Below are 57671 nucleotides of genomic sequence, written 5' to 3'. Positions count from 1 at the left end.
GTGGTCGCGCTTCCGCCAGCAAACGGAAGTGATATCGGCGCCAAACATTTTAAGCTTTAAACAACTGGACTCCTGTGCCACCGTCGGCTGGTCGTTTCCATTGCACATTTCACGACGGGTGGAGGTTTGCGAATGCTTGGCCGGTCTGCACATGTCGATACGTTCGCGCGTGACAATCTTCCGCCCGTCGATCAATGGCCGGACCTTCCGCTCGATGGGTTCGACTATCCGGAGCATCTCAATGCCGCGGTAGAGCTGACCGATCGGCAGGTCGAGCGCGGCTTCGGTGATCATGTAGCGCTGATCGGCAACGGTCGCCGCAGGACCTACAAGGAACTGTCCGACTGGACCAACCGCCTGGCGCACGCGCTCGTCGAGAACTACGGCCTGCGGCCGGGCAACCGCGTGCTGATCCGTTCAGCCAACAACCCGGCAATGGTGGCGTGCTGGCTGGCCGCTACCAAGGCAGGCGCGGTCGTGGTCAACACCATGCCGATGCTGCGATCAGGCGAACTGTCACAGATCGTAGACAAGGCCAAGATCACGCTTGCGCTATGCGACACGCGGCTGATGGACGAGATGGTGGCTTGCGCCAAGGACAGCCGCTTCCTCAAGCAGGTCGTCGGCTTCGATGGCACGGCCAATCACGACGCAGAGCTCGACCGCGCGGCCCTCGACAAGCCGGTCGTATTCGATGCCGTGGAGACCGGTCGCGACGACGTGGCCCTGCTTGGGTTCACGTCGGGCACCACCGGCTCGCCAAAGGCGACGATGCATTTTCATCGGGACCTGCTGATCATCGCCGACGGTTATGCGCGCGACGTCCTGCAGGTCACGCCCGAGGACATTTTCGTCGGCTCGCCGCCGATCGCCTTCACCTTCGGCCTCGGCGGACTTGCCATCTTCCCGCTCCGCTTCGGCGCCACGGCGACGCTGCTGGAGCACGCCTCTCCGGCCAACATGATCGAGATCATCGAGAGATATGGCGCGACCATCGTGTTCACGGCTCCGACGGCCTACCGGGCGATGATCGCCGCGCTCGACGAAGGGGCCAATCTTACGTCGCTTCGGATCGCGGTTTCTGCCGGTGAAACCCTTCCCGCGCCGGTGTTCGAGGCCTGGGTGCAGCGGACTGGCAAGCCGATTGTGGACGGCATCGGCGCAACCGAGATGCTGCACATCTTCATATCCAACCGGCTGGACGATCTCGCGCCGGGCAGGACCGGGCGTCCGGTTGCCGGCTACGAGGCCCGGATCGTGGATGCCGATATGAACGAGTTACCGCGTGGCGAGGTCGGCCGGCTAGCCGTCCGTGGCCCGACGGGCTGCCGCTACCTGAATGATCCCCGGCAGAAGGACTATGTGCGCGACGGTTGGAACCTGACAGGGGACTCGTTCTTCCGGGATGAGGAGGGTTATTTCCATTTCGCCGCCCGCTCGGACGACATGATAATTTCCTCAGGCTACAACATCGCTGGTCCCGAAGTTGAGGCGGCCTTGCTTTCCCACCCCCATGTCAAGGAATGCGCTGTCGTCGGCGTCCCGGACATCGGTCGTGGGCAGATCGTGGAGGCGCATGTCGTCCTGATCGACGGGATCGACCCGGGTGAGTTGGAGCAACGCCTCTTGCAGGATCATGTCAAAGCCACCATCGCGCCCTACAAATATCCGCGTTCGATCAAGTTCACCGATGCGCTTCCAAAGACGCAGACTGGCAAGATCCAGCGGTTCAAGCTGAAAGTGCATACTTGCACCTGAGCGCAGCATGCTCAGGTGCCAGCCTAGGCTGAAGGAAGTCGCTCGGTGTTTTTCTGGTGGCGGCCGAGGCCTCGACCAGTCGACGAAAACAACGAACTACCCGAGGGTTTGGCTCGCCAGGGCATAGGTCTTCGGCATAGCCGGGTCACCGGCAGCATAATCGGCGAGGCGCTTGCCCAGCGACATGGTCAGCACCGTGTCGAAGACCGGCATTCCGCTGTGCGACAGGAGGGCAGCGAAGTCGCCATTGTCCACATGCGTGTCGATCCTGAGGAAAGACCCCGAATGGTCGGCCACGTGCGGCCGGACGACCGCCACGGCGTCGGCGTCGCTTTCCGCCACGACCGGCCCCACGACATGGCCCCGCCCGAACGGGCGGCAGAGCGCGAAGGCTTTCAGCCTGTCGCCTTTGAAAAGGCCATAGCCGGCCGAGTGCGCGAAGAGCTTTTCGATGAGCGCCGCCCGCCTGACGCCAAATCCCGCCCCATCGAGCATGATCGCCGCGGGAATGTCGCCTTCACCCAAAGTCCGGACATCGCCCCTGGCTGCCAGCCTACCCGTCCCCTCCGCACGAACGACACCCTGGCATTGGTAGACTGTCTTCTCCGGCTGGAAGTCGAGCGAAAGATAGAGCCGTCTTGCCGCTCGGGTTGCATTGAGGCGTAGGTCGCGCCCGGCGACCTTCTCGAAGACCCGCTTCATCAGCCATTGCCCGGCTCCGAGCGTCTGCAGTCGCGGCGAGGTGATGACCATTCCCACGGTCGCGAAGTCGGCGCCATGCTCGAACCACATGGCCGAACCGAGAACGCGGCCAATCTCATCGAGCGCCACGAAGCCGCGTCCCGATTCGCGCAGGAACTGCCAGTCTTCGGCCCGGTGCGGCCATCCCACGGACAGGGAGTGCGCGTGCAACCGGTCGAGTTCGATGCCCTCGATGTCGCCGATGCGCATCGAGAAGGTATCGATTTTCAAGCTTCCGGACGGCTTCAAGTCCATGCCCCTGAAAGATTGCCGCACTAGAGGGTGACGCCCTCTCCCCGCCAACGCTAAACAAGCAGACCGGTAGGATTTGCTCGAAAGCCGGGCGCCAACGCTAGATTCAACTGAAACACTTCCGCTTTCGGCACGCAATCGCGAAAGAACGCGCACATCCTCTCCCGAAATCTAGCAGCATACGGTCGTCGGCACCGATCCCGGCGACCCGAAGTGTCTTAAGGGTTGGAATGGACGTCTTCGACATCCTCGACCGTCTCGTCGCCTTTCCATCGGTCGCCGGCAAACCGAACGGCGACATCGCCAGCTGGATCGCGGCCCATCTTGCGCAACACGGGGCGCAGGTCACCCTGCTTCCGGGGCCGGAAGGCGACCGTTCCAACCTGTTCGCGACGATCGGCCCCACCGATGTCCCGGGCTACATCCTGTCCGGCCACATGGACGTCGTCCCGGCCGGCGAGCCGCAATGGTGCTCGGCCCCTTTCGCGCTGCGCCGGGAGGGCGAGCATCTCTACGGGCGTGGCACCACGGACATGAAGGGGTTCCTTGCCGCCGCGCTGGCGGCTGTGCCTCACCTGACAGAACTGCGCCTGGCCAGACCGATCCACCTCGCCTTCTCCTACGACGAGGAGGTCGGATGCCGCGGCGTGCCGCATTTGATCGCCCGCCTTCCCGAACTTTGCGCGAAACCGCTCGGCGTCATCGTCGGCGAGCCGAGCGGCATGCGCGCCGTGCGCGGCCACAAGGGCAAGGCGGCGGCTCGGGTGACGGTCAACGGGCGGTCCGGCCATTCGTCGCGGCCCGATCTCGGGCTCAACGCCATCCATGCCATGGCCGCTGCGCTGGGCGCGGCCGTCAGCGAAGCCGAGCGGCTGACGTGCGGTCCGTTCGACCCCGCCTTCGAGCCGCCCTATTCCTCGCTGCAGGCGGGCGTGGTGACGGGTGGGCAGTCGGTCAACATCATTCCAGACACCTGCACGCTGGACCTGGAGGCCCGCGCCATACCCGGCGTCGACCCGGCCAGCCTGCTCGCGCCGGTCAGGGCGCGAGCCGAAGCCCTTGCGGTCGACGGCTTTCGGATCGAGTGGACGCCGATGAGCGCCTATCCGGCGCTGTCGCTGCCGCAGGACTCGAGCCTGGCGGCACTGTTGGCCGAGCTGACCGGCGAAGCGCCGCTTGCCGCCGTCAGCTACGGCACGGAGGCCGGTCTCTACCAGGCCGCCGGCTTCGATGCGATCATCTGCGGCCCGGGCGACATAGGTCGCGCCCACAAGCCCGACGAATACATCCTCGCCAGCGAGCTCGCCGCCTGCCAGCGATTGATCGAGGCGCTGGGCGCCCGCTGCGCGGCTTGAAGGGGACCCGGGATGACCTTCCTGTTCAATTCCGATGCGCGCCGCGGCGCGGTCTTCGCAGAGGCCTTCGCCGAGGAACTGCCGGACATCCCCTTCACGACGAATGCAGCAACAGTCGATCCCGACGCCGTACGCTATCTCATCACCTGGACTGCGCCGGAAGACCTCGCGCGCTACAGGAACCTGGAGATCCTGTTTTCCATCGGCGCCGGCGTAGACCAGTTCCGCCTCGATAGAGTGCCGGAACAGGTGAAGATTGTGCGTACGATCGAGGAAGGCATCGTGCGCATGATGCAGGAATATGCGACGCTTGCCGTGCTTGCGCTCCACCGCAACCTCCCTGGATATCTGGCACAGCAACGCGCCGGCGAATGGCGCGACATACCGCAGCTTCAGGCCGCCTCGCGCCGGATCGGCGTGCTCGGCCTCGGGCAGCTCGGCCAGGCCGTCCTCGACCGGTTGAAGCCGTTCGGCTTTCCGCTTGCCGGTTGGAGCCGCTCGCCGCGGCGGATCGAGGGCGTGACCTGTCACGATGGACGGCACGGGCTGCAGGAGATGCTTGCGGCCAGCGACATTCTGGTCTGCCTGCTGCCGCTGACCGAGGAGACGCGCGGTTTCCTCGATGCCGAGCTGTTCGCGAAGCTGCCCAAGGGCGCGGCGCTCGTCCACGCCGGTCGGGGGCCGCAACTCGACCACGAAGCGCTTGTCGCCGCGCTCGACAGCGGCCGCCTCTCGGCAGCGATGATCGATGTCACCGATCCCGAGCCTCTGCCCTCGGGCCATCCATTCTGGTCGCATCCGAAGATCATCCTGACACCGCATGTCGCCAGCGTCACCCAGCCGGCGACCGCTGCGCGCGCCGTCATCGACAACATCAAGCGCCACCGCGCCGGGCTCGATCCGATCGGGCTCGTCGACCGGTCGCGCGGCTATTGAAGCTCCAACCTGAAAGGTCATTCCTTGTCCCTGCTGAAGACCCTCGATACCGACCCGTCCTCCCCGCCACGCCAGTCCAAGGCGTCGCCCGAGCGGCTGATTGCCGGCGACCCCGCCTTCAAGACCTGGGCGCAGGACGCGGCCAAGGACGACCTCGTCCATACTGGCGTCTGGGAGGCGACGCCGGGGGAGACGCGCTCGATCAAGGGAGAGACTTTCGAGTTCTGCCACATCCTGTCTGGCGTGATCGAGATCACGCCGGACGGCGGCGAGCCGGTGACCTACGGCGCCGGCGACAGCTTCGTCATGAAGCCGGGCTTCACCGGCGTCTGGAAGACGATCGAAACGGTGCGCAAGATCTACGTGACGGTCGGGTGAACGATCGGCGCGGTTGCAAGCGGCAGCGACAGATTTTGCCGTCCCGCGCGACACGCACGCAACAATCATCCGCCGCGGTTCGTCGAACGACGCATGCTGCTTGCCCGCGCGCGCTAGGCTGCTTCCAACGCTGCTAAGTGGTTGCCCATGAGCCTGAGCTTCGATCCGAACACAATTCCCCTTCCCGTCGGCCATTTTGTCGGCGGGGAAATGATCGCGGCCGAGGGCGCGATCGAGATGCGCCGCCCGTCCGACGGCAAGGAATATGCCGCCTGCCCGGTGGCCGGCGCCGACATGATCGACCGTGCGGTGGAGAGCGCCAAGACGGCGCTCAAGGCCAGCAACTGGGGCGGCGTCCGGCCGCGCGAGCGCACCAGGGCGCTGCAGGCCTGGGCCGACCTGATCGAGGCCGAAGCCGCAACGCTGGCCAGGATCGAGGCGCTGTGCTCCACCCGCCCGGTCGGCCAGCTCGTTGCCGGCGACATCGCGGTGACCGCCGAGCAGATCCGCTTCTTTGCCGAATTCGCCGACAAGGAAGGCAGCGAGCTCGTGCCGACCGACGACGCCAGTCTCGGCATGATCATGAGCGAGCCCTATGGCGTGGTCGGCGCGATCACGCCCTGGAATTTTCCCATCTCGATGGCCGGATGGAAGCTTGGCCCGGCGCTGGCCGCGGGCAATGCGGTGGTGCTGAAGCCGTCGGAAATGACACCCTTTTCGGCTGTCTGCATGGCGCAACTCGCCGTCAGGGCGGGTCTGCCGGCAGGGCTCATAAACGTGGTGCTGGGAGACGGTCCGACGACCGGAACGGCGCTGACCGGCCATCCCGAGATCGCCAAGGTCAGCTTCACCGGCTCGACTCGCGCCGGCTCGGCGATCATGGAGAACGTCGCTCGCACCGGCGTCAAGCCGATGACGCTGGAGCTTGGCGGCAAGAGCCCGCAGCTCGTCTTTGCCGATGCCGATCTGGACAAGGCGGCGACGGCGATCGCCGGCAGCGTCACCTTCAACGCCGGCCAGGCCTGCGTCGCCGGCACCCGGCTGATCGTCGAGAAGAGCGTCGCCGACAGGCTGACGACCGCGATCCTGGAGAAGATGAAGGCCGTGCGGCCTGGCCCGACCTGGGACGAGGCGACGCATTATTCGCCGATCATCTCGGAACGGCAGCGGGCGCGTGTCGACAGCATTGTGCGGGCTGCGGTGGCGGCAGGCGGCGAATGCCTGACCGGCGGCGCCGCCATGGATAGCCGCGGCTATTTCTACGCGCCGACACTGATCGCCAATGTAGATCAGTCCAATCCCGCGATCGTCGAGGAGATCTTCGGCCCGGTGCTCACCGTCCAGACCTTCGAGACCGAGGACGAGGCGCTGGCGCTGTCCAGCCATCCTACCTACGGGCTGGCTTCCGGCCTGTTCACTTCCGATCTATCGCGTACGATCCGTTTGGCGCGCAAGCTCGAAGCGGGCACGGTCTGGGTCAACCGCTACAGCCGCTCGCGCGACCACATCCTGCCGACCGGCGGCTACAAGCGCTCCGGCATCGGCAAGGACCTTGGCCGCGACGCCTATCTGGCCAACCGCAGGACCAAGAGCGTCCTGGTCAGCGTATGAAGGGATGCCGATGAAATCCTACTCGATCGCCCTGATCCCCGGTGACGGCATCGGCCGCGATGTCACCGCCGCCGCCTGGACGGTGCTGGAAACCGTCGCCAAGCAGGACGGCTTTGCCCTGACGGGCACCGAGTTCCCCTGGTCCTGCCGCTTCTACAAGGAGACCGGCCGCATGATGCCCGAGGATGGCATCGAGACCTTGCGCGGCTTCGACGCCATCCTTCTCGGCGCGGTCGGCTGGCCGGCGGAGGTGCCGGATTCGGTCTCGCTGCACGGCCTGCTGCTGCCGATCCGCAAGGCATTCGTGCAATATGCCAACATCCGGCCACACCGCCTGCTGCCTGGGGTCACGGGACCGCTGCGAGCGGAAGGTTTCGACATCCTGTGCATCCGTGAGAACACCGAGGGCGAATATTCCGGCGCCGGCGGGCGTGTGCACCAGGGCACTTTGGACGAGGTCGCGGTGGAGACATCGATCTTCACCCGCGCCGGCGTCGAGCGCATCCTGCGCTTCGGCTTCGAGCAGGCGCGATCACGGCGGGGCAAACTTGCTTCCGTCACCAAGTCCAACGCCCAGAAATACTCGATGGTGTTCTGGGACGAGGTCACCCGCAAGCTTGCGGGGGATTATCCGGACGTCGAGGTGACCAGCTATCATGTCGATGCGCTCGCGGCGCGCATGATCATGGCGCCGGAGAGCCTCGACGTGCTCGTCGCTTCCAACCTGTTCGGCGACATCCTGACCGACATCGGCGCGGCGATCCAGGGCGGGCTCGGCTATGCCGCCTCCGCCAACATCAATCCCGACCGTTCGGCGCCGTCCATGTTCGAGCCGGTGCACGGCTCGGCGCCCGACATCGCCCATCTCGGCATCGCCAACCCGATCGCCACCATCTGGTCCGGCGCCATGATGCTCGATCATCTCGGCGAAAAGGCTGCCGCCGGCCGCGTCATGAAGGCGCTCGAGGCGACAACCGCGCGAGGCATTGGAACCACCCCCGGCAAGGATCGCACACAAGCCATCACCGCTGCCGTCGTCGCGGCGCTCACCTGATTGCAAGGTCGTTTTCGATGAGAAACCTGAAAGACAAAAGCCTCTTCCGCGAAGCCGGTTTTATCGGCGGCGAATGGGTCATCGCCGACTCCGGCAAGACGGTCGATGTCATCGATCCGGCGACCCAGGCCGCGATCGGCACCGTGCCCGACATGGCCGCTCCGCAGACCCGCGCGGCCATAGACGCCGCGGCTGCTGCCTATGGGGATTGGAGGAAGAAAACCAACGCCGAGCGCGCTGCCCTCCTGGAGGCCTGGCATGGGCTGATGCTGGCGCATCTGGACGATCTTGCGCTGATCCTGACGACGGAACAGGGCAAGCCGCTGGACGAGGCCAAAGGCGAGATCCGCTACGGCGCGTCCTTCGTCAAATGGTTCGCCGAGGAGGCACGCCGCATCAACGGCCACACCATCCCCTCGCCGACGCAAGACCGGCGCATCATCGTGCTGAAGGAGCCGGTCGGCGTGTGCGGCATCATCACGCCGTGGAATTTTCCCAATGCGATGATCACCCGCAAGGTCGCGCCGGCGCTGGCCGCCGGCTGCACGGTGGTCATCAAGCCATCGGAGTTCACGCCCTATTCGGCGCTGGCGCTAGGCGTGCTCGCCGAACGTGCGGGCATCCCCGCCGGCGTCATCAACATCGTCACCGGCGTGCCGGCCGATATCGGCAACGAGATCATGGCGAATGAGACCGTGCGCAAGATCTCCTTTACCGGCTCGACGCGGGTCGGCTCGCTGCTGATGCGCGGCGCGGCCGACAGCGTGAAGCGGCTCAGCCTAGAACTTGGCGGCAACGCGCCCTTCATCGTCTTCGACGACGCCGACCTCGATCTCGCCGTCGAGGGCGCGCTGGTCTCAAAATTCCGCAATGGCGGCCAGACCTGCGTTTGCGCCAACCGCATCATCGTCCAGGCCGGTGTCTACGAGACCTTCGCCGCGAAGCTCTCCGCCCGTGTCAACGCCATGAAGGTCGGGCCGGGCACCGAACCCGGCATCGCCATCGGGCCGATGATCAACATGGCGGCGGTCGATAAGATCAACCGTCACGTCGAGGACGCGCTAGCCAAGGGTGCGGCGATCATCACCGAAAAGCCGGCGCTACCGGTCGGTCACCAGTATGTCGCGCCACTGGTGCTGACCGGCGCCACGAAAGACATGCAGCTTGCCGGCGAGGAAACCTTCGGCCCGGTCGCGCCGCTTTTCCGCTTCGAGACGGAGGAAGAGGCGATCTCGCTGGCCAACGGCACGCCTTACGGGCTTGCTTCCTACTTCTACACCGAGAATTTGAAACGCGCCTGGCGTGTCGGCGAGGCGCTGGAGTTCGGCATGGTGGGGCTCAACACCGGCTCGGTCTCGATGGAAGTGGCTCCCTTCGGCGGCGTCAAGCAGTCCGGTCTTGGGCGCGAAGGTGCCCAGGCCGGCATCGAGGAATATCTCGAGATGAAGAGTTTTCATATGGGAATAGGGGAGTAAGGCAGTAGGGAATGAGCGCCTGTACCCTACTCCCCTACTCCCCTACTCCCCTACTCCCCTACTCCCCTACTCCCCTACTCCCCTACTGCCTCACTGAATCCGGTCAAGCGCCTTGTAGTAGAGGCCGACCATCGGCAGGAACCAGGGCTTGCCGGAATAGCCGGGGATGGAAGGCCACTCGAGCCCTTTCAGCGGATTGCGGTCCTCGCGGCCGAGCATGGCATCGGCCAATATCATGCCGAGATGAGTGGAAAGTTGCGCGCCGTGGCCGGAATAGCCCATCGCGTACCAGACGCCGCCATTGTATCCGGCGCGCGGAAAACGGTCCTTGGTCATATCGACCAGCCCGCCCCAGCAATAGTCGATCTCGACCTTGGCAAGTTGCGGGAAGATCGCGGCGAGGCCTGCTCGCAATATCTCTCCGCTTTTGGCGTCGGAGCGCTGATCCGACGTTGCAGAGAAGCGCGCGCGGCCGCCGAAGATCAGGCGCTTGTCCGGCGAAAGCCGGAAGTAGTTGCCGATGTTCATCGAGGTCACGCATGTCCGGTTGCCCGGCATGGTCGTGGCGATCTCGGCATCGCTTAACGGCCGCGTAGCAATGATGAAGCTGCCGACGGAGATGATCCTGCGACGGAAATAACCGAAATTCGGCGTGGTGTAGGCACCGGTCGCCACCAACACATTGTCGGCGCTGATCCGGCCGCGCGAAGTGGTCAGCTCATGCCTGCTGCCGGTCTGCTTGCGGTCCGTCACCCTGGTGTTCTCGTGGATCACGGCGCCGTGGCGGGCGGCGGCCGTGGCCAGGCCTGCCACATAGCGGCCCATATGCATCATGGCGCTCTTCTTCGACAGCATCGCGCCGTGGAAGGGCGAACCGATCTCGGACTTGAGCTCCCCCGCCGACAGCAGCGCCGTGTCCGGATCCACCTCGGCATGGACGGCCTCGAAGTTGCGGGCGATCGCATCGAAATGCTGCGGCTTGGAGGCGAGCTTCAGCTTGCCCGCGCGCCGGAAGTTGCAGTCGATGCTTTCCTCGGCGACCAGCGCCTCGATGGTATCGACGGAGTCGTCGAGCGCTCGGTACAGCGCGATTGCGCGTTCCTTGCCGATTTCCGCCTTGGCCGAGAGGAAGCTATGGGCGAGGCCATTGTTCAGGTGCCCGCCATTGCGCCCGGATGCGCCCCAGCCCACCCGCTCCGCCTCCAGCACCGCCACCTTCGCGCCGGCCTTCGCCAGTTGGCGCGCGGCGGCGAGACCGGTGAAGCCGCCGCCGACGATGGCGGCATCGTAATGACCCTCGACCGGGCCTTGCGCCGCGCCGGAAAAGTCGGGGGCGGTGTCGTGCCAGTAAGAGACGAACTTCATCGGCAATCCGCCCTGTTTCAGAGACCGACCACGCCTGGAAGACCCGAAATGTCTGATATCTCGACATAGCCGTAGTACGGGTTGGCCGGTTCGTGGCCGCGGTTGACCCAGACCTTGTTCTTGATGCCGAGATCATGCGCCGACATCAGGTCGTAGCGGAATGACGACGAGCAGTGAAGGATGTCCTCCGGACCGCAGCCCAGCCTGTCGAACATATATTCGAAGGCCTTGAAGCGCGGCTTGTAGGCCTGAGCCTGCTCGGCCGTGTAGACGGCATGGAACGGCGCGCCGAGCTTCTCGACGTTGGACATGATCTGCGCGTTCATGGCGTTGGACAGAATGACCAGCGGAATTTCCTTGGCGACTTTCGCCAGGCCGGCCGGAACGTCGGCATGCGGCCCCCAGGTCGGGACGCGCTCATAGACCATCTTCGCGTCGTCGGGGCTGAAGGCAACGCCGTTGCGCTTGCAGGAACGCTCGAGCGCGTTGTGGACGACATCGGCATAGGGCTTCCAGTCGCCCAGGATCTCGTCCAGCCGATACGCCGCGAAATTCTTGATGAACTCCTGCATGCGCGGCTCGTCGAGCCGGCTGCCGTAGAGGTCGCGTGCGGCTTCCGCCATCTGGAAATTGGTCAACGTGCCGTAGCAGTCGAAGGTGATGTATTTGGGCCTGAAGGAAGCCATGTCCGTCGATCTCCGGTGGAAGCACATCCGCGTTCGGATGAATTCATCATAGGACGGCAGAAGGCGGCCGACCTGACCGAAATCGGCGTCCCGAAAGCAGAAAGTTCCGTATCCGCCATCCGGTTTGGCACGCTGTAGCATCTGGTGTGGCGATTACGTCGTCGCGCGAGACGTGAAGCGCGTCCGCCGCGGCGGGCGCGCCAGCACAAGATGCGGCGCATGCCTCGCGCTACGGCGAAAGATACTGTCCAGGCCAAAACCTTCAGACGATCTGCGGCGCGCCGATGGCCGAGACTTGATCAGCAGACGAAAGGATGCCTCATGCAGCAGGGCGAGATCGAACTCCAGGCCTTCGGGCCGGACCATATCGAGGGTGCGGTAGCGCTTTCTCGCCAGGAGAATTGGCCGCATCGCGCGCAGGACTGGCAGATGGCGCTGCAGCTTTCGAGCGGCGCGGTCGCGCTCGACGACCAAGGGCGCGTTGCTGGAACCATCCTGGTAACGCCCTATGGCAATGACTGCGCCATGATCAACATGGTGATCGTCGACAGGAACGTGCGGGGCCAGGGGCTCGGGCGCCGGCTCATGGACCAGGCCATCGCGCTCGCAGGCGAGCGTCCGCTACGGCTGGTCGCGACGGCGGATGGCGAGCCGCTCTATGAAAAGCTTGGCTTCGTGCCCTCCGGTACGATCCTGCAGCATCAGGGGAAGGTGACGGAGCTTGACGCGCCCGACGGCGTTGAAGCCGCAAGCATTGGCGATCTGCCGGAAATCAAAGCGCTCGATCGCGACGCTTATGGCGCCGACCGGGAAGCCCTGATCGATGCGCTGGCCGAGCGCGGCCACTTCGCAATCATCCGCCGCAACGGCGCCATCGAGGCCTATGCCGCGATCCGTCCCTTCGGGCGCGGCGAGGTGATCGGCCCGGTCATCGCGGGAAGCGCCGAGGCCGCGAAAGACCTGATCAGCTTTTTCGCCGCGCCGCGCGGCGGCGCCTTCCTGCGCGTGGATACCGACAGCCGGACCGGTATCGATGGCTGGCTCACCGAAATCGGCCTCGTCCATGTCGGCGGCGGCGTGGCCATGGACCGTCCGCCCAAGCCGGGGTCGGAACCGGCCAGGCCAAAAGTTTACGCCCTCGCCAACCAGGCGCTCGGCTAGGAGGACAACAATGCTCGCCAATTCCCTGATCGAACTCGACCGCGCCCATCTCGTCCATCCGGTCTCCTCATACCGCGGCCATGAGGCGCTCGGCGTGCGTGTCCTGAAATCGGCCAAGGGCGCCACCGTGACCGAAGCATCCGGCCGGCAGTTGATCGACGGCTTCGCCGGCTTGTGGTGCGTCAATGCCGGCTACGGCCACGACAGCATCGTCGAGGCGGCGGCCCGGCAGATGCGCGAGCTGCCCTATGCCACCGCCTATTTCGACCTCGGCTCGGAGCCGGCCATTCGCCTCGCCTCGGAACTGGCCGAGCGCGCTCCGGGCGACCTCAATCACGTCTTCTTCACCCTCGGCGGCTCGGACGCGGTCGACAGCACCATCCGCTTCGTCCGTTACTACTGGAATGCCAGGGGCGAGCCGAAACGCGACCAGTTCATTTCCATCGAACAGGGTTATCACGGCTCATCGGTGGTCGGCGCTGGCCTGACCGCGCTGCCCGCCTTTCACGCCGGTTTCGGCATTCCCTTTGAATGGCAGCACAAGATCCCCTCGCCCTACCCTTATCGCAATCCGGTGGGCGAGGACGGCAACGCGATCATCGCCGCATCGCTCGCCGCGCTGAAGGCCAAGATCGAGGAGATCGGACCGGAGCGGGTCGCCGCCTTCTATGCCGAGCCGATCCAGGGCTCGGGCGGCGTCATCGTCCCGCCGAAGGGCTGGATCAAGGCGATACGCGAGCTCTGCCGGGAATACGGCATCCTGTTCATCGCTGACGAGGTGATCACCGGCTTCGGGCGCACGGGACCCCTGTTCGCTTGCACGGACGAGGACATCGTTCCCGATTTCATGACGACCGCGAAGGGGCTGACCTCCGGCTATGTCCCGATGGGCGCCGTGTTCATGGCCGATCATGTCTACGACATCATCGCCGACGGCGCGGGCGCCGCTGCTGTCGGCCACGGCTACACCTATTCGGCCCATCCCGTCAGCGCCGCCGTCGCGCTCGAGGTGCTGAAGCTCTATGAAGACGGCGGCCTTCTCGACAACGGCATCAAGGCCGGTGCCCGCCTGATGACAGGATTGGCAAGCCTGCGCGACCACCCGCTCGTCGGTGATGTGCGCGGTCGCGGCATGCTGGCCGCGATCGAGCTGGTGGTCGACAAGACGAAGAAAACACCGCTTCCGGCGTCGGCCATGCCGGCGCGGCGCGTCTTCGACCGGGCGTGGGACAACGGTCTCATCATCCGCGCCTTTGCCAACGGTGTCCTCGGCTATGCGCCGCCGCTCTGCTGCACCGACGGCGACGTCGACGCTATCATCGAGCGCACGCGCCTCACGCTCGACCAGACGCTGGACGATCCCGACGTCCGTCAGGCCCTGGCATGACGGGCGACGAATTTTTCGTATCTCGAAATATCGCCGGGGCAGACGATTTCGCAATTTTGTGCCGCCCCCTCACGCCTTTTCGGCGAATCCAGCGCGGGGGAAGTGCCAGACTGCTTATAAGACAAGGCCAGAAAGCGCGGATTTATGGGCTTTCGAAAAAGGCCAACGCTTTGGACAGCACGGAATTTTGTTCTGTTCAGCACCATGCAATCCGGTATCGCGCAGAGGAGAGCTAGTTTCTTGGCCAGGGCTTTCAGCGAATTCAAGTACATGACCTTCGATGTCGTCGGCACGCTGATCGACTTCGAAGGCGGCATCACGAATTGCCTGGCCGGGATTGCCACCGAGGCTGGCGTCTCCATCGATGGCGAAGCCGCGCTGGCCCTCTACCGGCAGGCCCGCTACATGCCCGATGCCGGCCTGTTTCCCGACGATCTGGTGCGTGTGTACATGGTCATCGCGCCGCAGCTCGGCCTGCCGGCAGACGAGAAATTCGGCGTCCGCCTGCGCGATTCCGCCAGCGTCTGGAAAGGTTTCCCCGACAGCGCGGCGGCATTGGCGGACCTTGCGAAATCCCACAAGCTGATTGCCATGACCAATGCCCGACGCTGGGCCCTCGACCATTTCGAGAAGCAGCTCGGCTCGCCCTTCTTCGCCACCTTCACCGCCGACGATACCGGAACGGAGAAACCGGATCCGGCGTTCTTCCAGAAGGTCTTCGATTTCGTCGCCTCAAGGGGCGACAGCAAGGACGACATCCTGCACGTTGCGCAAAGCCAGCATCACGACATCGGCATATCCCGGGCACTTGGCCTGACCAATTGCTGGATCGAACGCCGGCATGCCCAGAAGGGCTATGGCGGCACGATCGAGCCCGAGCGCTTCACCGTGCCGGACTACCACTTCACCTCGATGGCCTCCCTTGCGGCGGCCGTTCGGGAAAGCCTGAAGGAACGAACCTGAACCCAAGCCCGGACAGCCGCAGCAAGACGAGCATGCCGACCAAACAAACAGAAAGGGGAATGACATGACCGACAAGATCACGAACTGGACCAGCGCAGACGACGCCATGGTCGAGAACGCCATCCGGCGGGGCGCGAGCCGCCGCGAACTCCTCAAGATGCTGTTGGCCGGTGGCGCCGCGGTCGCCGCGGGCAGCCTGGTGCTTGGCCGCGCCAGCCAGGCCGTCGCCGCCGAGCCGGTTTCCGGCGGAAGCTTCAAGGCGGCCGGCTGGTCGTCCTCGACCGCCGACACGCTCGATCCGGCAAAGGCGTCGCTCTCCACCGACTATGTCCGCTGCTGCTCGCTCTACAACCGCCTGACTTTCCTCGACAAGGATGGCGTCACGCAGATGGAGCTGGCCGAAAGCTTCGACAGCAAGGACGCCAAGACCTGGACCGTGAAGCTGCGCAAGGGCGTCACCTTCCACGACGGCAAGGACCTCACGGCCGACGACGTCGTCTACTCGCTGAAGCGCCATCTCGACAAAGCGGTCGGCTCCAAGGTGGCCAAGATCGCCGCGCAGATGACCGGCTTCAAGGCGGTCGACAAGTCGACCGTCGAAATCACGCTCGCCGACCCGAATGCCGACCTCCCGACCATCCTGGCGCTGCACCATTTCATGATCGTGGCGGACGGCACCACCGACTTCTCCAAGGGCAACGGCACCGGCGCTTTCGTGCTGCAGACGTTCGAACCCGGCGTGCGTTCGGTCGTCACCAAGAACAAGAACTACTGGAAGTCGGGCAAGCCCTATCTCGACTCCTTCGAATTCATCGCCATCACCGACGACAGCGCTCGCGTCAACGCCCTGCTTTCCGGCGACATCAATTTTGCCGCATCGATCAATCCGCGCTCAATGAAGCTCCTGGAGAGCCAGCAGGGCTTCGAACTGTCGAAAACGACCGCGGGCAACTACACGGACCTCAACATCCGGCTCGACATGGATCCGGGCAGCAAGGCCGACTTCGTGGCCGGCATGAAGTACCTCGTCAACCGCGAGCAGATCGTCAAATCGGCATTGCGCGGCCTTGGTGAGGTCGGCAACGACCAACCTGTCTCGCCGGCGAACATCTTCCACAACGCCGACATCAAGCCGAAGGCATTCGACCCGGACAAGGCGAAGTTCCACTTCCAGAAGTCAGGCCTGCTCGGCCAGTCCATCCCGGTGATCGCGTCCGACGCCGCGACTTCGTCGATCGACATGGCGGTGATCATCCAGGCCGCCGGCGCGGATATCGGCATGAAGCTGGACGTCCAGCGCGTCCCATCCGACGGCTACTGGGACAATTACTGGCTCAAGGCGCCGATCCATTTCGGCAACATCAATCCGCGCCCGACGCCGGACATCCTGTTCTCGCTCCTCTACGCTTCCAGCGCCCCCTGGAACGAAAGCCAGTATAAGTCCGAGAAGTTCGACAAGCTGCTTGTCGAGGCGCGCGGCTCGCTCGACCAGGCCAAGCGCAAGGAAATCTACAACCAGATGCAGGTCATGGTCTCCGAGGAGGCCGGAACCATCATCCCGGCCTACATCTCCAACGTCGATGCCCTCTCCAGCAAGGTGAAGGGTTTGGAGGCGAACCCGCTTGGTGGCATGATGGGCTACGCAATGGCGGAATATCTCTGGCTCGAAGCCTGAGGGGCGACTGCCGGGGGCCGGTCAGCCGGTCCCCCGGCACTGCATTGCGCAAGATGGTTGGCCGAACGCACCGCAGGGAGCGCTTTCAATGACGTCTGGGGTTCTCAACCTCGTGCTGAAGCGGCTAGGGATCGCGGCCATCACGCTATTGATCGTGCTGTTCGCCGTGTTCTTCGCCACCAGCATGCTGCCTGGCGACACCGCGTCGATCCTGCTCGGCCAGGCGGCGACTCCCGAGGCGGTCGCCGGCCTGCGCGAGGCCATGCATCTCAACGACCCGGCGATCCTGCGCTTCCTGCGCTGGCTTGTCGGCCTGCTCCACGGCGACCTCGGTACCTCCTATGCCAACGAGATGCCGGTTGCGTCTCTGATCGGCGGGCGCCTGGTCAACACCATGAAGCTCGCCGGCATCACCGCGCTGCTCTCGGTGCCGCTGGCGCTGACGCTCGGCATCACCGCCGCGATGTTGCGCGGCTCCATCTACGACCGCACCGTCACTGTGCTTTCGATCGGCGTCATCTCCGTGCCGGAGTTCATGGTCGCGACGCTGGCGGTCTTGCTCTTTGCCGTTTATCTCAGATGGCTGCCGGCGCTGTCGTCGGTCAACGAGGCGCATTCGCTGACCGATCTCGTGCGCATCTATGCAATGCCGGTGATCACGCTCACCTTCGTCATCTCCGCCCAGATGATCCGCATGACGCGCGCCGCGGTAATCGAAACGCTCTCCACGCCTTATGTCGAGATGGCTCTCCTCAAAGGCGCCTCGCGCAGCCGGATGGTGCTGCGGCACGCGCTTCCCAACGCGCTCGGGCCGATCGTCAACGCGATCGCGCTTTCCTTGTCCTATCTGGTCGGCGGCGTGATCATCGTCGAGACGATCTTCAACTATCCCGGCATCGCCAAGCTGATGGTCGATGCGGTCGCGACCCGCGACCTGCCGCTGATCCAGAGCTGCGCGATGATCTTCTGCCTCGGCTATCTTCTCCTCATCACGGCCGCCGACATCGTCGCAATCATGTCCAACCCGAGGCTGAGATGACGATAGCGCGCACGACAACCTCCCGACGATCCTTCCTGGGCCACAGCTACAACCTCGTCGGCGTCGTGGCCTCGCTGGTCATCCTGGCGTGGACACTGATCGCGATCTTCGCGCCTTACATCATTCCCCATCCCATCGGCGACATCGTCGACGACGACTATTTCGGCCCGATGCGACAGGGGCTGTGGCTCGGCTCGGACTATCTCGGGCGCGACATGCTCTCGCGGGTTCTGATGGGCGCGCGCTACACAGTCGGCATATCGCTTGCGGCCGTCTCCATCGCCTGCTTTTCCGGCGTCGTGCTGGGTATGATAGCGGCCGTCACCGGCGGCTGGCTCGACACCTGCCTCAGCCGCTTCCTGGACGCCATGAACTCCATCCCCAGCAAACTGTTCGGTCTTGTCGTCGTCGCTGCCGTCGGCTCGTCGATTCCGGTGCTGATCCTGACGCTCGCCGTCATCTATATCCCCGGCTCCTATCGCTTCGCGCGCGCGCTCGCCGTCAACATCAACACCATGGACTTCATGACCGTCGCGCGTGTCCGCGGCGAGAGCACCCTCTATCTCATCGGCTCCGAGATCCTGCCCAACATCATCCGCCCGGTGCTCGCCGACTTCGGCTTGCGCTTCGTCTTCATCGTTCTGCTGCTCTCTGGCCTGTCCTTCCTTGGGCTCGGCCTGCAGCCGCCGCTCGCCGACTGGGGCGCGCTGGTGCGCGAGAACATCGGCGGCCTGCCCTTCGCGGCCCCCGCCGTCATCGTGCCTTCGCTGGCGATCGCCAGCCTCACCATCAGCGTCAACCTGCTGATCGACAACCTGCCGCAGAAGATCAGGGACCGGGACGCATGAGCAATCTCGTCGAGGTCAGGAACCTGAGGATCGAGGCGACGACCGACGCCGGACGGCTGGTCGAGATCATCAAGGGCGTCAGCCTCGACATAGCCGACGGCGAGATCGTCGCCCTGATCGGCGAAAGCGGCTCCGGCAAGACTACGGTGGCGCTCTCGCTGATGGGCTATGCGCGGCCCGGCTGCCGGATCACCGGCGGCGAGATCAACGTCAACGGCAAGAACATGGCCGGCCTTTCCGAAAAGGAACGCGCCAGGCTGCGCGGCACCGACATTGCCTATGTTCCGCAAAGTGCCGCCGCCTCCTTCAACCCCTCCTCCACCATCATGGAGCAGGTCATCGAGGTCACGCGCATCCACAAGCTGATGCCGCCCGAACAGGCCCGCCGACGCGCCGTCGAGCTGTTCAGGGCCTTGTCGCTGCCGGACCCCGAAGGGATCGGCGCCCGTTATCCGCACCAGGTTTCGGGCGGTCAATTGCAGCGGCTGTCGGCGGCCATGGCGCTCATCGGCGATCCCAAGCTGGTGATCTTCGACGAGCCGACGACGGCACTCGACGTGACGACGCAGATCGACGGGCTGAAGGCATTCAAGTCGGTCATGCGGGCGGGCGGGATCGCAGGTGTCTATGTTTCCCACGACCTCGCGGTCGTCGCCCAGATCGCCGACCGCATCGTGGTGCTGAAGGGCGGCGAGGTGCAGGAAACCGGCACCACGGCGGCAATCCTGTCAGCTGCCCGGCACCCCTATACGCGCGAACTGCTGGCCGCCTTCGAACCGAAGCCACGGCAAGGGCAAGCCGACGCGGATGCCGGGACGAAGCAACTGCTGCGCATAGACAATGTGACGGCCGGCTATGGCGCGATGCGGGCTGACGGACTGCCACTCATCCGCGCGGTCGATTCCGTCAGCCTGGTCGTCGAGAAGGGGCGCAATCTCGGCGTCATCGGCGAATCCGGCTGCGGAAAATCGACGCTGGCGCGCGTCATTGCCGGCATCCATCCGGCGGCCGCCGGCGACATCGTCTTCGACGGCAAGGACCTGCAGCGCGCCGCCAGGAAACGCAGCCAGGACCAGCTGCGCGAGATGCAGATCGTGTTCCAGTACGCCGATACCGCGCTCAATCCGGCCAAGCCGGTGGAGGACATCATCGCCCGTCCGCTCGCCTTCTATCACCGGCTCGACAGGCAGGCGCGCTCGAAGCGCGTCGACGAACTGCTCGACATGGTGCGCCTGCCGAGGGCGCTGCGCTACCGGCATCCATCGGAGCTCTCGGGCGGCCAGAAGCAGCGCGTGAATTTCGCGCGCGCGCTGGCGGCCGACCCCAAGCTCATCATCTGCGACGAAATCACCTCGGCGCTCGACACGGTGGTGGCGTCCGCCGTGATCGAACTGCTCAAGGAGCTGCAGCGCGAGCTGGGGCTCTCCTACATCTTCATCAGCCACGACCTGTCGGTCGTCGAGGCCATCTGCGACGAGATCATGGTCATGTACAACGGGCAGCGGGTGGAGCAGATCACGCCAGACAAGGTGAAGGCGCCCGCCCACCCCTACTCCAAGCTACTGTTCTCTTCGGTGCCGAAGCTCGATCCGACCTGGCTCGACGGCCTGGTGCGCGACCCCGAGCTCGTCAGCCAGTACGGCCACCGCTAGAGGCAATTCCAGGAACGGTTTTCCGTCTTTGCCTTGAGACGGATGGTTAGGACGACGATGCGCGGAGCCTCACATCGGGAACAGGCTGGGCAGCGGCATGTGCGCCTTGACGATGGGGGACTTCAGCACGACGAAGGAGAAATACTTGTCGATGCCGATATCCATGTCGGTTAGCCGTTCCATGATCGTCTGGTATTCGCCGATGCCGGCGGTGACGAATTTCATCAGGTAATCGTAGCCGCCCGAGACGAGGTGGCATTCGATCACCTGGTCGATCTTCTCGACGACAGCGAGGAATCGGGCGAAGTCGACCTGGCGGTGGTTCTTCAAGGTGATCTCGGTGAACACGGTCAGCGTCTGGCCGAGCTTGCCGATGTTGATCTGCGCGGAATAGCCCTCGATGTAGCCTTCCGACTGCAGTTTCTTGACCCGCATCAGGCAAGGGCTCGGCGACAGATGCACGAGGTCGGCCAGTTCCACATTGGTGATGCGGCCGTTCTTCTGCAATTCGTGAAGAATCTTGATGTCGATCCGATCCAGTTTCATGGCCGTCTCCAAAGATCGCATGCCACAGCACAAAATGCTGCCGTACCAACAGCCTTGACACTACCACAGCCCGCGGGCCAGTCCATCCGAGCGGGCACCGCTTTGAAACGCAGCGAGTTCCGATTTCGACCGAGCAGCCGAAATAAAATTCTGCTTCGGCTTCAACTGCGGCAGCGGCTGCCTGCGCAACGCGTTAGATTGGCGCTTCAAGGCAGAGAGACCATGCGCGCGCCACTGCAGCAAATCGAGACATCTGGCAAACTGCCGCAATCCGCGGACGTGGTGGTGATCGGCGGCGGCATCGTCGGTGTCTTCGCGGCCTACTATCTGGCCAGGCGCGGCATGCAGGTCGCGCTTGTCGAAAAGGGACGCATCGGCGCCGAGCAATCCTCCAGGAATTGGGGATGGTGCCGCCAGCAGAACCGCGACGCCCGCGAACTGCCGATGGCGACCCACAGCCTCGATCTGTGGGACAGCTTCGCGGCGGCGACCGGCGAAGACACCGGCTTTCGCCGCTGCGGCCTGCTTTATCTCAGCAATAACGAGGCGGAACTGGCCGGCTGGGCGCGCTGGCGCGATTTCGCCAGGACGGCCGGCGTGACCACCCATATGCTCGACGGCGCCGAGGCCAGCGAGCGTGGCGGCGCCACGGGCCGGACCTGGAAGGGCGGCGTCTTCTCGCCGAGCGATGGCACCGCCGACCCGTCGCGGGCCGCGCCCGCGGTCGCCCGCGCCATCCTCAAGCTCGGCGGCACCGTTCACCAGAATTGCGCCGCGCGCGGCATCGAGACCGAGGGCGGACGCCTGAGCGGCGTGGTCACCGAAAGCGGAACGATCCGCACGAAAGTGGCGGTCATGGCCGGCGGCGCCTGGGCGTCGTCCTTTTGCCGGCAGTTCGGTTTCCGCTTTCCGCAGGCGTCGATCCGTTCCTCCATCCTGTCCGTCTCGCCCGGCGCCGAAGGCCTGCCGGATGCGCTGCACACGGCGAGGATCTCGGCCACGCGTCGCGGCGACGGCGGCTACACGCTTGCCATCAGCGGGCGCGGCCGCGTCGACGTGACGCCGCAGCAGTTGCGCTTCTCGTCGCAGTTCCTGCCCATGTTTCTGAAGCGGTGGCGCAGCCTCGCGCCCGGCGGACTGCAAGGCGTGCGCTCGGGGCACGAAACGCTGCAGCGCTGGCGGCTCGACCAGCCGACGCCGATGGAGCGCATGCGCATCCTCGATCCGGCTCCCGACCGGGCCACCATCCGTCTGACCCATGCCCGCGCGCTTGAACTTCTGCCCGACCTCAGAAAGACGAAGATCAGCGCTGCCTGGGCCGGCTACATCGACAGCACGCCGGACGGCGTCCCCGCCATCGGCGAGATCGATAGCGTTGCGGGCTTCTTCCTCGCCGCCGGATTTTCGGGACACGGTTTTGGCATCGGGCCCGGCGCCGGTCATCTCGTCGCCGATCTGGTGACCGGGTTGGAACCGATCGTCGATCCGACATCCTACGATCCGCGCCGCTTCGAAGCCTCCGCCTGGGGCAAGGTTGCCGATTTCTAGGATCTGACCCTCATCAATGCGCGGCATCCGCAATTGCGTTAGCCGTTCCGCAGAAAAGCGCCGATAGGCGCCGGTCGGACGGGCGGCTGTCCGCGAAACCGGCCGACGGCGCCGGGCGTGCAGCCGGCCTGTGCCGCGACGAGTTCGACGGCGGCCAACTGGCAGTAGCGCCCCTGGCAGCGCCCCATGCCGACGCGCGACAGCGACTTCACCCTGTTAGCCTCGCAGCCGCCGAAAGCCACGCCCTGGCGTATGTCTCCTGCAGTCACGTTCTCGCAGCGGCAGACGATCGCGTCGTCAGGGAGCACCCGAGCCATCGCCTCCGGCCAGGGAAAGGCGCGGGCCAGACCGCGGGCAAAGCGCTCGAGCCGCGCGAGCTCGCGCAGATCGGCGCTGGCCGACGGCGCCGGTTGTCCGAGATCGGCAAGGCACGCCGCCGCCGCAAGGCGCCCGGCAATCTCCGCGCCGTCCGCTCCCAGAAGCCGAACCCCATCGCCCGCAAGGTAGACGCCATTCCCGGCACGGCCCATCGCATCGGCCTTCGGCAGCCATTGCCGCCACTGCGCGTCATAGGCGAAGGCGCACCCGACGAGGTCGGCCAAGTGGGTCTCAGCACGCAAGTGCCAGCCCATGCCGATCATGTCGCATCGCGTGACGTGTTCGCGGCCGCCAGCGTCGCGCCAGCGCATCGCGGTGACACCTTGTTCGTCGGCCTCGATTTGTTCGAGCATCACCCCCGCATGGTAACGGCCGCCGAGCCTCGCCCGCAGCGCCAAACCGCGCAGCGCGACCAGCGGCCGGGCGGCGAGCCCAAGGAATCCCCGCATCTGCTGGCGCCAGGACGATGTATCCAGCACCGCCGCCACATCCGCCCCAGCCTTGACGAGTTGGGCGCCGACCAGCGTCAGCAGAGGCCCTGACCCGATCAGGACGATCCGCCGCCCTAGAGCCACGCCCTGCGCCTTGAGCGCGATCTGCGCCGCGCCGAGGCTGTAGGCGCCGGCGCTCTGCCAACCGGGGACCGGAGCGACGCGATCGGATGCGCCGGTGGCAAGGATCAGGCGATCATAGCTGACTAGCTGCATGCCGCCCTCCCCCAGCACATGCAGCCGACCGTCCTGCGCGGCGATGACCGAACTCGCCGCGCAATGGGTGAGGCGCTCATCCTTGACCAACCGGTCGAACAGGTCATGCAGCGCCCGTGCCTTCGCCGCCTCCGAGCCGTAGAGCTGCTCCGGCGTGCGGGTAAATCCGTCCGGCGGGCGGCGATATGTCTGACCGCCGGAGCGATTGCCTTCGTCGATCACCACCGGGTGCAGCCCGGCCTCGACCAGCGCCGCCGCGGCCCTAATGCCGGCCGGACCGGCGCCGACGATCACGATTTTCGGCGATGAAGCGTCGCTCACGGCCAGCTCTCCGGCGGCGTCGTGCGCAGCCGCATGCCCTCAGCGATGGGGCTTGTGCACGCGCGCAGGCGCGGCCCCTCTTCCTGCCAGACCCAGCAATCCTGGCAGGCTCCCATCAGGCAGAAGCCCGCGCGGGGCTCAGGCCCGAACTCGGACTTTCGCAAGGCTTGTCCTGACGCCAGCATGGCGGTCAGCACGGTGTCGCCGGCCAGCGCGCTGCGCGTCTCGCCATCGAGGAAGAAATTCACCTCTGTCCGGTCGCGCTCGGCCAGCCGGACGATGCGGCCGGCGCCGATCATTCAGCGGCCTCTCGCACCGGGCGAGGACGCGGCAGTTCGGGGAACCGTTCGCACGCCGCATCGAAGGCCGCCTGTACGCCCTCCGGCCCGGAGCCCCCCTTCATGCGGCGGAAGATCTCGGTCTTGGCGAAGAACCGCCAGTGGATCGGCAGGTCGCTCAGTATGGCGGTGAGCCGGTCGTAGGCCGCAGGGGTCCATTGCGCTTCGTAGCCGTCGCGCTCTGGACCGAAATGGAAATGGCCGGCGGACGGCTTGTGCCGCGCGCGCAGCCTTTCCGTCGCCTGCTCGTCGACCTCGCCGCCGCGTAGGACGACGCCATAGTCGCGCTCCGCCGATGTCTCTGAGACATAGCCGCGCCGAACGTCCTGTGCGACCCGCCAGGGCTCGCGCAGATGCGGATCGCCGCGCCCGCCGCCTCCGGCGGAGCGGATATCGAGCAGGTCGCCGGGCTGCAGCACCGCGGTGTCGATGTTGCCCAGCCGCCGCTCGTGCTCGGTGCCCGGATTGACGACCATGTCCGACAGGCCGGCGGCCTTGCCGCCCAGCACGCCCCAGGGACGGAAGAAACTGCGGTCGCGGTTGCGGGCCGTGATCCTGGAGTCGGGGGCAAAGACGCGGAAGGCCATCTCGGTCGCCAGCCCGCCGCGCCAGCGGCCCGCCCCGCCGCTGTCCCTGGCGAGCCCGTATTTCACGAATTCGACCGGGGTCTCGGTCTCGGTGATTTCGATCGGCGTGTTCTTGAGATAGGCGGCATCGGCGCCCGATCCGTTGGTCCCATCGCGATGCGGCATCGCACCGCCGCCGCCCACCACCGGGTTCACGGCGGCGATGACCGTGCGGCTGCTGCGCTCGTCGATAGTCATGACGTTGACGATGCAGTTGTTGCCGGCCGGCGCCGCGGGCAGGCGCTCCGGCACGGCCTGCGAGAAGGCGCCGAAGATGACCGAGCGCAGCCGGGCGCAGGTGAGCGAGCGCATGCCCACCGCTGCCGGGTGGACCGGATTGAGCACCGACCCCTGCGGCGTGATGCAGGTGAACGGCCGCGTGAGGCCGGTGTTGAGCAGGAGCTTTGGGTTGAGCGTGTAGAGCACGTAGTAGACGCCGACCAGCAGCATGGTGTGGCGCGGGTCGCCACCTGAAGGCACGTTAAGCGAGGAGCCCAACTGCGGATCAGAGCCGGTGAAGTCGAGCACCGCCTCGTCGCCCTTGATCGTCAGCGTCAGCTTCAGCCGGCAGGGATTGGCCTCGACCGAATCCTCGTCGGCATAGTCGGCGAATTCCCACGTGCCGTCGGGCATGGCGCGCAGCACGTCGCGCGCCTGCGCCTCGGCATGATCGAGAAGTGCGGCAACCCCTTCGATGAAGCCGGCCTTGCCGAACTTCCGCACCATTGCCTGGATCTTGCGCTCGCCGGTGTTGAGCGCGCCGACAAGCGCCTTGATGTCGCCGATGTTGAGGTCGGGCTTGCGCACATTGGTGCTCATGATGCGCAGGATCGTCTCGTCGAAGACGCCCTCCCGCACCAGCTTCATCGGCGGGAAGCGGATGCCTTCCTGATGGATTTCGATCAGCGCCCGGCTGAGCGAAGCCGGCACCGCCCCGCCCATGTCGGTGTTGTGGATGTGACCTCCGGTCCAGGCGACGATCTCGCCGTCGACGAAGACCGGCTTCCACAGATGCGTGTCGGGGGCGTGCGTGGCGACGTGGCCCGAATAGGGATCGTTGGTGAAGGCGACGTCTCCAGGTCGGTAGTCGTCGACCATGGCGATCGCGCGGTGGTAGGAAAGTCCCGGATACCACGTGGCGCCGAGTTCCATCGGCACGGCGAAGGTCGCCCCCGCACGGTCCATCAGCATCACGGTGAAATCCTGCGTCTCCTTGACGAAGGCGGAGTGCGCGGTGCGGTGCAGCGTGTGGGCCATGTTTTCGGCGGCCGCGCGGGCGTGGTTCGCCAGAACCTGCAGGTTTGTCCGGTCAAACATGGCGTCACTCCGCGAAGGTCAGCAGAAGGTTGAGGTGGCGGTCGACGCGCGCCTGCGCTCCCGCGGGAATGGCGAAGGTGGTGTCTTCCTGCACGACCACGGCAGGCCCCCGGAAGGTGCTGCCCGGCACAAGGGTCTGCCGGTCGTGGAGGTCCACGACTTCGAGGCTCGCGCCCGTGTAGACCGGGAGACGGCGCGCCGGAATGGCGGCGGCGCCGATCTCGTCTGTCTCCGGGAAGGAGAGTTTCGGCCCCGCGCCGATGGCGGACAGCCGCACGTTCACAAGCTCGATCTCGCCGTCCGGGTCGTGAAAATCGTAGAGCTGCTCATGGGTGCGGTGGAAGGCTTGCTCGATTGCCTCCGGGTCGGCGGCCGCCAGCCATTGCGGTGAAAGGACGACCTCGATCTCATAGCTCTGACCGAGATAGCGCATGTCGCAGGAGAGAGTGAGCTCAGCCGCGGCGTCGTGCCCCTGCGCCGCGAGCCAGTCGCGCCCCTCTTGCGCGAGAGCATCGAAGGCCTCGCGGATCTCGGGGAGCGACGCAGCCGTCAGCGGGCTGAAGATGGTGCGTATGAAATCCCCGCGCAGGTCCGCCACAAGCCCGCCCAGCGCCGACACCACGCCGGGGCGGCGCGGCGCCATGACACGCTTCATGCCGAGTTCGCGGGCAAGGAAGGCGCCGAGCATCGGACCGCCGCCGCCGAAGGGCATCAGCGTGAATTCGCGCAGGTCGACGCCGGCGCGCGAGGCCAGCTTCTCGACCTCGACGAACATCTCCGACACCGCGATGTCGAGGATCGCCTGCGCGGTCTGCTCGACCGGGCGGCCGAGCCGGGCGGCAAGCTCGCCGACCGCGCTACGCGCCAGCCCGGTATCGATCCGGAGCTGGCCATAGGCCATCTCGCTGTGACCGAGCCATCCGCACACCACCATGGCGTCCGTGACCGTCGCCTGCGCGCCGCCACGGCCGTAGCATGCCGGCCCCGGCGTCGAACCCGCCGATTCCGGTCCGACGCGCAGCACGCCCTGCGCATCGACGCTGGCGATCGAGCCGCCGCCGACGCCGATCGAGCTCACCGACACGGAGGGGATGTGGAGCGGAAATTCGCCGATCAGCTCGCCGGTGCCGAACTGCGCCTCGCCGCCGATGATCAGCGCGAAGTCGGCGGAGGTACCACCGATGTCGAGGGTCAGCACCTTGTCTTCGCCCGCCTGGCGCGCCAGCCACGAGGCACCGATGACGCCTGAGGCCGTTCCCGACAAAAGCATGTTGACACAGGCGCGCTTGCCTTCGGCGGCGTTCATCAGCCCGCCATTCGACTTGGTCAGCATCGGCCGGGCCGGCACGCCACTATGCTTCAGCCGCTCTTCCAGCGCCGTCAGGTAGCCAGAGACGCGTGGATGAACATAGCCGTTAAGGATGGCGGTCGAGCTGCGCTCATATTCGCGGATGACCGGCCAGACCTCGGCCGAGGTGAAGACAAAGAGATCAGGCGCAAGGCGCGCGACCGCCAACTTCACCGAAGCTTCCTGCGCGCCGTTGCGCCAGGCATGGAGGAAGGACACGATAATCCCCTGCGCCCCGTTCGCTTTTGCCGCCGTCACCGCACGCTCCACCGCCGCCATGTCCGGTGCCTGGGATTCGCTTCCATCGGCACGCATGCGGGCCGGAATGCCGAACACCATGTCGCGCGCGATCAACGGATCCGGCCGCGCGCAGAACAGCGAATACATGTCCGGCATGCGAAGCCGCGCCAGCTCGATGACGTCCTCGAAGCCGGCATTAGTAAATAGTGCCAGTGGCGCGCCCTTGCGCTGAATGATGGTGTTGATGCCGACGGTCGTGCCATGCACGAAGCGTGTCATATGGGTCGGATCGAAGCCTTCGCGTTCGGCGAGAAGGGTGAGGCCCGTCATCAGCTCGGCGCCCGGGTCCTCCGGCGTCGTCAGCACCTTCAGGGAGGCGACGCGTCCCGAGTTCGCTTCGAGCGCGCAGAAATCGATGAATGTCCCGCCGATATCGACACCGACCTTCCAGTCGGTTCCGTTTTGCGCCTCACCCCCAGTGATGACCCCATCCATTGTGCGTCCCTTCCTGTCTGCCTGCAGAAAGCTGGCACGGCTGACCGGTCCGGGTCCAAGATGGATGATGGGCAAGCATATAAGCCTTGCTTATGCCTTTGCCTTGTCGCCGCCCAGAACGGCGGAGCAGGCGGCGCGGATCTGGTCGCGCATCATCTCGTCGGCCCGTGCAAGGGCGCGTGTGCGCGAGGTGAGCAGAGCGATGGGAAATTCCGGCCCCGCTGCCAGCGGCCTGACGGCAAGCCCGGCAAACTGGCGCCAAGGCAGCAGGGCGTCGACGAGCCCGATGCCGAGACCAGCCTGGACGAAGCCGACGGCGGAGATGGAGACGTCGATCTCGAGCGAGGGCGAAAGCGCCACGCCCTGCGCGCGGGCCGCATGGGCCAGTTCGTCGGCGGGACGGGTGTTTCCGCGATAGGATATCAGCTCCTCTCCGGCGAGATCGGCGAGCGTCAACTCGGCTTTCCTGGCCAACGGATGCCCGGCCGGCAGCAGGCAGGCGAAGCCGACACTGCCGATCACCTCCGCCTCGATGTCGGGAGGCAGGCGGTCGTCCAAGGCGACGCCCAGGCTGGCGTCGCCGGCGCGCAGCATGTCGACGATGGCTGCGATCGGCGCCATGTGGGAACGCAGCAGAATGCCTGGATGCTGCGCGCGGAAACTGGTGAAAGCGCGCGGCAATATCGCCATGGCCGGCGGCGGCGAGGCCGCAACGCGCACGAGCCCAGCCCGACCCAAGCGCAGGTCGGTGGTCTTGCGCCGCAGGCCCTCCAGCCCCGCCGACAGCCTTTCGGCATCGGCGAAAATCTCAAGCGCCTCGGGCGTCGGCCGCAGCCGTCCCTTGACGCGCTCGAACAGCGTGAAGCCGAGTTCGTCCTCGGTGTGGAGCAGGATCTGGCTGAGCGCAGGCTGGGAGATGTTCAGCATCCGCGCCGCGGCGGTCACGGTGCCGGCGCGCATGACGGCGATGAACACTTCGAGCTGCCGCGCCCGCATTGTCACTCCATAGGTCAAGCTTATGGTTTTCGTCCAAACCCATCTTTGACGCATCGGCGCGGCGTCGACAAGATCGGTCGAAATTCGGGCACTGTTTGCGAGGGGCCGCTATGGATGTGATCGTGCTGGGCGGCGGCCTGATGGGGACGGCTTCGGCCTATTTCCTGGCCAGGCGCGGCGCGCGCGTGACGCTGATCGAGCGCAACCGAATCGGCACCGGAGCAACCGTCGCCTCTTTCGGCAACATCCGACGCACCGGGCGCCATCTGTCCCAGCTTCCGCTGGCCCACCGCTCGCTCAAGCTGTGGGGCAAGGCCGAAAGGATGCTTGGCCGTGACGTGGAGTTCCGCGCCACCGGACACATCCGGCTGATCTTCGATGAGGGCGGTCTCGCCGACATGCGGGCCTATGCCGACACGGCGCGACCCTGGGGGCTCGAGCTGGAGGAACTGACCCCGCGCGAGATCCGTGTCCGCTTTCCCGGCCTCGGCCCCGAAGCGATCGCTGCGTCGTTCTCGCCGCGGGACGGCAGCGGCAACCCGCGGCTGATCGCGCCAGCCTTTGCCGAGGCGGCCCGCGGGCTGGGCGCGGAAATCATCGAGGAAGCCGAGGTCGAGAGCGTCAGCCGCGATAACTCCGGTTTCCACGTCGCCACCTCGAAGGGTGCGTTCGCTGCCGAATGCCTGCTCAACACCGCCGGTGCCTGGGGCGCGCGCATCGCCGCACAGTTCGGCGAAGAGGTCCCGCTCGAGGCCCGCGGCCCGCAGATGGGCGTGACCGAGCCGCTGCCGCACAGAATTCTCCCCGTGGTCGGCATCTGGACCCGCGACAAGGAGTACGGCGCCTATCTGCGCCAGGTCGAGCGCGGCAACATCGTCTTCGGCGGCGCGGCCGAAAGGGTGCCGGTGGACCTCGAACCCGGCCATGCAAGAGCCGACCCCACGCGCCTGCCCTTACAATTGCGCGCCGTCGCACGGCTGCTGCCGGCAATCGCGAAGGTCGCGGTCATCCGCACCTGGTCCGGCTGCGAGGGCTATGTGCGGGACATGCTGCCTGTGATGGGATGCTCGGCGACGACGCCGGGCCTGTTCCACGCCTTCGGCTTTTGCGGACACGGCTTCCAGCTCGGGCCCGGCGTCGGCGACGCCATGGCCGAACTCATCACGACCGGCCGTTGCGAAACGCCGCTCGATGATTTCAGGATCGACCGCTTCAGCCGCGCGGCCTGACGAACTGAATTGACTACGATCGGCCTCCCCAAGGCCACCAGCAATGACCGTTTTTCGGAAACGCCGGAACCTTACCACACCGGCCCATATGAGACGCAAAACCGCCGTTCGTTTGACGGCTCCCAGCGGCCCACCGCAAGTCAACAAAATCAGCACGATGCGCTGAGATTCAGCCAAAGGCGTTTTGAGAGAAGAAATCAAGACTAAGCCATTGATAACAACGACAATGGCGGGCCCGGAGGGTCATCGTTTTCCGACATAAAATCAATACGTTAGCGGCTGGTTCGCCAACCGATTTCCTTCGTATGATCTCGTATGATCCGGCGAACCTCCTAAACCGCCCACTTGTTGGCAGGACAGTTGGCAGCTGTTTCGCGGACCAGGAATGAGGCGCCCATTGTGCCGTAGCTCAACATTCCTTGACATCGGGTATTTATCCGAAATTATGTAGGAAAGAAGGATCGCAAGCATGACGGGAATCACGCTTTCGGGCGTATCAAAGCACTTCGGCGCCGTCGAAGTGATCCGTGACGTGAGCCTGGACATCGAGCCGGGAGAACTGGTCGTCTTTCTCGGTCCTTCCGGTTCCGGCAAGACGACGCTGCTGCGCATGATCGCCGGCCTCGAAAGCATTGACGTGGGCACGCTGACGATCGACGGGGTGCGCTCGGAGAACCTTGCGCCGGGCAGGCGCAACGTTGCGATGGTCTTCCAGAATTATGCTCTTTACCCACATATGACGGTCGCGGAGAACATGGCCTTTGGGCTGAGGAACATTCGGGTCGCGCCGGATGTCATCCGCCAGCGGATCGCCGAGGCTGCGCGTATCCTGGAGATCGAAGCGCTGCTTCACCGACGGCCGTCGCAGCTCTCCGGCGGGCAGCGCCAGCGCGTGGCCATCGGGCGTGCGATCGTCAAGGAGCCCAAGGCATTCCTGTTCGACGAGCCACTCTCCAATCTGGACGCGGCGCTTCGCGCCCGTACACGCGTTGAGCTTGCCGAACTGCATCAGCGTTTGAAGTCGACGATGATCTACGTCACCCACGATCAGGTGGAGGCGATGACGCTCGCCGACCGCATTGTGATCCTCAACAATTGCCGGATAGAGCAGATGGGAAGACCCGTCGATGTCTATGCACGTCCGGCGTCGCGATTCGTCGCGACCTTCGTCGGGTCGCCGGCAATGAACATCCTGCCTGTTACGGTTTCGGGCTCAGGCGACAGGCTCAATGCGCGCTTGACCGATGGATCGCTCGTCGAACTTCCTGGCACGCCGGCCAACATGGATTGGCGCGAACTCGGAGTACGGCCGGAATCTCTGACTGTCGTCGCTGAGGGCAATCAAACATCCGCCACGGCCACCGTTGTCGAGCGCCTTGGCGAGCGAACGCTCGTCTATGCGCGGCTCGCGGATGGGACGCAGGTGACGGCACAGGATCGCGGGCTTTCGAGCGTCAAACCAGGCGACGCCGTTCGGCTGAAGTTCGACACCACGGCCCTGCATCTCTTCGCCGCGGACGGGTCGGCCTGGCACGCACGCGCCGACGGAGACTGAACCCGCCGAGCCGGTCGTGCCCTCCGGCATCTTGCCGGGGCTCTAGCCCTTGATACCTGCCGAGAGCGTTATCGCTTCGGTCACCCGGCGCTGGAAGAAGAGGTAGGCCAGTGCCACCGGCATGCCGGCCAGTACGGCCGCCGACAGCTGGCGTGCGTAGTAGACACCGAAGGCGTCGTTGACCTGCGTGATGCCGACCGTGATGGTCATCATCTCGGTGCGGGTCACCGAGAGGAACGGCCACAAGAAGGCGTTCCACGTCCAGATGAAGCAGACGATCGACAGCGCCGTCGTTACCCCCCAGTTCATCGGCATGTAGATCTTGAAGAGGATCCCGAATTCAGACGCATTGTCCATGACCGCAGCCTCGCGGAAGTCCTTCGGGACCTGATCGAAAAACTGCTTGTACACGATGATGATGACGGGGTGGATGAGCTGCGGCAACATGATTCCGGCCCAGCTGTTGAGCACGCCGAGGTTGGCGACCAGCACGAAGTGATTGATGATCAGCGCCGAAGTCGGCACCATGAAGGAGGCAAGGATCAGCCACCAAAGCGCGATCCGTCCCGGGAACCGCAACTGCGAGATTGCGTAGCCGCACAGCATCGAGATGAAGATGGTGATGACCGTCACGCCGACCGCGACCGCCACTGAATTGACGTACCAGGCGCCGATCTGCGTGGTGGTCAGGGCGCTGATGTAGTTCTCCAGCGTCGGCGTCTCGGGCCAGAGTTCGATGTAGGGCCGCACGACCTCGTCGTCCGGTTTGAGCGATGAGATCACACCCCAGTAGAGCGGAAACGCCCATAGGACGGCCCAGACGAGCGTCAGTGCGGTGATGATCCCGCCCCAGAAGTTCCAGCGTTGCGCAGCCGCGGCGTTCATCGGCGCCGCCTTTCGGCGAACCGGAGCAGTTGGAATTGCAGGACCGAGACGACCACCACAAGCACGAAGAGGGTGACGGCGACGGCCGCCGCCCTGCCTCCCTGGTTCTGCTGGAAGGCCTTCTGGAAGACGTAGTAGACGAGCACCATATTGTCGTTCGGCCGGCCGCCGATCGAGAACAGATAGACCTGGTCGAAGATCTTGAGCTGCAGGATGAGCTGGATGGTGAACACCAGCGAGGTGATCGGCCACAGCAGCGGCCAGGTGATGCGCCGGAACGTGGTCCATCGCGTCGAGTTGTCGAGCGCCGCGGCTTCGTAGATCTCCGCTGGTATGGACCGCAGCCCGGCAAGGAAGAGGAGGATCGAGAAGCCCGCGGTCCACCAGATTGTCACTCCGGCCACAGCCGGCAAGTACCAGACGCGCGACTTGAAGACCGGCACGCGCGGGATCCCGAGCCAGTCCAGCACATGCATCGCGATCCCGAACTGGAAATTCAGCGTCCAGTCCCAGATCAGGTAGACGACGGACACCGGCAGGATGTAAGGCAGGAAGAACAGCGCCAGCACGATCGACTGGAAGCGGCCCTTGAGCCGCGACACGCCTAGCGCGATCAACAGGGCGATGAGTGTCCCTGGGACGACCGTCATCAGAACGAAATAAGCGGTGTTCCAGAGCGCGCGCCGGAACATCGGGTCGTTGTCGAGCCGCAGGTAGTTGTCGAGACCAACCCACCGACCCGCGCCGATCAGCGGCGCATCGGTGAAGGAGATGCGGAACATCTGGACCATCGGATAGACGAACGCCAGCAGATAGATCGCCAGGAAGGGAGCGACCAGCACCAGCGCGACAAGACGTTCAGTGCGGGAGTTGCGAAGCATGGCTCTTCCTCAAATATGACTGGGACCGCTCTGGACAGGACGGTCCCAGCCTTTGAGCCCTACATGCTGTTCAGCTCATCCTTGATGGATTTCACCGCCTCGCCGGGGTCCATCTCTCCATTGAGGGTCGGCACAAAATAATTGGACATGATGTCGAAGATCGGCCCGGCGACACCAGCCTTGGGCGACTTCGGATCGAAGATCATGTTGGCCGTCAGCGTCGAGTAGGTCGCATTGGGCTCCATTGCCTTGTATTCAGCCGTTTCGGTGACTGGCTTGTAGGCCGGGATGTGCCCTGCCGTGGCCCAAAACAGCGAGTGCTTGTCCATCCAGGAGATCACCTCGAGAACGGCGGCGCGCTTTTCCGGGCTGATTTCCTTGCCCTTGTTCTTCGGGATTGCGAATGAATGGCTGTCCGCATAGGTGCATGGCTTGTCGAAGATCACCGGGATCTCGACGGCGCCCCAGTCGAACAGCTTGCCTTGCTTGGCGAGGTCGGTCATCGTGGGAACTTCCCAGACGCCGTTGATCATCATTGCGGCCTTGCCCGAGGTGAACAGGGCGACGGTCGCGGGATAGTCCGTATAGGTCGACTGCAGCCCGGCCTTCGTCCACCCTTGCAGAACCGCTAACGCTTTCGCCAGCTTTTCAGGATTGTCGCCGGCGAGGAACTCGTTGCCCGTCAGAAGCTCGCCGCCTTGCTGGCACACCAGCGAATAAATGGTGCGGTACATGAAGTTGCCGTCGGCGGTGACGCTGCCCAGCGGGAACTCGACGCCGGCATCCTTCAACTTCTGCAGTGTCGCGGTAAATTCCTCCTTGTTTCTCATACCCACGGGACGGCCGTCGTCGCCGAGCACGCCTGCCTTCTTCAGGAGGACGCGATTGTAGTACAGGACGATCGGATGGGTATCGAGCGGCACCGCGTATTGCTTGCCGTCGACCGTCACGGCGCCCATCGTCGTCTGGGCGAAGTCCGAGGCCGAGAGGCCCATCTTGCTCATATCGTCGGCGGTGATTTCTTCGAGAATGTCCTGGCTCACCGCCAAGGGGATGCGGCTGGCATGATAGGTCATGACGTCAGGCGCCTCACCGACAGCGGCCGAGGTCTGCACCTTCGCGTAGAAGGGCGTGCCCCACTCCAGCGTCGTGGCGTCGATCTTGATCTTGCCGGCGTGGGCGGCGTTGAAGTCGGAGATCATCTGCTTCATGCGCACACCGTCACCGCCGCCGAGGAAATCCCACCATGCGACGGTTTCTTCGGCCTGGGCCGCGACGGCCCAAAATCCTCCGGCCGCAACCACCGCTAGGGCCATCATCTTGCGAAAGTTCATCTCAGCTCCTCCCGAGTACGGCGGTTAGATCCGCCTTGAACGTCTCAATGCTACACCAAACCGAACCGCCTGCAACGGATTTTAGGGTATATATCAGATAATCGGATATTAACTCAGAGCGTCACGCGGACCATCGAGTAGGAATGCGGCGGCAAGTTAAGTGTCATTCCCTTGCTGGTGAGCGCTGCCCCGTTGCCTTTGACAGGCGATACGTTGTCCGGTGCGTCCTTCGTGTTGCAGGCCTCGAGATCGTCGTGACGGATGATCGTGTGCTCGATGGACTTGGCGGCGAACCGCTCGAGGGCGACGTCGGCCTCTATCGCCTCGGACCCGTGCCGGTTGATTGCAAAAAAGGTCAGCGTGCCGGCGCTCGAATCGTGCACGCCTGCAATGTCGAGCCACGGCACTTTGTCGGCCGCGGCCGCGTCATAGGTAGGCACCTCGACCGCGAGTTGCAGCGCGGTGCCGCGGCCGTGCCTGGAGGCCAGCATAAATGGCCAGTAGATCGTTTGCCGCCAGGCGGCGCCGCCGGGATCGGTCATGATCGGCGCGATCACGTTCACCAGTTGCGCGATGCAGGCGATGCGAACGATATCCGATCGGCGGATGAAGGTGTTGATGATGCAACCTACCTGCAGCACGTCCTCCAAATTGTAGATGTCTTCCAGAAGCCTGGGCGCTTCCGGCCAGTCCCAGCCGCGCATGCGCTCGGCGTCCTGCTTGCGCTGATGGTACCAGACGTTCCACTCGTCGAAAGAGATCTTCACATTCCGCTTCGAGCGCGTCTTGGCCTTCACGTAGTCGATGATGCCCGCGACTGTGCCAATGTAGCGATCTAGCTTGGCCGGAAGAGCGAGATATTCGGCCGTATTCTTCTCGTAATTCTCGAAATACATGTGGAGGGAGATGTAGTCGACCTGCTCGTAGGTCGCTTCCAACACCGTCGCTTCCCACTGCGGATAGGTCGGCATATTGGAATGCGACGAGCCGCACACGACCAGTTCCACCGTCGGGTCGAGGCCGCGCAGCGCCTTGGCTGTCTCGTTGGCGAGATGGCCGTATTCGCTGGCCGACTTATGGCCAACCTGCCAGGGACCGTCCATTTCATTGCCGAGACACCAGAGGCGGCAGTTCCAGGGTTGCGGGCGTCCGTTCTTGGCCCTGAGGTCGGACCAGTAGCTGCCGCCCGGGTGATTGACGTATTCAACGAACGCCCGCGCCTCGTCGAGGCCGCGCGAACCGAGATTGACGGCAAGCATCATCTCGGTGCCGGCTTTTTCGGCCCAGTCGGCGAATTCATGGATGCCAACCAGATTGGGCTCCGTGGTGCGCCACGCAAGATCGAGCCGCCGCGGGCGGCTCTCCTTTGGCCCTATGCCGTCTTCCCAATTGTAGGCGGATACGAAGTTGCCACCGGGGTAACGGCAGATCGGCGTGTCGAGCGCACGCACCAGCTCGATCACGTCCTTGCGCATTCCCTCTTCGTCCGCTTGCGGATGTCCGGGCTCGTAGATGCCCGTATAGACCGCCCGGCCAAGATGCTCGAGAAAGGAACCGTAAAGACGCTTGTCGATATCCGCGACGGCATAGGCGGCGTTCGCCGTGACTCTGGCCTTCATGATCCCTCCCACTGCGGACTATCAATCCGACTTTCCGATTTATATCCGGGTCATGGGTCAGTTAAGGGTGGAGTTTGCCCGCCCGTCAAGGGCCTGGAGCAATTCCAGGAAAGATGTGTGCGGCTTTCCTGGAAAACCCGTAGCGCTTTCTGTTGGAATACGTCCAAACAAAGAGTGGAGCAGTTCGCAGCTTCCGTGAGACCCGTGATGCCCTTAGGCCTTCAGCAGGCGCAGAACGATGTCGTTGCTGTAATTGCCGAAGCCGCTACCGAAGATGTTTATGCCGCCGGGGTGACGCGCATCTTCCTTCACGCCGATTCGTATCCGGATCGAGCGGTGCCGCTCGAGCTCCAGATCAGCCAGCGAGCATTTGGAAACCTTGTTGTTGTTGCGATAGGTGCCGTTGTTCGTGACGCGCCAGTGTGCGAGGTCGCCATATTGCGATCCGGCCAGCTTCCACCAGCCGGGCGTATGCTTGCCGCGCTTGTCGCCATAGTCGGCCGGCGCCGTCCAGGTATCTATCTCGTGCCCGTTGATCGCTACCGTGATGTCCGATGGCCAATCCTTCGATGTGCCCGGGACCTCCGACGAAAGCTCCATCGCTAGTTCCAATCCGCCGACCTTGGCATTGGCAAGCGTCGCATTGTTGGGAAACTGGTATTCGACGAAGCCGCGCGTGAACCACAGCAGCCCTGCCCGCATACGGTCAGGATCGAGAAAGGTGTCGGGCACATCGAGAAGTCCGATGACGCCGTCTTTTGAACACAGGCCGCAGGGAGCGGAAACTTCGCATCTCGTATAGAGTCCAAGCGGCATCGCCACTTCTATGACGCCGAGATCCTGCGCCGGGGTGCGGTCCTTAAAGACGACAACCAACTCGGAGAAAGTCGAATAGCAAACCTTCTGGCTTCCCTTGCGCGCCTTCTGCGATTTCGTCTCGATCAAACCGACATCGACAAGAACCTGGATGTTTGCGGAAATCGTTGATTGCGGAAGACCCAGTTCTTCGGCCACTTGATTGACGTTTTTCGGCCCCTTGCGGTGCAGCAGATCGAGAATCCGGACCCGGACCTCGCTCGCGAGGCTCTTCAACAAGTCAAGCCGCTCAAGCGGATCGACAACCATGATTTCATTCGACATATGGCCCCGCACTCGTCACACGAGGTTATGTATCAGCAGATCAGATACAAATAAAGACGGTGGCGTTATGCTCCCCTAGGGCCAATTTCGGATTCCAGGCATCCGAACAAGGCTCGCTCGCGCCGTTTCTCAGGCTGAAATTGTTCCGACTGGCGGGAGGGTCGTCCCTTGCGAGAGAAGAGCAACGCAGGCTTGCGGCGATCTTGGCTTCCGACGTGGCAGGTTTTCCGCCGCCAGGATCTGGCTAACCGGGCGAAGGAGCTGGCGATAAGTAATTGATAAACAACGACAATGGTGGTGCTGGCAGTCATATGCGAACCAGCCTCTGCGCCGATTTCCCTGTTAGGCGTCTAAAAACAGCGAATTTACAGAGTCTTTAGGCGCGCGGGCTGGTTTTAACGCGAAATAACGACGTTGATTCAATCCGTTATATGGATTTTCCCTAGGCAGCCTAACAGGGAAAAGCTTGAGCCAAACAGGGAAACCTCCGCCTTAAACAAACGGTGATCCACTGTGGGTGCCAGGTTTCGACCATGCCAAGCTGTACCGCTTCGACCTTAGTCCTTCCCAACACGTGAGGGGGTTTTCTCCGAAGCGGCAATCTCCTGAAGGGCCGATCGCAAAAATGCTGCCGCCGGCAACAAGGGTTTATCGAGCCGATGTGCAATATACGACCAGTTCACGGTCCTGCCGTCCTTCCCCAAAGCTGCCGCCGGAAGCGGCACGAGCCGCCCTTCTTTGAAGTCGTCCGCAATAAGCCATTCGGGAAGCCTGCCCCAGCCGACACCCGCTCGTATCAATTCGAGCTTTTCCGCCTGGCTCCCCACACGCCATCTTCGTTGCGACAAAACACCAAAGTCCATTCCTTGCGTGCGGCCGCTGGGATCGACCAGCACCACCTGAACGAAATCCGCGAGATCGACCGCACTCACTCGGGCTTCCTTGGCGCGGCTGGCGAGAGGGTGAGTGGCACCAACAACAGAGGTCAACGAAACGGGCGTGAGCGCCTCGAACTCCAACCGCGAATCTCTCAGGTCTTCGCCCACTGTGATCGCAATATCAGCTGTTCCGCCAAGCAGCGCATGCGCGGGTTGTCCCAACGTTCCACTACACAGCTCTACACTCACCGATGGAAAAGCGGCGTGGAGCCGGCCGAGCGCCTCGCCGATGATTGAAACGGGAAACAGCGTATCCGCCATCACGGTGAGTTCGATTTCGAGTCCGCTTCCCATGCCTCTTGCCTTGGCGCGCAGCAGGTCCGCCCGCAGCAGCAGCGAGCGACTGTCCTCCAGCAAAGCCCGACCTTCCACGGTCAGGACCGGCCGATGAGAGTTCCGGTCGAAAAGCGGCGTGCCCAGTTCCATTTCAAGATTCGCCACCGAATGGCTTACCGCGGACTGCGCGCGCCCCAGCCTGGCCGCGGCCAGGCGAAAGCTGCCGGCTTCCGCCACGGCGACAAACATGCGTAGTTGGTCAAGCGTCAGAGCGTCGAGCATGATCGATTAGATAGATCATGCTTAGCGAAATTTTAGCAATCCCATAGATCGACAGAGCATGGCATTGGTTCCGCATCCACAATGACGTCGGAATTGAAATGAGCGAGCATCTCAAACTTGCGGTGCTGATCGGGAGCACCCGTGAACAGCGATATGGAGGCAAGGTCGGACATTGGTTCGCGCGCGAAGCCGGCCAGTTCGACGTTTCAGTCATCGATATCGCCGAAATCGAGTTGCCGCCTCTCCACCCCACAGAGCCTACGCCGGCCACCAGCGCGCTTATGCGCCAGCTTGCAGACGCCGACGCTTTCGTGGTGGTAACGCCCGAATACAATCACAGCTATCCGGCCCATCTCAAACACGCGATAGACCAGGCGAACGAGGAATGGCACGCAAAGGCCATCGGGTTTGTGTCATATGGCGGTGTCTCCGGCGGGCTGAGAGCGGTGGAGCATCTCAGGCAGGTCTTTGCCGAGCTTCACGCCGTCACCGTCCGCGATGCCGTGAGCTTCCACGCCGTCTGGGAGCATTTTTCCGGCGACGCGGGCCCCTTGAATCCCGACAGGAGTTCGGGAGCGGCAAAGACCATGCTGCATCAGCTCAAATGGTGGGCCACTGCTCTGAAAGAGGCGCGGTCCCGCCTCGCCTACACCGTCAGTTGATGGGCGTTGCGATGATTTCGCAGAGATTGACGGCGGCGGTGCTGATGTCCGCGGCCATGACGCTGGTCGGGTCCGGCGTCGTTGCGTCCAAGGTGATAGCGGGCGGGATGCATCCACTTCTGGCGGTGCCCCTGCGGTTCCTGATCTCGACCCCGATCTTCATTGGCCTCATCTATCTGACAAGGACCGCTACCCCTCGGCTGACGGTGCGCCAGTTCTTGATCGTCGCGCTCCAAGCCGCCGCGGGAAGCGCCGGCTACAGCATCCTGATGATTGTCGCCTTGGCGATGACAACCAGCGCAAGTGCAGGCGTCATTCATGGCTTGCTGCCGGTATTGGCCGCCCTCGTTACAACACTTGCCTTGGGAGAACGGCTAAGCGCCAGGCTTTGGGTCGCCATCGCTGCAGCGACGTCAGGTGCGTTGCTGGTCAATTTCTCATCCTCAAGCGGGATGGGATTTGATGTCAGGCAATTGATGGGAAACTTGTTCGTCGTGACCGCGGTCTCGGGAGAGGCGCTGTTTGCGATCCTGAACAAGAGAATTGGGATACCGCTGCCGCCCCTCTACCTCGCGGCCTTGATGAGTGGCATCTCGCTGGCCCTGACACTGCCGCTCGCCGTCCTTGCGTTTATGTTTGGCTCGGTGGAGTACACCGGTCCAGCCTTGCTGGCGACGGGCTATATCAGTGTGTTTCCGACGGTTCTTGGGTTTTGGCTCTGGTATTCAGGTTCGTCAAGAGTCACCGGCGGCGAAGCGGGCATCTTCATGTCCGTCCTGCCGGTCGCCGCACTACTTCTCTCCTACCTTTTCCTTGGGGAAGCGATCCGGCCAGGCCACATCGCCGGGATCAGCCTGGTGTTGATCGGAATTGCGGCTTCGGTTTCACGGTTGGGCCGCGGAAGCCCTTGAGTAGCAGGCTTGTCAGAGCTTATCGCAGGCGACCTGTGCTGCACTCCTCCGTCTTTGATTCCGTCAACCGAGCAGCGCGTTTCCAAACGACTGGCTACGGCAATTGCAGAGACGAGGCCGGAAATCGGGGTATATCGGCCCACAAAGGAACGTCTCCGCCAATTGTTGCGCGAAGCCGCCACTTTCCCTCAAAAAATGAAAGCGCCCTTCCCACTCACCTGGGCATCGAACACACGGTAGGCATCCTCGGCCTGATCAAGACGCCAACGGTGTGTGAACAGGCGATCGAGGTCGAGATTGCGGGAAACAACGAAGTCCGCGCACGATTTCTGAGCAACGGTCGACATCGTGTAGGAGGTCATGACGGTGATCTGGCGATCAAGCATGGCTTGGGTATCGACTGTTACCTTTCCGCCAATTCCGACCATGCACACTTTGCCCCAAACGGCGATAGCTTGCAGCCCTGCCGCAGCGGCCTGGGGCGAGCCGGAGGTTTCTACCACCATCTCGACCCCCTGACCGCCGGTCAGTTCGCGCAGAACCTCGGCGACGTTGGCCTCGCGCGCGTTGATTGTTTCGTCAGCGCCGAACTGCCTCGCCATGGCGAGGCGGTCATCATCCAGATCGATCGCGATCACACGCGAACCGCGGGTAGACGCCAGGAGAGTTGCTGATAGCCCGACAGGGCCTTGGCCGAAGACAGCGATCGTCTCGTCTCCTCGCGGCTGCAGTCGTTCCAAGCCACCCCACGCTGTCCCGGTTCCGCAAGCGATGGCGGCACCGGCTTCGAAGCTCAACGAGTCGTGCAGCGGCACGAGTGTATCAGCAGAAACCTTCATATAAGGAGCGTGGGCGCCATGCGCATTGGCACTGTACGTCGTGCGCGTGATCGGCTCGCAAAGTTGTGGCCAGCCGGTCCGACAGTGACGGCAAACGGTGCAACCATGGTAATGGTGCACCATCACCCGATCGCCTACCAGGGCGACATGTCGTGGTACGCCTCGACCTACGGCCGCCACGATACCAGATGGCTCGTGACCGCCGATCACGCGAGACTCAGGCGGGCGGCTAAGGTCTTGTGGCGCCCGATAGGGGTGGAGATCGCTGCCGCACATTCCCGAGGCCTTGATCTCAACAACAACCTCGCCATCTCCAGGTGTTGGGTCATTGACTTCGACCAGGGCCAAGCGCCGTTCGCCCAAAAAAACAATGCCCTTCAATTCCGCTCTCCCGCGATATCGATGTTGCCGGAGGCGTCGCTATCGAGCTGTTTCCGCCAGGTTCAGCCCGTTGAGCGCACCTACGTGGTCGCTCAGCATCGGAACAAAATCACTCGCGTGTCCAATAGCTTCCACATGGGCGTAGTAGTGCCTTGCGGCCGAGGCCATTATGCTCACCACCTGCGCTTCGGCAGCCATGGTGGTGACATAACGGAGGTCCTTAGCCGCATTGGCGATCGTGAATTTGTGAGCGTCGCGGTCGCGATCCACCACGTACCGCATGAAGGTGTCGAAGAAGCCGTTGCCCATGCGGCTCGGGCCAATCACGTCACGAATGACCTTCGGCGCGATGCCGACCTTGGCGCCAAGCACCACCGCTTCCGAGAACAGTGCCCCATACGACATGCCGATGAAGTTCATCAAAAGCTTCATCTTGTGCCCACTGCCTACAGGCCCGACATGGGTGATCGTGCCGGCCCAGCATTCAATGATCGGACGGACGACTTCCAGCAGGTTCTCGTCGCAACCGACCATCGCGTCGAGTGTACCCGCCTCAGCTTCCTTGGGCGTGCGCCCCAAGGGGGCATCGACCAGTCGAGCACCTTTTTCGGACAACTCCGCTGCGAGCTTAGCCGTGGAACCGGGATCAGCGGTGGAAGCGTCGATGACGATCAGTCCGCTTCGAGCGCCGGCAATGATCCCGTCTTCGCCCCGGACGACGCTTTCGACATGGTGTGAGCTGGGGAGGCATATTTGGATGACGTCACACTTGCCTGCCATGTCTTTTGGGCTTGCGGACTCTTGGGCGCCTATCGAAATCAGGCTTTCGACCGACGCGCGATTAAAGGGGTCGCGGACCCACATTTCGTAGCCGCCTTTGCGTATGTTTTTCGCAATCCCATGGCCCATGAGGCCAAGACCGATAAATCCGACAACGGGTCTGTCGCTCATCAAATCATCCTTTTCTGCTCGTCCGCTCATGGAATGCCCGCGGCGCCGTTTCTTTTTGTCATCGATGGCGAGCGAGCCATGAAAGATCTGGCTTCGCACCGCCTTGCGGCAGGTATTCCGCTCCAATCGGAGCGACCCAACCCAGTTCGGCTATGCGCGGCAGGACGTGGGCGTAGTCGAGTTCGCCATGGTCTGGTTCACCGCGATCCGGCACTGATGCGATTTGGATATGCCCAACGAACGGAAGCAACGACACAAGCCGCCTCGTCACATCTCCCTCCATGATCTGAACATGGTAGCAATCGAACATCAGCTTCAGGTTGGGCCGACCGACCTCACGGATGATATCCATGGCTTGCGACGTTGTGCCCAGGAAGTAGCCAGGGGCATTGTAGTGGTTCAGCGGCTCGATCAGAACAGTGATCGTATCGCCGGCCGCATCGCAGGCATAGATAAGGTTTTCGGTGAATGCGGCTCGGGCGCGCGGTCCGCTGCAGTTTCCGGCCATGACGTGGACGGCCGAAGCTTTGATCTCGGTGGCATAGGCAAGCGCCTCGTCGATTGCCGAACGTGCTTCCCCCTGACGGCCAGGCAAGGCTGCGAGACCATTTTCCCCGGCTCCGGTTTTCCCCCGCCTTGTATTCAGACCGAGCATGGAGAGGCCGGCGTCTTCCAAGGCGGCCTTCGTCGCAGACGCTGGAGTATCAAAGGGCCAATGGCATTCAACCGCGTCGAATCCGGCTGCGCCGGCGGCGCGAATAGCCTCTGGCAGCGAACGGTCTGACCACAGAAAGCCTAGATTGGCCGAGAACTTCATGCGTCCCACTCGATATTGAAAGCAGTGACCACTTCACGAATTTGCGGGCCGGTGAGCAGGCGCGGCCCAAGGCCGCGCAACAGCAGAGCAAGACGCGCCGTGGCTTCCAATTCCTCGATCGCATTGCACGCCGCTTCGACATCTTTCCCGGCAACGACCGGCCCGTGGTTGGCGAGCATCACGGCGGATCGCTTGCCGGCCAAACCGCGAACCGCGTTGCCCATCGCCGGATCACCGGGGCGGAAGAACGGCAACAGTTTCACGCGGCCGAGCTGCATCACGGCATAAGGTGTCAGCGGCGGCAGGAAATTGTCTTCATCGAGATCGCTCAGCATCGACCAGGCGACCGCGTGACAGCTATGCAAATGCACGACCGCGCCAGTCTGATTTCTGGTTTCGTAGAAGGCGGAGTGGAGCGGCATTTCCTTGGTGGGAGCATCGCCGTCTATGTGTCGCCCCTGCGCGTCGAAATGGCTGAGACGGCCTGGGTTGAGCCGCCCGAAACTGGTGCCGGTAGGCGATACCAACAGACCCCCGTCGTCCGTTCGAGCCGAAATATTACCGGTCGAGCCGTGTGTCAGCCCTCTGTCGAACATCGACTTGGCCAACGTGCATATTTGTTCGCGCAGGCGAGCGTTCTGCGTCACTTGTCCAACACCTCCAGCGCATGACTGAAAAAGGCTTCACTGCCAAAATTCCCAGACTTCAACGCCACGGCAACGTCATGGCCCCCCGTTCGGGCAAAGCACCACGGGACCCCCGGCGCGATTTCGATTCCAACATCGAGCTTGGTTATACTGAGCGCCTTGGCGACTGCTCCAGACGTCTCTCCGCCGGCCACGACGTAGCGTCGTGCACCGAGTTCACGAGCTTTGACGGCGCAGGTGGCCAGAGTGCGTTCGACCAGCAGGCTGGCCCGATCAACGCCAAGGGTTTCTTGCGCCGCCCGAACGGCACTGGGCTCAGCAGTCGCATAGACAATCGGGGCTGCATCCGGCGCTTGTTTCGACAACCAATCCAGAACCTCGTCCGAGCCGTTCTGCGCGATACGGAGAGGATCCAGCCGGAAGCCCGGCCGACCACTTGCGAGATAGGCCGAGACTTGTCGGTTTGTCATGGCCGAACAACTGCCCGAAAGAACGATTGCCATTCCGTGTTCGGCGCGTCGCCTTTCTCTCTCCTCGTTTCGGGTGAGAACACCCTTGTCCAGCCATATCTGCGGCAAAGGCATGGCCACTGCGCTTCCGCCAGTCATGAGCGTCATGTCGTGGCAAGCAAGGCCGATGGTGCGGAGATCGTCATTGGCGACAGCGTCTATGACGACGTGGGCCACCCCCTCGGCATGGAGTTGCGCGAGTCTTGCGCGGAGCGCCTCCGGACCTGTCGCCACAACGAGCCTGTTGGCCAGTCCGACGGCCGCGGTCACCTGCGGTTCAAGGAGCCTCATGAGGTTGGAGTCCCTCATTGGCGTCAAAGGATGATCCTTCATGGAGCTTTCGGAGAGCGGTTGCTCGCCTACGAACAGATTTCCCATGAAGATTGCGCGGCCATTTTCGGGAAAAGCCGGGCAGTAAATGGTTTGGGTCGTTCCGAGCGCCCGCATGAGCGCCTCCGCCACAGGACCTATATTGCCACGCGGCGTCGAATCGAAAGTCGAGCAGTACTTCCAGAAGAACCGCTCGGCACCCGCCCGACGCAGCCAATCGAGAGCGGTAAGGGTCTGGTTGACGGCTTCCTCGGTCGGGGCATTGCGGCATTTGAGGGCGATGATCTCAAGTGCGGCAGTGTCCGTGGGGGACTCGTTGGGCACGCCCATGCGCAACGAAACCCGGACTCCGGAGCGCGCGAGAAGACCGGCCAGATCGGTCGCACCAGTAAGATCATCCGCAATTGCGCCGAAAAAGGTGGTCATGGCCTCCAGCCCGTCTCCCTATCGGCCGTCTCGGGCATCTCCTGCCTAGGCAGTTTGAGGCCAGCGGTACGAGCATAAACTTTCGCCACTGCGGCGTCGTCCTCGCGTCCCAGGCCCATGCCTGCCGCCGCAATGAATTGCTGCAGGACGGCTGCCGTTATGGGTGCCGCAAACTTAGATTTCCGAGCAACGTCCAGTACAATGCCGAGGTCCTTCGGCCAGATATCGATCGCCGAGCGCGGCGTGTAGTCGCCTTCAACCACGTGCGGAGCCCTATTCTCCAGCATCCAGCTTGTACCCGCGCAAACCGGGATCACCTCTAGAAAGGTCTCTGGGCTGATACCTTGGGTTATGCCGAAGGTAATCGCTTCAGCCATCGCCGCTATGTGGATCCCGGCCAGCATCTGGTTGACCGCCTTCATCGCGGATCCAGCCCCAGCGCTGTCTCCCAATTCGAAAACCTTTTCGGCCATAGCGTCGAGAGCAGGGCGAGCCGCAGCGAAGGCTTGCGGTGCGCCGGAGGCCATGATGGAAAGTCTGCCATTCGCCGCCTTCACCGAGCCTCCTGAAATGGGTGCATCGAGAAAATGCAGGCCACGCGTCGCGCATCGATAGGCGACGCTGCGAGCATAGTCGGGGGCGACCGTGACACACATGATCACGACTGCACCGGGTGCCAGCTCAGACACCAGCCCGCGATCACCGAACAGCACCTCTTCGGTTTGATCTGAATTCAAGACAACAACGACAAGGGCATTCAGCTCAGCGGCGGCGGATTTGGGATCCACTTTCGATCCTCCCAGGGCACGCAAGCGTTCGACTGCTTCTGCGTTGACGTCGGCGCCATACACATCGTGGCCCGAACGAAGCAGCGACGTGGCAATGCCGAACCCCATCGAGCCAAGTCCAACTACGCCTACTTTCATGACCTGTGGTCCGCTTCGATTGGTCAAGTGTTGCTACCTCTAATCGCGGCTATTACCGCCTCGGTGACCTCCTGGGTTGTCGCAGTCCCGCCGACATCAGGTGTCAAGACCCCGGCTGCGCAGACCGTTTCGATCGCTTTCATCAGGCGGGAGGCCGCATCGATCTCCCCGAGATGCTCGAGCATCTGGCAGCCGGTCCAGAAGGCAGCAACCGGATTGGCGATACCCCTTCCGACGATATCGAAGGCCGAGCCGTGAATGGGTTCGAACATGGAAGGAAACCGTCGCTCTGGATCGATATTTGCCGTTGGGGCCACGCCCAGGCTGCCCGCAAGGGCTCCGGCAAGGTCAGAGAGGATGTCCGCGTGCAGGTTCGTCGCTACGATGGTGTCCAAGCTTTCGGGATACAATGTCATCCGGACGGTCATCGCATCGACGAGCATTTTGTCCCAGGTTACGTCGGCGAATTCTCGCGCAACCTCCGCCGCGATCTCGTCCCACATGACCATGCCGTGCCGCTGGGCATTTGATTTGGTCACGACAGTGAGCAATTTGCGGGGGCGGGACTGCGCCAATCGGAACGCATAGCGCATGATGCGCGTGACGGCGTGGCGCGTGAAGATGGCGACTTCGGTTGCAACTTCTTCCGGCATGCCGCGGTGGACGCGTCCGCCGTGCCCGGCATACTCACCTTCCGAGTTCTCGCGAACGATGACCCAATCGAGATCGCCAGGCCCCCTGCCGCGCAAGGGACCGGAGATACCCGGCAATATCCGCGTTGGGCGCACATTCGCGTATTGATCGAAGCCTTGGCAAATCGCCAGTCTAAGTCCCCAAAGAGTGATGTGGTCAGGGATCTGGGGGGCGCCGACCGCGCCGAAATAAATCGCGTCGTGGGTTTTAAGTTGCTCAAGCCCATCGTCCGGCATCATTTCGCCGTGGGTCTTGTAGCGCTCTGAACCCCAATCATAGCGCGTGACGTCAAGGCAAAAGTCGCCTGCCCGCCGGCTCAATGCCTCGAGCACTTCGAGCCCTGCGTCGATGACCTCAGGGCCGATCCCATCAGCCGGGATCGCGGCAATTGAATATTGTCGCATCACAGTGGCCGACTTCCGTACCTGGGCAAAGCGGCGGCTTCTTCCTCGAACCCGTAGACCGACTTCACTTCCAGATACTCTTCCAGCCCAAGTTCTCCCATCGAGCGCCCGATCCCAGATTGCTTATATCCGCCCATGGGTGTCACGGAATTGCTAGCCGCGCCGTTGAAGCTGACGCGCCCGGCGCGCAACCTGCTTGCGAATTCGTAGCCCTTCTTGCGGTCGCGACCGAAAACATATCCGCCGAGGCCATAGGGGCCGTCGTTGGCGATCTGCACCGCTTCCTCCTCGCTGGAATAGGGGATCACAACCAAGACGGGTCCGAAGATCTCTTCCTTGGCAATCGTCATATCTGGGCTCACGTCGACGAATACGGTCGGCTGCGTGAAATAACCCTGCTCGTGTCCATCGGGCCTGCCGAGGCCGCCGCAGACCATCCTGGCGCCCTCTTCCAGGCCATCTCGAATGTAGCCTTGGATGCCTTCGAATTGCGCTTGGTTCACAACCGGTCCCATCGTCGTGGTTGGATCGCGCGGATCTCCAATGCGAAATCGACCGACTTCGTCGAGCAGAAATGGGATCACGCGATCCATCTGGCTCTTGTGCACGAGCATGCGGCTTGGCGCGTGACACGATTGCCCGGTGTTGAAGAAGCAACGCTGTATGTTCCAGCGCGCGGCTCGCTCGAGGTCCGCGTCTTCGAGGACGATGTTGGCTGATTTCCCTCCGAGTTCCAGCGAAACGCGCTTCACAGTGTTGGCAGCCGCTTCACTGACCTTGATGCCGGCCCTTGTAGAGCCCGTAAACGAGATCATGTCGACGTCCTGATGCTCGGACAGCGCCTGGCCGACGACGCTGCCCTTGCCGAGTACCAGGTTGAAAACACCTTTTGGCACTCCGGCCATCTCGAACACGCGCGCAAGCATGACCGCGCTGACGGGAGACGCGTCCGAAGGCTTGAGGACCACGCTACAGCCCGCGGCAAGCCCGTAGATCGCCTTGATGGTTGGCGTCTGAACCGGCCAGTTCCAGGGCGACACAAGTGCGCAAACGCCGATAGGTTCGCGACGGATGATCGTATCGGCCAACTGCGTTTGAAAGCTGTAAGTTTTCAGGAGATCGCGAGCCACCTTCATGTGGCCAACCGGGCCAGTTGCCTGGGCTTTGGCACTAACCGGAATACCGACTTCCTGGGCCATCACATCGGCAATTTCGTCGACGCAGGTTTCGTAGGCGGAGATGATGCGGTCGAGCAATTCGATCCGCTCGATGGGTGTCGTCACCGAATAGCTTTCGAAGGCGCGTCGTGCAGCCGCAACAGCTTTGTCGACGTCCTCGGCGCTGCCACCGGTCGCCACCGAAGCGAAGGGCGTCTCCGTCGCGGGATCGATGAGCTCTCTGCGACCTGAATGGGCGGGGTCCACCCATGCGCCGTCGATATAATGTTGGCCGTAGTGTTCCATGATTGCCCTCTGCCGGCCTTTTCGTCAGAAGCTGTGCGTGTAGCCACCATCGCAAGCGATGGTTTGGCCGGTGATGAACGAGGCAGCCGGCGTGGTCAGAAACATGATAAGCCCTGCAAGGTCGGACGGCACGATGGTCCGCGGGATGCATTGGAGATCGATGTTGCGCTGGCGCACTTCGGGCGTCAGGTTCGTCATGCGCTCTTCGACCTCCGTCTCGACTGTGCCCGGGCGAATGCAGTTGACGGTGACCCCGTGCGGGCCGAATTCTCGGGCCAGCGAGTTGCTCATCCCGATCAGCGCCGATTTGGACGTCACGTAGTGAAGGTAGTTCTTCGTGCCGCGATGCACGGAGTCGGAAGAGATGTTGATGATGCGACCGAACGACTGCTTCTTCATCGTCTCGGCTACCGCGCGAGCGCACAGGAACGCGCCCGTAATATTGACGTCCATGACACGCCGCCACTCTGCCAACGGGATCTGGTCGAAGGGTCGCTTTGCAAGGCTTGAGAAGAGCGAGGCGTTGTTGACAAGCGCGTCCAAGCGGCCGAATTCATCAACGACTGCCTTGACCATCGCGTTGACAGACGCTTCGTCGGCGACATCGACTGATATCGGTTTCGCCTTTAATCCTTCGGCTTGGATTTCGGCCGCAACTGCCTTGGCGCTAGCGGCGTTTACGTCTGCGATCACCGCAACCGAACCAGCCGCAGCGAACTGTCGAGCGAGTTCACGGCCGATTCCCTGGCCTGAGCCAGTGATCAGGACGACACGATCTTTCACGCTGAAGTCTCGCGCCTCTCGATTGACGCTAGACACCCGATCCTCGACATCGCTCGTATCCACCTGTGTTCCTCCAAACTTTCTGGCCGTCAGTGAGTTATGGTTCAGCTCCAACCGAGTTGGCAGCGGAACATACGAGCTACACTGCCGACCGCACGTGTCGCATTGTGAATTCACCGGAAAGCGTTCGCGGCGGCAGTTGCCGCGCTCATCAGGAAGCCAGTGTCGCTTCCCGCGGAGACGTATCGCCCTCCAATCGCAATCATCTCCCTGGCTATATCAGGCCGAGAGTTCAGCCCTCCGACGCCAAGATGCTTGCCCTTAGCCCGACAAGCCGCCGCTACATGGGCATAAGCTTCGCGAACCTTGGGGTGATCGAGCTGGCCCGGCACGCCGAGTGAGTTGCAAAGATCGTTCGTGCCGACCAGCAGCATATCGATGCCTTCAACCGAGGCGATTTCCTCGGCGTTTTCCACCGCTGTGACGGATTCGATCATGCCGGTCACAAGCGTCGATTCGTTCAGCCGCCGCATGACCTCGCCGGCAGGTCCACCGCGGAACAGAGTGTGAGGGCTGGCCGCCAGGAGAGAGCGGTCCCCTAAAGGCGAAAACCGCGCCGCCTCAACGACCTGCTCTGCCTCGGCCCGATTCTCGATATGGGGAACGATAATCCCTTGGGCCCCCGTTTCCAGCGTCCTGCCAATCTCCGCCTTGTCCTTGCCGGCGACGCGAACCATAGGCGTCACGCCGAGCGCAGTCGCTGCGATGCAGATCTGGCTCACCGTCTCCAGTGAGAAACTGCAGTGTTCCAGATCGACATAAAGGCAGTCGAAGCCTGCACTCTTCGCGATTGCCACTACTTCAACGCCGCGCATGAGCCGAACGACCATGCCGACGGCAAGTTCCCCTGACTCCATCTTGGTTTTCGCCAGGTTTTGCGGTGAGATTTCCAGACTGGGCATAAAGAATCCAAAAATGACAATGCAGTCGCGTCGCACTATCGCGCCGCTGAAGAGGCATTCGCTCAAGACTTTGAAGCCAACATGCGGAGGTATCAAGTGCTCCCCAAGCGCCATCGACGCCGGGAATAACAAGACGTTATAGCTACCAAACACTACGGATACGCACTGGCACTGTTTTGCGTTATTTGAGGGCAGCCAAATAACTTCGAACATGATGACGTAAGAGGAGCGAACATGCGTATCTCGGAAGCTGCAACTTCAGAGGGTGGCCGGGTTGGTTCAATGCGGGAAGGAACCCTCGATCAGAAGTTCCTTTTGCAGGGCGACGACGACTCGCCGAACAACTACCTACTCAACGTGGGCCTGACCGGATCTGGCGGTTGGGGCACACCTCGCCACCGGCACAATTTCGATCAGATTCGCTATGTCCTGAAGGGCAAGTATCCCGCCTCCCCCACCAAGATCATGGATGAAGGTTCGGTGGGTTACTTTCCCGAGAGCGTCCACTACGGACCGCAGGATCGCCCCGAGGGGTTGGAGATGATGGTGATCCAGTTTGGGGGAGCCAGCGGATCCGGTTTTTTGAGTACACCACGCAGGGAAGCTGCCAACGAAGCGCTGAAGGCCAAGGGCGAATTCAAGAATGGCGTTTTTACTTGGCTCGATGAAAAAGGCCAAAAGCACAACATGGACGGTTCTGCCGCCTGCTTCGAGGAAGCGACTGGCAAGAAGCTGGTTTTCGCACCGCCTCGCTATGACGACATCGTGCTGATGAACTCAGAGTCCTATGCCTGGATTGAGACCGAAGCCGCCGGCATCTTCACCAAGCTCCTGGGCACCTTCACCGAACGGGGAATTCGTATCAGCCTGATCAAGGTCGAAGCCGGCGCAACCTTCAACACCGGGACGCGATCGGCGATCGAAGTGCTTTTCATGAGCAAGGGCAAGGTCACGGTTGGCGGCAAGACCTACGGGGAGAAAACCGCGATCGAGTTGCTTCCGTCGGACAACCCCTTGAACATCGAAGCGCAGGACGAAGCTCTGTTCTTCTCTGTCACGTTGCCGAAGTTTTGACGGACGAACTTCCCTGGGAGCGACCTCCCGGATGGAGACAGCCTGTTTCCATCCGGCCTATTCTGAAACCTTCTCGTGGCAAAGCTCGAGCCCGATCTGCTCCACGCAGGACACGAGGTCGCGACGCGGCTGATCCATTTCGTATCCTTCGCGGAAGAATACCGCGATGTCGCGCTTCAGCGCCGGATCCTCGAACGGAAGCGAGAGCAAACGTTGTTCGGCCACCTCCGTTCGCACAGCATGGGCGGGGAGGAGCGCCAAATGGTCCGTTTCGGCCACCAGTGACTTCAGCAGCGATACGGATCCGCAGACCGTCACCTGCACAGGAAGCTCCACCTTCATCGTCCGCACAATGTTGTCCAGCACGGTATGTGTGCGTCGCGACGTCGGACTGATCCACGGATACCGGACGAGTTGCTCCCAGGTGAGGTCGGTGACTCCCTGCAGCGGATGATTGGGACTGGCAATGACGCACAGCGTGTCGCGAAACAAAACGCGCTGGCGGAGTCCGTCAAGCATATCGAAGACCTCGGTCAAGCCGATCACGAAATCGAAATCGCGGCGTAGCAATCCGGTCAGCAGGTCGATCTGCGCATTTTCAACCACCTGCAAACGGGCGTCCTGATAGGTCTCACGCCATCGGCTCAGCGCCAGCGGAATGATTCTACTGGCAAGGCTCGGCAAACTCCCGATGCGAATTGACTCCGCTTGGCCCTCAAGGACATTCCGAAGGTCGCGCTCCGCCAACTGGATTTCTTCGCGGATCAGCCTTGCGTAACAGTAGAGAATATCGCCCTGTTTTGTGGTGACGACGCCATTGGGCCCACGTTCGAGCAGCTGCATTCCTACAGATGCCTCCAGCCGGTCCATCGAAGTCGACAACGCCGGCTGTGATATCCCAAGCAGTTTGGCCGCGCGGTTCAGGCTGCCGTGCTCGATGATGGTCGCAAGGTAGAGCAGCTTCTTGGGATCGATCTCCATAAACTAAGCCTATCCTCCCTGTCCCGTGAAGGGGAGTCTTCGGGGAGACCGAAACTCACACCCTCGAGCGACGTTCGGCGATCGTCTTGGCCACCGTATAGCTTTGGTACATCTCCGGACCACCCTCGCGGCCGATACCGCTTTCACGATAGCCACCGAAGGGCGCGTCCGCTCCAGGGCTGGTAAAGACATTGACCGCAACAGAACCAACCTGAAGCTCCCGCGATAGATAGTCCGTCCGCTCGACCGAGTTTGAGAAGACGAACGCGGCCAAGCCCATGCTGAGGCTATTGCTGATCTCCAGAGCCTCATCCATCGAGGCGACCGGCGCGCATGGCGCGAGCGGGCCAAATGGCTCTTCATTCATGATCTTCGCCTCGAGGGGGACGTCCGCCAGCACCGTCGGTGCATAAAACCAACCGCGGTTTCCGACCCGACTGCCGCCGGTAACGACCCGGGCGCCTCGGGCCACAGCATCATGGACGAAATCCGCCATGGCGCCCAGGCGGCGATTGTTGGCGAGTGGTCCCATCTGCACGCCATCCGCAAAACCGTCACCGACCTTGAGTGCTCGGGCCTTGGCCGCCAGGCTGTCGACAAAGTTTTCATAGACCGACTCATGGACGAGAAATCGGGATGGCGCCGAGCAGAACTGTCCCGCCATCCTGAATTTCCAGTTGGTGGCAAGCCGCGCGACTTCCTCTGCATCGACGCCCTCATCGACCAATACAGGAGCGTGCCCCCCCAATTCCATCAGGACCGGCTTCATCGTCTCAGCGGCAAGGCGCGTCAGGTGCTTGCCCACTCCGATCGATCCAGTCAGCGTGACAAGACGTGTGATTGGAGACAGCACCAGAGTGCGTGATACTTCGTCCGGGTCACCGAAAACGACATTGAGGACGCCGGCGGGCAACCCTGCGTCGAGGAAACATTGCGCGAAAAGACAGGCGGTCGCGGGGGTTTCTTCGGCAGGTTTGAGAATGATGGAGCATCCCGCCGCCAGCGATGCGCTGATCTTTCGCGATGGTGCGCTCATCGGCACGTTCCACGGCGTAAAGGCCGCGACCGGGCCGATCGGTTCGCGCACAACGAATTGCTGGATGGGTGGATCGGTTGGAACTATGCGGCCGTAGAGGCGCCGGATTTCTTCCGCGTCCCAGTCGAGAAAGGTGGCGGATCTTTCAATCTCCGCCAGAGATTCGCTCAGCGTCTTGCCTTGTTCGAGGGTGAAAATCGGCGCGATTTCGGCTGCACGCTCCCGCACCACTGCCGCGGCACGGTGCATGATCGCGGCGCGTTCCGAAGGAGGCGTCTTGCGCCAGACCTCAAAGCCGCGGGCAGAGGACTTGAGCGCGTTTTGAAGGTCCTCCGCAGTCGCCTTGGGCACTTGTCCGAGAATGGACTCATCGCTCGGATTCTCAACGTCGCAAACTGGAGGACGGTCGTAGATCCACTCCCCATCGATCAGCAGGCCGATCCGCGGATAGATTGGTTTTGCCTTGACGTTCACGTTGCAGGGTCCTTTTCAGATTACCGTATTAAGTCCTTGCGGACCTGCCGGCGAAGCCGGTTCCGGAAGTCGACATTCGCGGCGTCACAGCTTCGCCGACAATCGCTGCACGACTTGCGTGCCCGGGATCACTTGAGACTGCCATCCAGGAAGGACAGCACCGCGTCCTCGGCGATCGCGGCACCACGCGCTCGCTGGCCCCAGGTTTGTGCACCGATATGCGGAGCCAAAATGACATTGGGCAAGGCGGCCAATCGTTCCGGAACGTTCGGCTCATCCTCAACGACGTCCAGCGCGGCCCCGGCAATGGCTCGGTTCTCCAGCGCTTCAATCAGCGCGTCGGTGTCAACGAGGCTTCCGCGAGCAACATTTACGAGCCGGCCTTTCGGTCCAAGCGCTTCAAGTTGGCTAGCTCCGATTACATGCCTGAGGCCGGGCGACGCAGGAACAGCGAGAACCAACACATCAGATGCGGCTGCCAGTGCAGACCATCCGTCATGCAGAGAGGCCCCCAAGCCGGCGTTGGACTGGCGATCGAGCGCGGCGAGTTTCATGCGCGAAGCCGTTGCCCGAGCCGCGATGGCCTGGCCAATCCGACCGCTCAGACCTGCGATGCCCATGGTCATGCCGACGACGCTATCCCCAAGGACGAAGCGCTCTTTGCGCCATTCTCCGCTGCGGGCAAACCTGTCGGCATTGACGAGGTTGCGACATAGCATGTGCGTGAATGCCATCGCCAAATCCGCTACATCGTCGGTCAGCGCCTCGCCGACACACCGCACCTGCACTTTGCGCTTTGACAATGCCTGTAAGTCGATGCGCTCCTGTCCCACCCCTTGCGATACGACGAAACCAAGATTGGGCAAGGCGTCCGCGATCTCGCCACTGCAGCCGCGTGTCGCGCTGGTCATCAGAACCCGCACGTCGGCGCGGTCCGCCTCTGGCAAGGCCGGAATCTCCTCCGGGCTGGCCACGACGCGCACCAGACCCAGGCCTTCCAATCGAGGGTAAGACATGCCTGCGAGGGCAGGAAAAGCAATGACTGAATACATTCGTCTGATGTCCGGCCGCGCCGTTCTTTAAACAGAACCGGAAACTATCGGTCCCCCTTTTCAACGGCAACAAACGTTGGAGACGGAAGAGAAACGGCCATAGCTTTTTGTTATATCCATTGGATCAAAGTGGATCGGCAAAGAGCTTAACGAGCTTGCACGCCAGCGGTATCGGGGCTCGAAACGTCGACTTCGACTTTGAAGATTGCGCTATTGCGTTTTCCAGCGGCCATATCTTCTTCTGTACCGATGAAGGTAGTCGCAAAGAGCGTGCTCCCGTCGCTGCCTCCCAATGTGCATGAGATGCCGGACCCGGCGAACTTGAACCGGTGGGTGATTTCCCCGCCGTCGAGAACGCGCACAAACTCGCCCGTATTGCAGATTCCGACCCAGATTGCGCCTTGCGCATCAGCACAGAGGCCGTCCGGCTGTCGCGAGCCTAGATCGGCGAACATCCGCCGATTGCTAAGGTTTCCGGCCACATCAATATCGAACGCCGTGAGCCGCCCCTCCCACGTTTCGGCGACGATCAACGTTCGCCCTTCATTGATGACAACTGATCCGTTTGGAAAGTCGATATTGTCAGCAACCGTCACGACGGTCCCGCCGGGATCCACGCGATGGAGCCAGGTTGGTTTGCGAGGTTCGCCTGCAACAAAATCATAGCCGAAATTGCCGACGTAGATGCGGTCCTGCGGGTCCACGGCGAAGTCGTTCAGCCATCCTGTCGCATGGTTCGACAGGTCGGCATATTCACTGAGCTTGTCGCCATCGAGGCGAAGCAGCCTACAATCCTTGGCCGAGACGATGATCAGCGTTCCGTCCGCCAGAAATCCCAGCCCCGAAGGACGGTTCGGCACATCGAACACCCTCCGGCGTTGTCCTTCGGCTGTGAGCGCGTAGACCTTGTGGTCGAAAACATCGGACAGCCAGAGCAGTCCCTGGTGCCACTTTGGCGCCTCCAGGAACATGAAATCCTGGGCGACGAGCTGTGGTTCAAGTTCGATCATTTCATTCACCGGCGTCCGCAGACACTCATCACTCACCAGCCCCCGTCGCAATGAATGTCTTGTCCCGTAATGAGGTCGGCGTGGGAAGATGAGAGGAAGATCGCGAGGTTTGCGATGTCGACCGGCTCGATCCTGCGCTTCAGACTTTGACGTTCAAGAATCCATTGGTGATATTTCTCACGATTTTCGCCGAAATGCCGCCACTCGGCTTCAGACACGACCGCGCCAGGTGAGATGCCGTTCACATTGATTCCATGGTGCCCAAGTTCGCGCGCCATTGACTTGATGAGCCCGTACATGGCGCCTTTGGAGGCGACATAGGGGACGAAGCCCTCCCAATGTCCTGTGAGGGTCAGCGACGTCAGGTTGACGATCTTGCCGTAGTTCTTCCGCTTCATGTGTACGCTGCAAGCGCGCGAAATCACGAAGGCGGCCGAGGAGTTGATCCGAACTTCTTGCTCGTATTCTTCAATCGAGAACTGCTCATGCGGCTTGTTGACGACGAACGCTGCATTGTTGACCAGAACGTCGATCCCGCCGACCTCCTCCGCCAGCGCGGTAACCGCTTTCTCGGTTCCCGCCAGATCGTTGAGATCGCATCCGAAGTAACTCACGCCTTCGCCAAGCTTGGCAAGTGTCGCGTCAACGTCCGACATTTCCGGGCGATCGGCGGCGATCACTCTCGCTTCTTCTTCGCAATAGCGCTTCACCAAGGCCTGTCCGATCGTGCCGAGGGCGCCAGTGATCAGAACCGTCTTGCCAGAGAGAATTCCCATGCTGCCTCCAGACAGATAGCTAGCTGTGAGCTTTCGGGAGGTTGTCCATTCGGACCGGACCGAGGAGACTGGAGTTACCACGCTTCAGCATCCATCGGAGGATCCGAATGAACATCCATAAGAATGCCCGTCTCACACCGCTGCGTCGAGAGGAGATGGCGCTGTCGGTGATAGAAGGCGCTTTCTCCAAAGCCCATGCGGCGCGTGTCTACGGCGTGTCGGCCAAGAT

Annotated in this window: 51 protein-coding genes; 21 read left to right on the top strand and 30 right to left on the bottom strand. The window is 62.9% G+C overall.

The genetic code is table 11. The features are described 5' to 3' along the window. Positions 1-132: 132 nt before the first annotated feature. Positions 133-1758 (top strand): AMP-binding protein, encoded by a 1626-nt coding sequence (locus tag EN786_RS07775; RefSeq protein ID WP_127283385.1) that lies wholly within the window; start codon positions 133-135, stop codon positions 1756-1758. Between the two features lie 96 nt (positions 1759-1854). On the opposite strand, the gene EN786_RS07770 is transcribed toward EN786_RS07775, so the two are convergent. Then, positions 1855-2754 carry a GNAT family N-acetyltransferase gene (locus tag EN786_RS07770; RefSeq protein WP_127283386.1) on the bottom strand — a complete coding sequence of 300 codons (900 nt, stop codon included), beginning with the start codon at positions 2752-2754 and terminating at the stop codon, positions 1855-1857. A gap of 227 nt (positions 2755-2981) precedes the next feature. Here EN786_RS07770 and argE point away from each other — a divergent pair, with 227 nt between their 5' ends. The 6 genes from argE to EN786_RS07740 all read left to right on the top strand — a co-directional run bounded on the left by argE (position 2982) and on the right by EN786_RS07740 (position 9560). Beyond that, positions 2982-4106 carry an acetylornithine deacetylase gene (gene argE / locus EN786_RS07765; RefSeq protein ID WP_127283387.1) on the top strand — a complete coding sequence of 375 codons (1125 nt, stop codon included), beginning with the start codon at positions 2982-2984 and terminating at the stop codon, positions 4104-4106. Between the two features lie 12 nt (positions 4107-4118). Next, the gene (locus tag EN786_RS07760; RefSeq protein ID WP_135908132.1) at positions 4119-5042 is read left to right on the top strand and encodes a glyoxylate/hydroxypyruvate reductase A; all 924 of its coding nucleotides are present in this window, start codon (positions 4119-4121) and stop codon (positions 5040-5042) included. Positions 5043-5066: 24 nt separating this feature from the next. Then, positions 5067-5420 (top strand): cupin domain-containing protein, encoded by a 354-nt coding sequence (locus EN786_RS07755; protein WP_127311749.1) that lies wholly within the window; start codon positions 5067-5069, stop codon positions 5418-5420. Positions 5421-5567: 147 nt separating this feature from the next. Next, the gene (locus EN786_RS07750; protein ID WP_127283390.1) at positions 5568-7031 is read left to right on the top strand and encodes an aldehyde dehydrogenase family protein; all 1464 of its coding nucleotides are present in this window, start codon (positions 5568-5570) and stop codon (positions 7029-7031) included. Positions 7032-7041: 10 nt separating this feature from the next. Further along, complete coding sequence (locus EN786_RS07745; RefSeq protein WP_127283391.1) at positions 7042-8085, top strand: tartrate dehydrogenase; 1044 nt, start codon at positions 7042-7044, stop codon at positions 8083-8085. A gap of 17 nt (positions 8086-8102) precedes the next feature. Further along, positions 8103-9560: an NAD-dependent succinate-semialdehyde dehydrogenase gene (locus tag EN786_RS07740; protein WP_127283392.1), complete on the top strand. Its 1458-nt coding sequence runs from the start codon at positions 8103-8105 to the stop codon at positions 9558-9560. Between the two features lie 90 nt (positions 9561-9650). Here EN786_RS07740 and EN786_RS07735 read toward each other — a convergent pair whose 3' ends face one another. Then, a complete protein-coding gene (locus EN786_RS07735) occupies positions 9651-10925 on the bottom strand; it encodes an FAD-binding oxidoreductase (RefSeq protein ID WP_127283393.1) in 1275 nt (424 codons plus the stop codon). 17 nt (positions 10926-10942) lie between these two features. Next, positions 10943-11611 carry a haloacid dehalogenase type II gene (locus EN786_RS07730; RefSeq protein WP_127283394.1) on the bottom strand — a complete coding sequence of 223 codons (669 nt, stop codon included), beginning with the start codon at positions 11609-11611 and terminating at the stop codon, positions 10943-10945. Positions 11612-11932: 321 nt separating this feature from the next. Here EN786_RS07730 and EN786_RS07725 point away from each other — a divergent pair, with 321 nt between their 5' ends. From EN786_RS07725 to EN786_RS07695, 7 genes are all read left to right on the top strand, one after another. Next, complete coding sequence (locus tag EN786_RS07725; protein WP_127283395.1) at positions 11933-12772, top strand: GNAT family N-acetyltransferase; 840 nt, start codon at positions 11933-11935, stop codon at positions 12770-12772. 10 nt (positions 12773-12782) lie between these two features. After that, positions 12783-14159: an aspartate aminotransferase family protein gene (locus EN786_RS07720; RefSeq protein WP_127283396.1), complete on the top strand. Its 1377-nt coding sequence runs from the start codon at positions 12783-12785 to the stop codon at positions 14157-14159. 240 nt (positions 14160-14399) lie between these two features. Continuing rightward, complete coding sequence (locus tag EN786_RS07715; protein ID WP_127309838.1) at positions 14400-15122, top strand: HAD-IA family hydrolase; 723 nt, start codon at positions 14400-14402, stop codon at positions 15120-15122. Positions 15123-15186: 64 nt separating this feature from the next. Beyond that, positions 15187-16797, top strand: coding sequence for an ABC transporter substrate-binding protein (locus tag EN786_RS07710; protein ID WP_127309837.1), 1611 nt, complete (start codon positions 15187-15189; stop codon positions 16795-16797). Positions 16798-16885: 88 nt separating this feature from the next. Then, entirely contained in the window at positions 16886-17836 is a 951-nt protein-coding gene (locus EN786_RS07705; protein ID WP_127309836.1) for an ABC transporter permease, read from the top strand. After that, a complete protein-coding gene (locus EN786_RS07700; RefSeq protein ID WP_127283400.1) occupies positions 17833-18684 on the top strand; it encodes an ABC transporter permease in 852 nt (283 codons plus the stop codon). The genes EN786_RS07705 and EN786_RS07700 overlap by 4 nt, the downstream gene beginning before the upstream one ends. Beyond that, positions 18681-20336, top strand: a complete 1656-nt coding sequence (locus EN786_RS07695; protein WP_135908130.1) for an ABC transporter ATP-binding protein — start codon at positions 18681-18683, stop codon at positions 20334-20336. Before EN786_RS07700 ends, EN786_RS07695 begins: the two co-directional genes overlap by 4 nt. A gap of 69 nt (positions 20337-20405) precedes the next feature. Here the strand turns inward: EN786_RS07695 and EN786_RS07690 are convergent, their stop codons facing one another. Beyond that, the gene (locus EN786_RS07690; RefSeq protein WP_127283402.1) at positions 20406-20882 is read right to left on the bottom strand and encodes an Lrp/AsnC family transcriptional regulator; all 477 of its coding nucleotides are present in this window, start codon (positions 20880-20882) and stop codon (positions 20406-20408) included. Positions 20883-21104: 222 nt separating this feature from the next. Here EN786_RS07690 and EN786_RS07685 point away from each other — a divergent pair, with 222 nt between their 5' ends. Continuing rightward, entirely contained in the window at positions 21105-22430 is a 1326-nt protein-coding gene (locus EN786_RS07685) for an FAD-binding oxidoreductase (protein WP_127283403.1), read from the top strand. 38 nt (positions 22431-22468) lie between these two features. Here EN786_RS07685 and EN786_RS07680 read toward each other — a convergent pair whose 3' ends face one another. The 5 genes from EN786_RS07680 to EN786_RS07660 form a co-directional block, all read right to left on the bottom strand. After that, a complete protein-coding gene (locus EN786_RS07680) occupies positions 22469-23836 on the bottom strand; it encodes an FAD/NAD(P)-binding oxidoreductase (protein WP_127309834.1) in 1368 nt (455 codons plus the stop codon). Beyond that, positions 23833-24135, bottom strand: a complete 303-nt coding sequence (locus EN786_RS07675) for a (2Fe-2S)-binding protein (RefSeq protein ID WP_127283405.1) — start codon at positions 24133-24135, stop codon at positions 23833-23835. Before EN786_RS07675 ends, EN786_RS07680 begins: the two co-directional genes overlap by 4 nt. Further along, positions 24132-26117: a hydantoinase B/oxoprolinase family protein gene (locus EN786_RS07670; protein WP_127309833.1), complete on the bottom strand. Its 1986-nt coding sequence runs from the start codon at positions 26115-26117 to the stop codon at positions 24132-24134. The genes EN786_RS07675 and EN786_RS07670 overlap by 4 nt, the downstream gene beginning before the upstream one ends. Before the next feature lie 4 nt (positions 26118-26121). Further along, entirely contained in the window at positions 26122-28200 is a 2079-nt protein-coding gene (locus tag EN786_RS07665) for a hydantoinase/oxoprolinase family protein (protein WP_127309832.1), read from the bottom strand. Between the two features lie 90 nt (positions 28201-28290). Further along, the gene (locus EN786_RS07660) at positions 28291-29196 is read right to left on the bottom strand and encodes a LysR family transcriptional regulator (RefSeq protein WP_127282713.1); all 906 of its coding nucleotides are present in this window, start codon (positions 29194-29196) and stop codon (positions 28291-28293) included. Positions 29197-29306: 110 nt separating this feature from the next. Between EN786_RS07660 and EN786_RS07655 the strand changes: the two genes are divergently transcribed. After that, positions 29307-30425, top strand: a complete 1119-nt coding sequence (locus tag EN786_RS07655) for an FAD-binding oxidoreductase (protein ID WP_135908128.1) — start codon at positions 29307-29309, stop codon at positions 30423-30425. Positions 30426-30894: 469 nt separating this feature from the next. Continuing rightward, the gene (locus EN786_RS07650; protein WP_127308689.1) at positions 30895-31980 is read left to right on the top strand and encodes an ABC transporter ATP-binding protein; all 1086 of its coding nucleotides are present in this window, start codon (positions 30895-30897) and stop codon (positions 31978-31980) included. Between the two features lie 42 nt (positions 31981-32022). Here the strand turns inward: EN786_RS07650 and EN786_RS07645 are convergent, their stop codons facing one another. The 6 genes from EN786_RS07645 to EN786_RS07620 all read right to left on the bottom strand — a co-directional run bounded on the left by EN786_RS07645 (position 32023) and on the right by EN786_RS07620 (position 39335). Continuing rightward, positions 32023-32865 (bottom strand): carbohydrate ABC transporter permease, encoded by an 843-nt coding sequence (locus tag EN786_RS07645; protein WP_127308688.1) that lies wholly within the window; start codon positions 32863-32865, stop codon positions 32023-32025. Next, entirely contained in the window at positions 32862-33746 is an 885-nt protein-coding gene (locus tag EN786_RS07640) for a sugar ABC transporter permease (protein ID WP_127308687.1), read from the bottom strand. Before EN786_RS07640 ends, EN786_RS07645 begins: the two co-directional genes overlap by 4 nt. Positions 33747-33805: 59 nt before the next feature. Further along, positions 33806-35080, bottom strand: a complete 1275-nt coding sequence (locus tag EN786_RS07635) for an extracellular solute-binding protein (protein WP_127282718.1) — start codon at positions 35078-35080, stop codon at positions 33806-33808. A 113-nt stretch (positions 35081-35193) separates the two neighbouring features. Continuing rightward, complete coding sequence (locus EN786_RS07630) at positions 35194-36699, bottom strand: alpha-N-arabinofuranosidase (protein ID WP_127282719.1); 1506 nt, start codon at positions 36697-36699, stop codon at positions 35194-35196. 213 nt (positions 36700-36912) lie between these two features. Continuing rightward, entirely contained in the window at positions 36913-37839 is a 927-nt protein-coding gene (locus EN786_RS07625; protein ID WP_127282720.1) for a transcriptional regulator, read from the bottom strand. Positions 37840-38396: 557 nt separating this feature from the next. Further along, positions 38397-39335, bottom strand: coding sequence for a LysR family transcriptional regulator (locus tag EN786_RS07620; protein ID WP_127282721.1), 939 nt, complete (start codon positions 39333-39335; stop codon positions 38397-38399). Between the two features lie 98 nt (positions 39336-39433). Between EN786_RS07620 and EN786_RS07615 the strand changes: the two genes are divergently transcribed. Together EN786_RS07615 and EN786_RS07610 are read left to right on the top strand one after the other, a co-directional pair. Then, positions 39434-39997: an NAD(P)H-dependent oxidoreductase gene (locus tag EN786_RS07615; protein WP_135908126.1), complete on the top strand. Its 564-nt coding sequence runs from the start codon at positions 39434-39436 to the stop codon at positions 39995-39997. Positions 39998-40008: 11 nt separating this feature from the next. Then, positions 40009-40908 carry a DMT family transporter gene (locus EN786_RS07610; RefSeq protein ID WP_189340162.1) on the top strand — a complete coding sequence of 300 codons (900 nt, stop codon included), beginning with the start codon at positions 40009-40011 and terminating at the stop codon, positions 40906-40908. 188 nt (positions 40909-41096) lie between these two features. Here the strand turns inward: EN786_RS07610 and EN786_RS07605 are convergent, their stop codons facing one another. The 10 genes from EN786_RS07605 to EN786_RS07560 form a co-directional block, all read right to left on the bottom strand. Beyond that, positions 41097-42128: a zinc-binding dehydrogenase gene (locus EN786_RS07605; protein ID WP_127282724.1), complete on the bottom strand. Its 1032-nt coding sequence runs from the start codon at positions 42126-42128 to the stop codon at positions 41097-41099. 39 nt (positions 42129-42167) lie between these two features. Beyond that, positions 42168-43079, bottom strand: a complete 912-nt coding sequence (locus EN786_RS07600) for an NAD(P)-dependent oxidoreductase (protein ID WP_127308685.1) — start codon at positions 43077-43079, stop codon at positions 42168-42170. Between the two features lie 58 nt (positions 43080-43137). Then, positions 43138-43896, bottom strand: a complete 759-nt coding sequence (locus EN786_RS07595; protein ID WP_127282726.1) for a TIM barrel protein — start codon at positions 43894-43896, stop codon at positions 43138-43140. Then, positions 43893-44543 carry an aldolase gene (locus EN786_RS07590; protein ID WP_127282727.1) on the bottom strand — a complete coding sequence of 217 codons (651 nt, stop codon included), beginning with the start codon at positions 44541-44543 and terminating at the stop codon, positions 43893-43895. Before EN786_RS07590 ends, EN786_RS07595 begins: the two co-directional genes overlap by 4 nt. Continuing rightward, positions 44540-45808 (bottom strand): 3-oxo-tetronate kinase, encoded by a 1269-nt coding sequence (gene otnK / locus EN786_RS07585; RefSeq protein WP_127308684.1) that lies wholly within the window; start codon positions 45806-45808, stop codon positions 44540-44542. Before otnK ends, EN786_RS07590 begins: the two co-directional genes overlap by 4 nt. After that, positions 45805-46734, bottom strand: a complete 930-nt coding sequence (ltnD, locus tag EN786_RS07580; protein ID WP_127282729.1) for an L-threonate dehydrogenase — start codon at positions 46732-46734, stop codon at positions 45805-45807. Before ltnD ends, otnK begins: the two co-directional genes overlap by 4 nt. Before the next feature lie 23 nt (positions 46735-46757). Further along, positions 46758-47831 carry a tartrate dehydrogenase gene (locus EN786_RS07575; RefSeq protein WP_127282730.1) on the bottom strand — a complete coding sequence of 358 codons (1074 nt, stop codon included), beginning with the start codon at positions 47829-47831 and terminating at the stop codon, positions 46758-46760. Then, positions 47831-49294, bottom strand: a complete 1464-nt coding sequence (locus EN786_RS07570; RefSeq protein ID WP_127308683.1) for an aldehyde dehydrogenase family protein — start codon at positions 49292-49294, stop codon at positions 47831-47833. The genes EN786_RS07575 and EN786_RS07570 overlap by 1 nt, the downstream gene beginning before the upstream one ends. Before the next feature lie 24 nt (positions 49295-49318). After that, a complete protein-coding gene (locus EN786_RS07565; protein ID WP_127282732.1) occupies positions 49319-50140 on the bottom strand; it encodes a glucose 1-dehydrogenase in 822 nt (273 codons plus the stop codon). A gap of 110 nt (positions 50141-50250) precedes the next feature. After that, positions 50251-51252: an aldolase/citrate lyase family protein gene (locus EN786_RS07560; protein ID WP_245478066.1), complete on the bottom strand. Its 1002-nt coding sequence runs from the start codon at positions 51250-51252 to the stop codon at positions 50251-50253. Positions 51253-51273: 21 nt separating this feature from the next. On the opposite strand from EN786_RS07560, the gene EN786_RS07555 reads away from it, so the two are divergent. Continuing rightward, positions 51274-52113, top strand: coding sequence for a hypothetical protein (locus EN786_RS07555; protein ID WP_127282733.1), 840 nt, complete (start codon positions 51274-51276; stop codon positions 52111-52113). Between the two features lie 57 nt (positions 52114-52170). Here EN786_RS07555 and EN786_RS07550 read toward each other — a convergent pair whose 3' ends face one another. The 5 genes from EN786_RS07550 to EN786_RS07530 all read right to left on the bottom strand — a co-directional run bounded on the left by EN786_RS07550 (position 52171) and on the right by EN786_RS07530 (position 57442). Next, on the bottom strand, positions 52171-53094 hold the full coding sequence (locus EN786_RS07550) for a LysR family transcriptional regulator (protein ID WP_127308682.1): 924 nt from the start codon (positions 53092-53094) through the stop codon (positions 52171-52173). Positions 53095-53149: 55 nt separating this feature from the next. Next, a complete protein-coding gene (locus EN786_RS07545) occupies positions 53150-54604 on the bottom strand; it encodes an NAD-dependent succinate-semialdehyde dehydrogenase (protein WP_127282735.1) in 1455 nt (484 codons plus the stop codon). A gap of 128 nt (positions 54605-54732) precedes the next feature. Then, positions 54733-55656 (bottom strand): NAD(P)-dependent oxidoreductase, encoded by a 924-nt coding sequence (locus EN786_RS07540; RefSeq protein ID WP_127282736.1) that lies wholly within the window; start codon positions 55654-55656, stop codon positions 54733-54735. Positions 55657-55802: 146 nt separating this feature from the next. Further along, on the bottom strand, positions 55803-56666 hold the full coding sequence (locus tag EN786_RS07535) for an SMP-30/gluconolactonase/LRE family protein (protein ID WP_127282737.1): 864 nt from the start codon (positions 56664-56666) through the stop codon (positions 55803-55805). Positions 56667-56698: 32 nt separating this feature from the next. Then, complete coding sequence (locus tag EN786_RS07530) at positions 56699-57442, bottom strand: SDR family oxidoreductase (protein ID WP_127282738.1); 744 nt, start codon at positions 57440-57442, stop codon at positions 56699-56701. A gap of 107 nt (positions 57443-57549) precedes the next feature. Here EN786_RS07530 and EN786_RS07525 point away from each other — a divergent pair. Further along, on the top strand, positions 57550-57671 hold a 122-nt coding region (locus EN786_RS07525; protein ID WP_245474027.1), incomplete at its 3' end, for a leucine zipper domain-containing protein.

Source organism: Mesorhizobium sp. M4B.F.Ca.ET.143.01.1.1 (genome assembly GCF_004792275.1).
In the GTDB taxonomy this organism is placed as follows: Bacteria; Pseudomonadota; Alphaproteobacteria; order Rhizobiales; family Rhizobiaceae; genus Mesorhizobium; species Mesorhizobium abyssinicae.
The sequence above is the reverse complement of the archived record's forward strand: the minus strand, read 5'-3'. Positions and strand labels throughout refer to the sequence as shown.

Coding starts and splice junctions, on each gene's coding strand:
- EN786_RS07775 (WP_127283385.1), top strand. CDS start 133: ATGCTTGGCCGGTCTGCACATGTCGATACGTTCGCGCGTGACAATCTT.
- EN786_RS07770 (WP_127283386.1), bottom strand. CDS start 2,754: ATGGACTTGAAGCCGTCCGGAAGCTTGAAAATCGATACCTTCTCGATG.
- argE (WP_127283387.1), top strand. CDS start 2,982: ATGGACGTCTTCGACATCCTCGACCGTCTCGTCGCCTTTCCATCGGTC.
- EN786_RS07760 (WP_135908132.1), top strand. CDS start 4,119: ATGACCTTCCTGTTCAATTCCGATGCGCGCCGCGGCGCGGTCTTCGCA.
- EN786_RS07750 (WP_127283390.1), top strand. CDS start 5,568: ATGAGCCTGAGCTTCGATCCGAACACAATTCCCCTTCCCGTCGGCCAT.
- EN786_RS07745 (WP_127283391.1), top strand. CDS start 7,042: ATGAAATCCTACTCGATCGCCCTGATCCCCGGTGACGGCATCGGCCGC.
- EN786_RS07740 (WP_127283392.1), top strand. CDS start 8,103: ATGAGAAACCTGAAAGACAAAAGCCTCTTCCGCGAAGCCGGTTTTATC.
- EN786_RS07735 (WP_127283393.1), bottom strand. CDS start 10,925: ATGAAGTTCGTCTCTTACTGGCACGACACCGCCCCCGACTTTTCCGGC.
- EN786_RS07730 (WP_127283394.1), bottom strand. CDS start 11,611: ATGGCTTCCTTCAGGCCCAAATACATCACCTTCGACTGCTACGGCACG.
- EN786_RS07725 (WP_127283395.1), top strand. CDS start 11,933: ATGCAGCAGGGCGAGATCGAACTCCAGGCCTTCGGGCCGGACCATATC.
- EN786_RS07720 (WP_127283396.1), top strand. CDS start 12,783: ATGCTCGCCAATTCCCTGATCGAACTCGACCGCGCCCATCTCGTCCAT.
- EN786_RS07710 (WP_127309837.1), top strand. CDS start 15,187: ATGACCGACAAGATCACGAACTGGACCAGCGCAGACGACGCCATGGTC.
- EN786_RS07705 (WP_127309836.1), top strand. CDS start 16,886: ATGACGTCTGGGGTTCTCAACCTCGTGCTGAAGCGGCTAGGGATCGCG.
- EN786_RS07700 (WP_127283400.1), top strand. CDS start 17,833: ATGACGATAGCGCGCACGACAACCTCCCGACGATCCTTCCTGGGCCAC.
- EN786_RS07695 (WP_135908130.1), top strand. CDS start 18,681: ATGAGCAATCTCGTCGAGGTCAGGAACCTGAGGATCGAGGCGACGACC.
- EN786_RS07690 (WP_127283402.1), bottom strand. CDS start 20,882: ATGAAACTGGATCGGATCGACATCAAGATTCTTCACGAATTGCAGAAG.
- EN786_RS07685 (WP_127283403.1), top strand. CDS start 21,105: ATGCGCGCGCCACTGCAGCAAATCGAGACATCTGGCAAACTGCCGCAA.
- EN786_RS07675 (WP_127283405.1), bottom strand. CDS start 24,135: ATGATCGGCGCCGGCCGCATCGTCCGGCTGGCCGAGCGCGACCGGACA.
- EN786_RS07670 (WP_127309833.1), bottom strand. CDS start 26,117: ATGTTTGACCGGACAAACCTGCAGGTTCTGGCGAACCACGCCCGCGCG.
- EN786_RS07665 (WP_127309832.1), bottom strand. CDS start 28,200: ATGGATGGGGTCATCACTGGGGGTGAGGCGCAAAACGGAACCGACTGG.
- EN786_RS07660 (WP_127282713.1), bottom strand. CDS start 29,196: ATGCGGGCGCGGCAGCTCGAAGTGTTCATCGCCGTCATGCGCGCCGGC.
- EN786_RS07655 (WP_135908128.1), top strand. CDS start 29,307: ATGGATGTGATCGTGCTGGGCGGCGGCCTGATGGGGACGGCTTCGGCC.
- EN786_RS07650 (WP_127308689.1), top strand. CDS start 30,895: ATGACGGGAATCACGCTTTCGGGCGTATCAAAGCACTTCGGCGCCGTC.
- EN786_RS07645 (WP_127308688.1), bottom strand. CDS start 32,865: ATGAACGCCGCGGCTGCGCAACGCTGGAACTTCTGGGGCGGGATCATC.
- EN786_RS07640 (WP_127308687.1), bottom strand. CDS start 33,746: ATGCTTCGCAACTCCCGCACTGAACGTCTTGTCGCGCTGGTGCTGGTC.
- EN786_RS07635 (WP_127282718.1), bottom strand. CDS start 35,080: ATGAACTTTCGCAAGATGATGGCCCTAGCGGTGGTTGCGGCCGGAGGA.
- EN786_RS07630 (WP_127282719.1), bottom strand. CDS start 36,699: ATGAAGGCCAGAGTCACGGCGAACGCCGCCTATGCCGTCGCGGATATC.
- EN786_RS07625 (WP_127282720.1), bottom strand. CDS start 37,839: ATGTCGAATGAAATCATGGTTGTCGATCCGCTTGAGCGGCTTGACTTG.
- EN786_RS07620 (WP_127282721.1), bottom strand. CDS start 39,335: ATGCTCGACGCTCTGACGCTTGACCAACTACGCATGTTTGTCGCCGTG.
- EN786_RS07615 (WP_135908126.1), top strand. CDS start 39,434: ATGAGCGAGCATCTCAAACTTGCGGTGCTGATCGGGAGCACCCGTGAA.
- EN786_RS07610 (WP_189340162.1), top strand. CDS start 40,009: ATGATTTCGCAGAGATTGACGGCGGCGGTGCTGATGTCCGCGGCCATG.
- EN786_RS07600 (WP_127308685.1), bottom strand. CDS start 43,079: ATGAGCGACAGACCCGTTGTCGGATTTATCGGTCTTGGCCTCATGGGC.
- EN786_RS07595 (WP_127282726.1), bottom strand. CDS start 43,896: ATGAAGTTCTCGGCCAATCTAGGCTTTCTGTGGTCAGACCGTTCGCTG.
- otnK (WP_127308684.1), bottom strand. CDS start 45,808: ATGACCACCTTTTTCGGCGCAATTGCGGATGATCTTACTGGTGCGACC.
- ltnD (WP_127282729.1), bottom strand. CDS start 46,734: ATGAAAGTAGGCGTAGTTGGACTTGGCTCGATGGGGTTCGGCATTGCC.
- EN786_RS07575 (WP_127282730.1), bottom strand. CDS start 47,831: ATGCGACAATATTCAATTGCCGCGATCCCGGCTGATGGGATCGGCCCT.
- EN786_RS07570 (WP_127308683.1), bottom strand. CDS start 49,294: ATGGAACACTACGGCCAACATTATATCGACGGCGCATGGGTGGACCCC.
- EN786_RS07560 (WP_245478066.1), bottom strand. CDS start 51,252: ATGTTCGAAGTTATTTGGCTGCCCTCAAATAACGCAAAACAGTGCCAG.
- EN786_RS07555 (WP_127282733.1), top strand. CDS start 51,274: ATGCGTATCTCGGAAGCTGCAACTTCAGAGGGTGGCCGGGTTGGTTCA.
- EN786_RS07550 (WP_127308682.1), bottom strand. CDS start 53,094: ATGGAGATCGATCCCAAGAAGCTGCTCTACCTTGCGACCATCATCGAG.
- EN786_RS07540 (WP_127282736.1), bottom strand. CDS start 55,656: ATGTATTCAGTCATTGCTTTTCCTGCCCTCGCAGGCATGTCTTACCCT.
- EN786_RS07535 (WP_127282737.1), bottom strand. CDS start 56,666: ATGATCGAACTTGAACCACAGCTCGTCGCCCAGGATTTCATGTTCCTG.
- EN786_RS07530 (WP_127282738.1), bottom strand. CDS start 57,442: ATGGGAATTCTCTCTGGCAAGACGGTTCTGATCACTGGCGCCCTCGGC.